47 protein-coding genes, 1 tRNA gene and 3 pseudogenes (2 of these 51 cut by a window edge) are annotated in these 57,073 nt (G+C 73.2%); 18 read left to right on the top strand and 33 right to left on the bottom strand.

The window, feature by feature from the left end; all coding sequences use genetic code 11:
- The 3 genes from IG64_RS20550 to IG64_RS20540 all read right to left on the bottom strand — a co-directional run.
- Window positions 1–1,037 carry the 5' portion of an ABC transporter permease subunit gene (locus IG64_RS20550; protein ID WP_234438573.1) on the bottom strand. It extends 964 nt beyond the left edge of the window, so only the first 1,037 of its 2,001 coding nucleotides appear in the window; its start codon is at window positions 1,035–1,037; its stop codon lies beyond the left edge, outside the window.
- A 4-nt stretch (window positions 1,038–1,041) separates the two neighbouring features.
- Window positions 1,042–2,598 carry an ABC transporter substrate-binding protein gene (locus IG64_RS20545; protein ID WP_051813136.1) on the bottom strand — a complete coding sequence of 519 codons (1,557 nt, stop codon included), beginning with the start codon at window positions 2,596–2,598 and terminating at the stop codon, window positions 1,042–1,044.
- Window positions 2,599–2,690: 92 nt separating this feature from the next.
- On the bottom strand, window positions 2,691–3,164 hold the full coding sequence (locus IG64_RS20540; RefSeq protein ID WP_078884115.1) for a GNAT family N-acetyltransferase: 474 nt from the start codon (window positions 3,162–3,164) through the stop codon (window positions 2,691–2,693).
- Window positions 3,165–3,384: 220 nt separating this feature from the next.
- On the opposite strand from IG64_RS20540, the gene IG64_RS20535 reads away from it, so the two are divergent.
- The gene (locus IG64_RS20535) at window positions 3,385–4,200 is read left to right on the top strand and encodes an SAM-dependent methyltransferase (protein ID WP_037858315.1); all 816 of its coding nucleotides are present in this window, start codon (window positions 3,385–3,387) and stop codon (window positions 4,198–4,200) included.
- A gap of 81 nt (window positions 4,201–4,281) precedes the next feature.
- Here the strand turns inward: IG64_RS20535 and IG64_RS20530 are convergent, their stop codons facing one another.
- From IG64_RS20530 to IG64_RS20520, 3 genes are all read right to left on the bottom strand, one after another.
- Window positions 4,282–5,355, bottom strand: a complete 1,074-nt coding sequence (locus IG64_RS20530; protein WP_037858353.1) for an alpha/beta hydrolase — start codon at window positions 5,353–5,355, stop codon at window positions 4,282–4,284.
- A gap of 126 nt (window positions 5,356–5,481) precedes the next feature.
- Entirely contained in the window at window positions 5,482–7,107 is a 1,626-nt protein-coding gene (locus tag IG64_RS20525) for a phosphodiester glycosidase family protein (protein ID WP_234438572.1), read from the bottom strand.
- Window positions 7,108–7,473: 366 nt separating this feature from the next.
- A complete protein-coding gene (locus IG64_RS20520; protein WP_037858312.1) occupies window positions 7,474–8,652 on the bottom strand; it encodes a S1 family peptidase in 1,179 nt (392 codons plus the stop codon).
- Between the two features lie 277 nt (window positions 8,653–8,929).
- Here IG64_RS20520 and IG64_RS20515 point away from each other — a divergent pair, with 277 nt between their 5' ends.
- The 4 genes and pseudogenes from IG64_RS20515 to IG64_RS20500 all read left to right on the top strand — a co-directional run bounded on the left by IG64_RS20515 (window position 8,930) and on the right by IG64_RS20500 (window position 11,503).
- A complete protein-coding gene (locus IG64_RS20515) occupies window positions 8,930–9,733 on the top strand; it encodes an N-formylglutamate amidohydrolase (protein WP_037858310.1) in 804 nt (267 codons plus the stop codon).
- 208 nt (window positions 9,734–9,941) lie between these two features.
- Window positions 9,942–10,334 (top strand): annotated as a pseudogene (locus IG64_RS43290) (NmrA family NAD(P)-binding protein); the annotation flags it as partial.
- Window positions 10,323–10,835, top strand: coding sequence for an AAA family ATPase (locus IG64_RS43285; RefSeq protein WP_420709950.1), 513 nt, complete (start codon window positions 10,323–10,325; stop codon window positions 10,833–10,835). The pseudogene IG64_RS43290 and the gene IG64_RS43285, both read left to right, overlap by 12 nt.
- A 59-nt stretch (window positions 10,836–10,894) precedes the next feature.
- Window positions 10,895–11,503: a hypothetical protein gene (locus IG64_RS20500; protein WP_037858309.1), complete on the top strand. Its 609-nt coding sequence runs from the start codon at window positions 10,895–10,897 to the stop codon at window positions 11,501–11,503.
- A gap of 110 nt (window positions 11,504–11,613) precedes the next feature.
- Here IG64_RS20500 and IG64_RS20495 read toward each other — a convergent pair whose 3' ends face one another.
- From IG64_RS20495 to IG64_RS20470, 6 genes are read right to left on the bottom strand one after another with little or no spacing between them, the layout of a single operon-like run.
- Window positions 11,614–12,270 carry a contact-dependent growth inhibition system immunity protein gene (locus tag IG64_RS20495; RefSeq protein ID WP_037858308.1) on the bottom strand — a complete coding sequence of 219 codons (657 nt, stop codon included), beginning with the start codon at window positions 12,268–12,270 and terminating at the stop codon, window positions 11,614–11,616.
- A gap of 13 nt (window positions 12,271–12,283) precedes the next feature.
- A complete protein-coding gene (locus IG64_RS20490) occupies window positions 12,284–12,583 on the bottom strand; it encodes an RNase A-like domain-containing protein (RefSeq protein ID WP_037858306.1) in 300 nt (99 codons plus the stop codon).
- A gap of 58 nt (window positions 12,584–12,641) precedes the next feature.
- The gene (locus IG64_RS20485; protein WP_037858305.1) at window positions 12,642–13,205 is read right to left on the bottom strand and encodes a hypothetical protein; all 564 of its coding nucleotides are present in this window, start codon (window positions 13,203–13,205) and stop codon (window positions 12,642–12,644) included.
- Between the two features lie 24 nt (window positions 13,206–13,229).
- Window positions 13,230–14,966 (bottom strand): RNase A-like domain-containing protein, encoded by a 1,737-nt coding sequence (locus tag IG64_RS20480; RefSeq protein WP_158771606.1) that lies wholly within the window; start codon window positions 14,964–14,966, stop codon window positions 13,230–13,232.
- A complete protein-coding gene (locus IG64_RS20475; RefSeq protein WP_037858304.1) occupies window positions 14,966–15,280 on the bottom strand; it encodes a WXG100 family type VII secretion target in 315 nt (104 codons plus the stop codon). Before IG64_RS20475 ends, IG64_RS20480 begins: the two co-directional genes overlap by 1 nt.
- Window positions 15,281–15,339: 59 nt before the next feature.
- Entirely contained in the window at window positions 15,340–15,762 is a 423-nt protein-coding gene (locus tag IG64_RS20470; RefSeq protein ID WP_037858303.1) for a WXG100 family type VII secretion target, read from the bottom strand.
- A gap of 308 nt (window positions 15,763–16,070) precedes the next feature.
- Here IG64_RS20470 and IG64_RS42865 point away from each other — a divergent pair, with 308 nt between their 5' ends.
- The 4 genes and pseudogenes from IG64_RS42865 to IG64_RS39055 all read left to right on the top strand — a co-directional run.
- Entirely contained in the window at window positions 16,071–16,205 is a 135-nt protein-coding gene (locus IG64_RS42865) for a hypothetical protein (RefSeq protein WP_267883410.1), read from the top strand.
- 67 nt (window positions 16,206–16,272) lie between these two features.
- Entirely contained in the window at window positions 16,273–17,946 is a 1,674-nt protein-coding gene (locus tag IG64_RS42305; protein WP_234438571.1) for a hypothetical protein, read from the top strand.
- An 805-nt stretch (window positions 17,947–18,751) separates the two neighbouring features.
- Entirely contained in the window at window positions 18,752–19,135 is a 384-nt protein-coding gene (locus tag IG64_RS42295; RefSeq protein ID WP_234438569.1) for a hypothetical protein, read from the top strand.
- A pseudogene (locus tag IG64_RS39055) lies at window positions 19,017–19,433 on the top strand (RNaseH domain-containing protein); the annotation flags it as partial. The gene IG64_RS42295 and the pseudogene IG64_RS39055, both read left to right, overlap by 119 nt.
- A gap of 457 nt (window positions 19,434–19,890) precedes the next feature.
- Here IG64_RS39055 and IG64_RS20460 read toward each other — a convergent pair.
- Window positions 19,891–19,975 (bottom strand) — tRNA-Leu (locus IG64_RS20460).
- Between the two features lie 299 nt (window positions 19,976–20,274).
- Here IG64_RS20460 and IG64_RS20455 point away from each other — a divergent pair.
- The 4 genes from IG64_RS20455 to IG64_RS20435 all read left to right on the top strand — a co-directional run bounded on the left by IG64_RS20455 (window position 20,275) and on the right by IG64_RS20435 (window position 27,982).
- Window positions 20,275–21,984: a thiamine pyrophosphate-binding protein gene (locus IG64_RS20455; protein ID WP_037858301.1), complete on the top strand. Its 1,710-nt coding sequence runs from the start codon at window positions 20,275–20,277 to the stop codon at window positions 21,982–21,984.
- A gap of 11 nt (window positions 21,985–21,995) precedes the next feature.
- On the top strand, window positions 21,996–23,228 hold the full coding sequence (frc, locus tag IG64_RS20450; protein WP_037858298.1) for a formyl-CoA transferase: 1,233 nt from the start codon (window positions 21,996–21,998) through the stop codon (window positions 23,226–23,228).
- Between the two features lie 4 nt (window positions 23,229–23,232).
- Window positions 23,233–25,368, top strand: a complete 2,136-nt coding sequence (locus IG64_RS20445; protein WP_037858349.1) for an acetate--CoA ligase family protein — start codon at window positions 23,233–23,235, stop codon at window positions 25,366–25,368.
- A gap of 1,207 nt (window positions 25,369–26,575) precedes the next feature.
- The gene (locus tag IG64_RS20435) at window positions 26,576–27,982 is read left to right on the top strand and encodes an OFA family MFS transporter (protein ID WP_199811629.1); all 1,407 of its coding nucleotides are present in this window, start codon (window positions 26,576–26,578) and stop codon (window positions 27,980–27,982) included.
- Window positions 27,983–28,129: 147 nt separating this feature from the next.
- Here the strand turns inward: IG64_RS20435 and IG64_RS20430 are convergent, their stop codons facing one another.
- From IG64_RS20430 to IG64_RS20345, 18 genes are all read right to left on the bottom strand, one after another.
- Window positions 28,130–29,284, bottom strand: a complete 1,155-nt coding sequence (locus tag IG64_RS20430; RefSeq protein WP_234438568.1) for a sugar phosphate isomerase/epimerase family protein — start codon at window positions 29,282–29,284, stop codon at window positions 28,130–28,132.
- Window positions 29,281–30,729, bottom strand: coding sequence for a nucleotide pyrophosphatase/phosphodiesterase family protein (locus tag IG64_RS20425; RefSeq protein ID WP_234438567.1), 1,449 nt, complete (start codon window positions 30,727–30,729; stop codon window positions 29,281–29,283). Before IG64_RS20425 ends, IG64_RS20430 begins: the two co-directional genes overlap by 4 nt.
- Window positions 30,726–31,895, bottom strand: a complete 1,170-nt coding sequence (eboE, locus tag IG64_RS20420) for a metabolite traffic protein EboE (protein WP_037858294.1) — start codon at window positions 31,893–31,895, stop codon at window positions 30,726–30,728. Before eboE ends, IG64_RS20425 begins: the two co-directional genes overlap by 4 nt.
- Window positions 31,896–31,898: 3 nt before the next feature.
- A complete protein-coding gene (locus tag IG64_RS20415; protein WP_037858292.1) occupies window positions 31,899–32,747 on the bottom strand; it encodes a TatD family hydrolase in 849 nt (282 codons plus the stop codon).
- A complete protein-coding gene (locus tag IG64_RS20410; protein ID WP_051813132.1) occupies window positions 32,747–33,490 on the bottom strand; it encodes an EboA domain-containing protein in 744 nt (247 codons plus the stop codon). Before IG64_RS20410 ends, IG64_RS20415 begins: the two co-directional genes overlap by 1 nt.
- Complete coding sequence (locus IG64_RS20405) at window positions 33,487–34,443, bottom strand: sugar phosphate isomerase/epimerase family protein (RefSeq protein ID WP_037858289.1); 957 nt, start codon at window positions 34,441–34,443, stop codon at window positions 33,487–33,489. The genes IG64_RS20410 and IG64_RS20405 overlap by 4 nt, the downstream gene beginning before the upstream one ends.
- Entirely contained in the window at window positions 34,440–35,417 is a 978-nt protein-coding gene (locus IG64_RS20400) for an SCO3242 family prenyltransferase (protein WP_078884111.1), read from the bottom strand. Before IG64_RS20400 ends, IG64_RS20405 begins: the two co-directional genes overlap by 4 nt.
- Complete coding sequence (locus IG64_RS20395) at window positions 35,414–36,556, bottom strand: inositol-3-phosphate synthase (protein ID WP_037858287.1); 1,143 nt, start codon at window positions 36,554–36,556, stop codon at window positions 35,414–35,416. The genes IG64_RS20400 and IG64_RS20395 overlap by 4 nt, the downstream gene beginning before the upstream one ends.
- Before the next feature lie 164 nt (window positions 36,557–36,720).
- Window positions 36,721–38,073, bottom strand: a complete 1,353-nt coding sequence (locus IG64_RS20390; protein ID WP_037858285.1) for a ThuA domain-containing protein — start codon at window positions 38,071–38,073, stop codon at window positions 36,721–36,723.
- 11 nt (window positions 38,074–38,084) lie between these two features.
- Window positions 38,085–40,601, bottom strand: a complete 2,517-nt coding sequence (locus tag IG64_RS20385) for a PQQ-dependent sugar dehydrogenase (RefSeq protein ID WP_037858283.1) — start codon at window positions 40,599–40,601, stop codon at window positions 38,085–38,087.
- A gap of 80 nt (window positions 40,602–40,681) precedes the next feature.
- Window positions 40,682–41,680 carry a sugar phosphate isomerase/epimerase family protein gene (locus tag IG64_RS20380; RefSeq protein WP_037858281.1) on the bottom strand — a complete coding sequence of 333 codons (999 nt, stop codon included), beginning with the start codon at window positions 41,678–41,680 and terminating at the stop codon, window positions 40,682–40,684.
- 13 nt (window positions 41,681–41,693) lie between these two features.
- Complete coding sequence (locus tag IG64_RS20375) at window positions 41,694–42,926, bottom strand: Gfo/Idh/MocA family protein (protein WP_037858279.1); 1,233 nt, start codon at window positions 42,924–42,926, stop codon at window positions 41,694–41,696.
- Between the two features lie 109 nt (window positions 42,927–43,035).
- Window positions 43,036–44,076 (bottom strand): substrate-binding domain-containing protein, encoded by a 1,041-nt coding sequence (locus IG64_RS20370; protein WP_037858277.1) that lies wholly within the window; start codon window positions 44,074–44,076, stop codon window positions 43,036–43,038.
- Window positions 44,077–44,096: 20 nt separating this feature from the next.
- Window positions 44,097–45,119, bottom strand: a complete 1,023-nt coding sequence (locus IG64_RS20365; protein WP_037858275.1) for an ABC transporter permease — start codon at window positions 45,117–45,119, stop codon at window positions 44,097–44,099.
- Window positions 45,116–46,654 carry a sugar ABC transporter ATP-binding protein gene (locus IG64_RS20360; protein ID WP_037858273.1) on the bottom strand — a complete coding sequence of 513 codons (1,539 nt, stop codon included), beginning with the start codon at window positions 46,652–46,654 and terminating at the stop codon, window positions 45,116–45,118. Before IG64_RS20360 ends, IG64_RS20365 begins: the two co-directional genes overlap by 4 nt.
- Window positions 46,655–47,022: 368 nt before the next feature.
- Window positions 47,023–48,204: an ROK family transcriptional regulator gene (locus IG64_RS20355; protein WP_037858270.1), complete on the bottom strand. Its 1,182-nt coding sequence runs from the start codon at window positions 48,202–48,204 to the stop codon at window positions 47,023–47,025.
- Window positions 48,205–48,582: 378 nt separating this feature from the next.
- The gene (locus IG64_RS20350) at window positions 48,583–49,260 is read right to left on the bottom strand and encodes a GntR family transcriptional regulator (RefSeq protein WP_037858268.1); all 678 of its coding nucleotides are present in this window, start codon (window positions 49,258–49,260) and stop codon (window positions 48,583–48,585) included.
- Window positions 49,261–49,560: 300 nt separating this feature from the next.
- Window positions 49,561–50,508 (bottom strand): beta-ketoacyl-ACP synthase III, encoded by a 948-nt coding sequence (locus IG64_RS20345; RefSeq protein WP_037858266.1) that lies wholly within the window; start codon window positions 50,506–50,508, stop codon window positions 49,561–49,563.
- 145 nt (window positions 50,509–50,653) lie between these two features.
- Between IG64_RS20345 and IG64_RS39050 the strand changes: the two are divergent.
- A pseudogene (locus IG64_RS39050) lies at window positions 50,654–51,037 on the top strand (Fe-S-binding domain-containing protein); the annotation flags it as partial.
- 8 nt (window positions 51,038–51,045) lie between these two features.
- Window positions 51,046–51,894 (top strand): formate dehydrogenase accessory sulfurtransferase FdhD, encoded by an 849-nt coding sequence (fdhD, locus tag IG64_RS20340; RefSeq protein ID WP_037858264.1) that lies wholly within the window; start codon window positions 51,046–51,048, stop codon window positions 51,892–51,894.
- Window positions 51,895–52,313: 419 nt separating this feature from the next.
- Here fdhD and IG64_RS20335 read toward each other — a convergent pair whose 3' ends face one another.
- Window positions 52,314–52,757, bottom strand: coding sequence for a MarR family winged helix-turn-helix transcriptional regulator (locus IG64_RS20335; protein ID WP_037858262.1), 444 nt, complete (start codon window positions 52,755–52,757; stop codon window positions 52,314–52,316).
- Between the two features lie 127 nt (window positions 52,758–52,884).
- Here IG64_RS20335 and IG64_RS20330 point away from each other — a divergent pair, with 127 nt between their 5' ends.
- On the top strand, window positions 52,885–53,802 hold the full coding sequence (locus tag IG64_RS20330) for a quinone oxidoreductase family protein (RefSeq protein WP_037858261.1): 918 nt from the start codon (window positions 52,885–52,887) through the stop codon (window positions 53,800–53,802).
- Between the two features lie 399 nt (window positions 53,803–54,201).
- Here the strand turns inward: IG64_RS20330 and IG64_RS20325 are convergent, their stop codons facing one another.
- Window positions 54,202–55,347 (bottom strand): bile acid:sodium symporter family protein, encoded by a 1,146-nt coding sequence (locus IG64_RS20325; RefSeq protein ID WP_234438566.1) that lies wholly within the window; start codon window positions 55,345–55,347, stop codon window positions 54,202–54,204.
- 206 nt (window positions 55,348–55,553) lie between these two features.
- Here IG64_RS20325 and IG64_RS20320 point away from each other — a divergent pair, with 206 nt between their 5' ends.
- A complete protein-coding gene (locus IG64_RS20320) occupies window positions 55,554–56,417 on the top strand; it encodes a LysR substrate-binding domain-containing protein (RefSeq protein ID WP_037858258.1) in 864 nt (287 codons plus the stop codon).
- 417 nt (window positions 56,418–56,834) lie between these two features.
- On the top strand, window positions 56,835–57,073 hold the 5' portion of the coding sequence (locus tag IG64_RS20315) for an AMP-dependent synthetase/ligase (protein ID WP_037858256.1). It continues 1,588 nt past the right edge of the window; 239 of the gene's 1,827 nt are visible here — the first part of the coding sequence; its start codon is at window positions 56,835–56,837; its stop codon lies beyond the right edge, outside the window.

Here is a 57,073-nt window from a genome sequence, read left to right as displayed (position 1 = left end):
ACGGGCAGGTCCTGGGCGAGGGCGGCCTGGAGGGTGGTGCGGCCGAGCCCGGGGATGTCGAAGACCTGCTCGACGGCGACGGCTCCGCCGGTCAGTCCGACGGCGAACAGCCCGAGGTTGGGCAGCAGTCCGGGCAGGCAGCGGTGCAGGGCGTGGCGGGCGACGCGGCGGCGCGGCAGGCCGCGCGCGGCGGCGGCCTTCGCCCAGGGTTCGGCGAACGCGCCCGGCAGCAGGTCGTCCAGGAGCCGTCCGAGCACGGCTCCTGCGGGCAGGCCGAGGGCGAGCGCGGGCAGCACGGTCCAGCGGGGTCCGTACCAGCCGAGCGCGGGCAGCCAGCCGAGCTGCACCCCGACGACGGTGGCGAGCACGGAGGCGGTGAGGAACTCGGGCAGCGCGGCGAGCATCGCGGATGCCGAGCCCCCGCCGGGCCCGCGGGGCGCACGCCCGCGGGCGCCCCGGCGCAGGGTGGGGGCGCACACGAGCGCGGCGGTGGCGACGGCGACGGCCAGCGCCACCGCCATCAGCAGCAGCGACGCGCTCAGGGCCCGCAGCACGGCGGGGGTGACCGCCTCCCCCGACAGCCACGACCGCCCGGCGTCCGCGCGCACCAGCCCGCCGAACCAGTGCGCGAGGAGCCGCAGCGGGCCGTCGTCCAGACCGAGCCGGTCGCGGATGTCGGCGAGCACCTCGGGGGTGGGGTCGCGGTCCGCCGAGCGGGCCTTGAGGACGGTGAGTGCCGGGTCGGTGCGCGTCAGCCAGGGCAGCAGGCCGATGCCGCCCAGCAGTGCGGCGGCGATCCCGGCCCGCCACACGACGGCCCCCAGGACGCCCCGGAGCCGGCCCGGACGGCCGCCTCCGCCGCGGCCGGTCCGGTCGGCGCTGTTTCCGTCGACGCCGATTCCGCCGGAGCCGATTCCGCTGACGTCATCGCCGCCGGCGGCGTTTCCGGCGACGCCGTCGACGTCGTTGCTGTTCCCCGTGCTCCTGAGCCGCCCGCTGCCGGTGGTCCCGGCGGCGCTGTTCCCGGTGGTCGCCATGGGCTCAGCGGCGGGTTCCGGTGCCGATGAGGACACGCTCGTACGGGTCGAGGAGCACGCCCTTCACCGAGGTGGCGACGCCGGTGATGACACGCTGGTGGACCAGCGGGACCACGGCGTCGGTGCCGAGGACCGCCGCCTCGGCCGCCATGGCGGCGTCCTGGCGTCCAGCGCTGTCGGCGGTGCCCTCGGCCTTCGCCACGGCCCGGTCGACACCGCGGTCGCACAGCCGGGCCAGGTTGTATCCGCCGTCGCAGGTGTAGTCGCTCGCGAGCACCGCGACGGGGTCGCCCGTGTCGACGAGGGTGTTGCGGGCGAGCACGACGCCGTCGAACCTGCCCGCCAGCGCGTCGGTCTCCAGTCGCGAGTACTCCCGTACGACCAGCTCGACCTGGAACCCGGCCTTCTCCAGCTGCTGCTCGATCACCTGGGCGGCCTCGGGGAGTTCGGGCCGGTTGTCGTAGGTGGCGAGGGTGACCTCGGCTCCGCCGGGCGTGGCGGCCCGCGCCCTGCCCGCGGGGCGGAGGCGCTTGCCCTCGGCCCAGGTGACGGCGGGTCCGTAGATCCCGGCGCCGGTGTCGGCATGGCCCTCGTACACCCCGCGGGCGAGGGCGGAGGTGTCCACCGCGGCACGGGCGGCGGCCCGCAGCGCCGGGTCCTTGAACGGCCCCGAGCCACTGTTGAGCAGCAGGGCCGTGGTGCGGGTGGTGGCGGTCTCCCGGCGGGTCGCCGCGTCGAGGGTGGCGGCCTGGGCGACCGGGACCGCCTCGGCGACGTCGACCTGGCCGGTGCGCAGCGCGTTGGCGCGTGCGGTGCCGTCGGCGATGAAGCGTGCGTCGACCCCGGAGGCCTGGGCACGGCCTCCCCAGTAGTCGTCGAACCGGTCGAGCGTGGCGGACGTGCTGCCGTGGACCTCGGTGAGTGCGAACGGCCCGGTGCCGGTGCCGACCGGGTCCACCCGCCCGTCCTTGCCGCCGTACGCCTTGGCGGACAGCACGGCCAGGCTCGGGCTGGACAGCCGCAGCGGGAGTACGGGGTCGCTGTCGCCGGTGGTGACGCGGATCCGGTGGCTGCCCTCGGGCCGGGCGGTGAGGGTGACGCCCGCCAGGGCGGCGGGCGCGGGCCTGGCCCGGGTGGCGTGGGTGAGGGCGGCGGCGACGGCGGACGGGGTGACCTCGGTGCCGTCCTGGAAGGCGGCCTCGCGCAGGGTGAACAGCCAGGTGCGGTCGTTCTCGCGCCGCCAGGACCGGGCGAGCGCGGGCGTGGCCGCCCCGTTGGCGTCGAGTGCGGTCAGGCCCTCGGTGACGCCGAGCCGGCTGAGGATCGTGGCGTCCGCGCCGTACGGCGAGAGGTTCTCGGCGGGCGGGAAGGCGAGTGCGACGCGCAGGCGCGTGCCGCTCTCGGCGCCGCCGGAACCACCGCTCGCGCCGCCGTCACCGGAGGCGAAGCAGGCGGACAGGAGCGGGGTGAGCAGGAGGGCGGCGAGCAGCCGGGGGCGGGGGAAGGCCCGGTGCGCGCGGCGGGCGGGGCGCTGGGAGCGGGGAGGGCGACGGTGCGGCATGGTCCTCGTTCTGGATCTCGTGCTGAGGGCTGACCGGCAGACTACATGAAAATGATTTCCATGAGCTCCCCGGGACGGCAGCCGTCACCGCGTCACACCATGGGCACCTCGAAGTGCACGATCCCCTGCCCGCCGACGGGATCCTCCCGCTCGTCGTGCACGACCTTGCCGAGGGACCGCCAGAACCCTTCCGCGCCGGGCACGGCCGGGTCGGTGTGCAGGTAGACGGAGCGGTAGCCGCCGTCGGCCGCCGCGAACGCGAGCAGTTCCCCGACGAGCCGCCGGGCCAGGCCGCGCCTGCGGTGCCCGGGACGGACGTAGACGCGGCGCAGTTGCGCGGTCTCCCCGGAGGGGTAGCGCTCGGCGAGGTGGCGGGGGTTGGGCGGATGCGCGGGACCGCGCGCGTCGAGGGCGGCGGTGCCGACGACGTCGCCCGCGGCGCCGTCGACCGCGACCAGCAGGGTGTGCCGGGCCGGGGCGAGGTAGGCGGCGGCCGGGTCGATGATGTCGCCGTGCCAGCGGGGCACGTAGCCGGTGCCGAAGTCGCGGTACACGGTGTCGAGCATCACCGCACGGGCGCCCTCCAGGTCACCGGGTTCCGCGGTTCGGATGCTGTAGTCACTCTCACGCACCTGCACATCATATGCATCAAGGTCGGAGGCTGGTCCGGGGGGAGGAAGACCGTGCCCGGCGGGCGTCCGCGGCATGCCAAGATGACGTCCTGACAGTCACTCACCACGGTTCTCCCGGTGGCGGGTTGCGAGCCCAGGACGGAGCCAGGCAGCGATGACCTCCCCCAGCAGCGGCGGCGGCGCCCTCGCGCGCGAGATAGACACCAGCAAGCCCCACCCGGCCCGGATGTACGACTACTTCCTCGGCGGCAAGGACCACTACGAGGTCGACCAGCAGGCCGCCGAGCAGTTCATGAAGGCGGCACCGGAGGTGCGGGCGGGGGTCCTCGCCAACCGGCGCTTCATGCACCGCGCCGTGCGGCACGTCGTCGGCGAGGGCGGCGTCCGGCAGATCCTCGACGTGGGCACGGGCCTGCCCACGGAACCGAACGTCCACCAGATCGCCCACGCCATCGCCCCTGACACCCGCATCGCCTACGTCGACAACGACCCGATCGTCAGCACGCACTCGATGGCCCTGCTGGAGGGCACCGGCACCTCCGTGGTCCTGGCCGACCTGCGCGACCCGCGCGCCGTCCTGGACCACCCCGAGGTGCGCCGGGTGATCGACTTCGGCGAACCGGTGGCGCTGCTCCTGGTGGCCGTCGTGCACTTCCTCGCCGACGAGGACGACCCCGAAGGCGTCGTGGCCACCCTGCGCGACGCGCTGCCCGTCGGCTCCTACCTCGTCCTCTCGCACGCCACGGGTGACGTCCACGAGGACCGGCGCGAGGACGCGGCGGCCGTCTACCAGCGCGCCACCGCCTCCCTGAACCTGCGCCCGCACGCCCGGGTGCTGGACTTCTTCGGCGACTTCACCCTGGTCGAGCCGGGGCTGGTGAAGGTCACCGACTGGCGTCCCGACGAGGCCCCGGAGGCCGGTGCGCCGCCGATCGGCATCTACGGCGCAGTGGCACGCAAGGACCACTGACCCGCCCCACCGCCGCTGCCGGCACCTGGGCTGCCCGCGTCCCGGTGGGGCGGGAGGGGGGCAGCACGGGGATCACCGGCATCAGCCGGTGACCCCCAGGGCGCCGAGCAGCATCGGCAAGGAGGCGTGCAACTCGCGTTGCCAGTAGGGCCAGCCGTGTGTTCCCGGGCCGTAGAAGTGCGTGGTCAGGTGGTGCGCGCCCACACGCTTCAGTTCGGCGGCGAGGGCGTGGTTCTGGCGGTTGAAGTCGGCCTCCAGGTCGCTGGTGCGGCCCGGCGGGTCCAGGGGGCCGGTGGTGCCGTCCCCGCACGACAGGTAGACGGGGAGCGCCCTGAGCCTCCCGGCGAGGTGGAACGGGTCGTGCGCCTGCCAGATGCGGCGCTGTGCGACCGGGTCGCCCCACACCCGCAGCGGATCGTCGCCCTGGCCGGCGAAGAACCCCATGATGCGCGCCACCGACTCGTCGTTCAGCAGCGGGTGGGCCGAGCCCGAGTAGGTGGCGACCGCCCTGAACATGCCCGGATGCCGGGCGGCGTAGAGCAGCGCGCCCTGGCCTCCCATCGACAGGCCGGCCACCACACGGTCGCGGCCCGCGCCCCAGTCACGCTCCAGGAGCCGGCGCAGTTCCACGGTGTGGAACGTCTCCCAGGCCGGGTCGCCGCCCCGGCCGCCGTTCCACCAGTCGCTGTACCAGCCGTTCCAGCCGGCCTCGGGCATGACGACGAGCACGTGGCGCAGGCCGTCGATCCGCGCGACGTCGGTCATGGCCGTCCACGACGTGTAGTTGCCGCAGCAGCCGTGCAGGAGCCACAGGGTGGGCCAGTGCCGGTGGCGGTCGCCGGGGTCCCAGCCGTCGGGGGTGAGCAGCCGGACCTCGACCGTCCGGCCGCCCAGGGCCGCCGAGCGCACCGACAGGTCGACCTGGCGGTCGGCGACCTGGGTGCGGGCCACGACCTCGGCACCGTGCGGGCCCGGCGGGCGGGGAGCGCCGGCTGCCACTGCCTGCCTGGCGCCCGCGGCGGTCGCGGTGGGCACGGCACCCGTCTCGGGTGCTCCGGGCGGGGCGCCCGTGGCCGACGCCGGGCCCGTCGGCGCGAGGACGAGCAGGACGGCGGCGAGGACGAACAGGCCAGGTGTGCGCAGGCGGGCGCGCACGCTGGACGGACGAGTGCGGGAGCGGGTTCTCGGACGTGACTCGACGGCCGGGGCCGTCTCGGTGGTGGGCACGGCGGCTCCTGCGGTGGGCTCGATGCTGCATGAACGTTTCGACAGAGGCGACCGTCAGTGCCTGCGGGGCAGGATCATCAGGGCGTCTCCGACGGGACGTTCGCCGCCGGCGTCGGAGGGGTCGTTGACGACCTTGCCGTCGGTCACCATGGTGGTCGAGCCGCCGCCGTCGAGGTTGACCGCGTCGCGCAGTCCGAGCGCCCTGGCGACGCCGGCGCTCTCGGCGATGCTGAGGCCCAGTGAGGCGGTACTGCGGCCGTCGGCGGTGACGAGCACGGTACGGCCCGCGGCGTCCACCCCGGCCAGCGTGCGCGGGTTGCGCTTGTGCACCCAGCCGTAGTACCAGCTCGGGTCGCCCGGGTGCACCATGCCGTCGGTCGCGGGAGTGATGTGGATCCTGCCGTCGCGGACCAGTTCGGGACCGGCGTTCACGATGTCGGTCCTGGGCGACGGCGAGACGCGGTGCCCCTGCTCGTCCCGCAGGGTCGTCGCCACGCGCAGGTGGCCGCCGACGCGGGCGAGGCCGCTCAGTTGGGCGACGCGCCGGCCGGTCGCCTGGACGGAGCTGCCACCGGACGGCAGCGGTCCGCCACGCGGCGAACGCACCTCGACGACCCGGTGACGGGCGTCCATGACGGCCTCCAGCCCCTCACCCGCCGGGGTGCTCGGCCCGAAGTCGGGTGTGAAGGCGAGGAGTTCGTCGGGATTGGTGCAGGTGACGTCGTGCAGCGGGGCGGAGGTCGGGAGGTCGCCCGCACTGCCGCCGCAGTTCCTGATCAGGCCGGGCACCCGGTTGATGCCGCTCAGCCGCAGCGAGGCGCTGCGGCCGGAGACGCTTCCCTGCCAGGTGAGCCGGGCGATCTGCGTCCGCCGGCCGTCGTCGTGCACCACCAGACCGGGGCGCCCGCTCACCGGTTCGCTCAGCAGCCGTCCGTCGTAGACGCCCACGCCCGCCGGGTCGCCCGGGGCGCCCGCGGCGGGGTCCAGGACGAAGAAGCCGGCGTTCACCGCCGCGGTCGCGCCCGCCTCCTGCGACAGCCGGCTGGTCGTCTCGCGGCTCTCCAGGTCCGGGCCGTACGACGCCTGGAGGCTGCCGTCGAACCGCCGCGGGTCGATGGTGAGCACGTCGACGTGCCAGGGGCCCCTGGCCGAGGAGTCGCCGTCCCAGCCGGTGTACACGGCCGATCCGGTGTACCCGGCGGCCCTCAGACGTGTCCGTTCGGCCGTCGCGGCGGTCTGCGAGCCGAACGAGCCGACGCGCACCCGCCAGCCGAGGGTTCCTCCGGCGTAGTCGGCCGCCCTGGGTGTCCGCACTTCTTCCGCGCGGGCCTGGAAACCGCGCCGCACGAGGTCCGCGGCCAGGTCCTCCGCGCTGGCCTCCTCCTTGAGGACGGCGGGCGGTGCGTCCGGGTCGGGCGAGCCGGCACCGCCGGGAATGGTCACCTCGACCGTCCAGGACAGCGCCGGGGCGTCCTCGCCGCGCACGATGCGGGTGAGGGTGACGCCCGGCTGAAGGGTCGTCGTGGTACGGGTCTCGGCCAGGTCCGCGGGGCCCAGGGGCAGGACGTGCCCGCCCCGCTGCGTTCCCGGGGGCGCCGCCGTGGACGCCTGCGCCGGCAGGGCGCCGAACACGACCAGGACGCCGAGCACGGCACCCGCACCGCACACTCTCTTCTTCACTCTGCACCGCCTGTGGGAAGGGATGTCGAAGATGAGGCAGAAGTTCGTCGCAACGGCCCTTCCCCGGGACGGTCACGACCATGCGCGGCACCCGTCTCGGGACACCGGTCGCGGGACGCCGCCGTGTCGTCTCGCAGCGGCTCGACTCCGCTCGGCCCGGCCCGACGCGACTCCGCTCGGCTCATCCGACCGACACCCGGCACCCGACGCCCGGCGCCCGGCACCCGACGCCGGGCGCCGGATGCCGGGCGCCGTGCCGTACCGGCGTGGCGTTCCGCGGGTACGGCACGGCCGCCCGGTGCCCGCCGCGACCAGGTGACCGGGAGGGGAGTCGACCGGGCCCGGTGCGGCGGACGGGGTGTCACCTCACGCGGTGTGCAGTGTCAGTCCGTACCGCCCGAGGATCTCGTTCACCGGCTGGAACCACGTCTCGCCGCCGGAGCTGCAGTTGCCCCACCCGCCGGACGTGACGCCCTGGGCCTGGTCGCCGCTGATGAACGAGCCCCCGGAGTCGCCGGGTTCGGCGCAGACGTTGGTCTTCGTCATCTGGTGGACGGCGCCCTCGCTGTAGTTGACCGTCTCGTTCTTGGCGAGGACGGTGCCGCAGTGCCAGTGCGAGGTCGAGCCCGAGCGGCAGATCGACGCGCCGATCGGGGCCTCGGCCGAGCCGCGGACCAGCTGGTCGGAGACGGTCCCCCAGCCGAGCACGACCGGTACGGTCCACCAGCCGCTGCCCACGCTGACCCAGGCGTAGTCGTTGTCGGGGAACGAGGAGCCCTGGAAGGTGCCGACGTAGGAGTGGTCCCAGCCGCTGACGCCCATGCCGGGCCGGCCGCAGTGTCCGGCCGTGACGAAACCGCCGTACACCGAGAAGCCGATGGAGCAGCGGACGTTGCCCGTGTAGTACGGGTCGCCGCCCACGGTTCCGGCGGCCAGCGTGCGCGGGGCCTGACGGGTCTCCTCCACGGTCACCGGGCCGGCGGCGCGGGCTCGGGCGAGGAACGTCCTGACATCGTTGTCGTCCTTGTGTGCGGCGACCACGGTGACGGTGACCGCCCCGGCGCGCGGGTCGACGTGCCAGCCGCTGACCCCCTTCGGGGCACGCAGCGCGTCCAACGCGTCCTTCGCCGCGTTCAGTTGGCTTTCCGTGTGGCGGGTGTGCACGGTGCGGGCACCGGTGGCCTCCACCGCCGTGCGGCGGGTGTCGTCGGTGAGGGCGACCACCAGGGCGTCGCTCTTCGGGTCGAACCACGAGCCGCCGTACGCCGCTCCGGCGGCCTTGCGCGCGGCCTGTTCGACCGTGCGCGCCGATGCCTCCGCGGCGAGGCGGGCCTTGGCCTGCCGTTCCGTCAGGTGCAGGTCGTGCCGGAGGGCGGAGACGAGGGCCGCGGACGCCGGGGCGCCGGCGGCGGAGGGGGCGGGAAGGCCGTGGGTGGGGGCGGACGGGGTGGCGGCCGTCGCCTGACCGCCGCTCAGGCCGGCGGCGGCGGTGGCCAGCAGGACCGCCCCGGTCAGGGCGGCGCGCAGAACTGTCGTGCGTCTCATGTGGGTTGCTGCCTCTCGTCGTTCCGGTCACGACGGGACCTCGTCCCCTCGTGACGGTGGGGGTGGAGCGGAAGGGCATGCGGAGTGAGAGCGCTCTCAAAGGGGGTGCAGGGAAGAGGGTAGCCGGGGAGATAGATCAGGTCCATGCCAAGTTCAGGGGACCCGCGCAGAACTTCTCGGCGTACGATCCGCGACGACCCCGCGCGCCGCGCCGCGCCCCGCCACCACACGCGACGCGTGCCGCCGGCCGACGGCGCGCGCGACGAGGACACCGCACATGAACGATCCGTCCCCCTCCTTCGAGTACCTGCCCGGCTCACCCGACTCCCCCGTCGTACTGCACGTCCCGCACTCCTCGCGGACCGTCCCGGCCGCCGTCCGGCGGGGCATCACGCTCGACGACGCCGCCCTCGCCCGCGAACTGGACCACATCACCGACGCGCACACCGCCGGCATCGCGGCAGCCGCCGCCGAGCGCTGCGCCGTCACCCCGTGGCGTTTCGTGAACCGCCTCTCGCGGCTGGTGACCGACCCCGAGCGCTTCCCCGACGAGCGCGAGGAGATGCTGGCCGTCGGCATGGGCGCCGTGTACACCCGCACCACGCACGGGGAGGAACTGCGCCCGGCCTCCTTCGACGGACGCCCCCTGGTGGAGCGGTACTTCCGGCCGTACGCCGCCGCCATGACCGAGGCGGTCGGGGAGCGGCTGGCGGCCGTGGGCCGGGCCGTGATCATCGACGTGCACTCGTACCCGGCCGAACGCCTCCCCTACGAGCTGCACGGCGACGGGCCGCGCCCCGCGGTCTGCCTCGGCAGCGACGGCTTCCACACCCCGGCCCGCCTCCTGGACCAGGCCGCGAAGGCCTTCGAGGGGGTCGGCGACCTGGGGGTCGACAGCCCGTTCCGGGGCGCCTACGTACCCCTGGAGTACTACGGGACCGACCGCCGGGTCGCCGCGCTGATGATCGAGATCCGGCGGGACGGGTACATGCGCGAGCCGGGCGGCCCGGCCGACGGCCCCGGAGTGCGGGCGCTCGCCGGCGCGCTGGCCCGGCTCGTCGACGCGGTGAGTACGGTCTGAGGCCGCCTGGGCCGCCGGAGGGGAACAGGCCCTTGCACCCCCGGCCGGCCACGTGCTCGGCCGGCGTCCTTGACCGTGCGTGCACGAGATCGATTCCTTCAGTGCCCGTCTCGCGCGCATCGGCTTCATGCACCGCCGGTCGTGACGGAAGGTTACCGCTGGGGGCGACTTCAGATGCGATGCCCCTGGTTGGGAAGGGAGTGCTTCCATGATGGATGAACCGATCCTGGTGCTCGCCGCGACAGGCGGACAGGGCGGGGCGGTGACCGACGCGCTGCTGAGCCGCGGGGCCCGGATCAGGGCCCTGGTCCGGGCCCCGGCCGGGAGTCCGCGCGGGCCTTGGCCGGGCAGGGCGTCGACGTGGTGGCGGGCTCCCTGAGCGATCGAGATTCGCTCGCCGCGGCGATGAGGGGGGGCCGGTGTCTTCGCGTTCACCACGCCGTTCGAGGCCGGTGTCGATGCGGAGGTGGGTCAGGGGCGGGCGATTCTCTCCGCCGCCACGCGGGAACACGTTCCGCACCTGGTGTTCAGCTCGGTCGCCGGGGCCGACCAGGACAGCGGGGTACCGCATTTCGAGAGCAAGGCCCGCATCGAGACGGAACTGGCCGCGGGCGATGTCCCGTACACGATCCTCGGGCCGACGTACTTCGAGGAGGCCGGCGGCTCCACGGACCAGTTGACCATCGTCCTGCGTGAACGCGGCCTGCGCCGGCTGACCCCGCTCGCCGACGCGTCGTACGGGACAGTCCGCCTGCTGGGCCTGCTCGCCCTGCTCTACGACCCGGACCCGCCGGCGTTCACCTGTATCGAGGAGATCGACCACGGGCTGCATCCGCAAGCCCTGGAACTCGTCGTGCAGCGGTTGCGTGAAGCCGCCGAGCGGACGCAGTTCATCGTGGCCACCCACTCCCCCGCGCTCGTCAACCGGCTGCGGCCAAAGGAGTTCGTGGTGTGCGACCGCGACGACGACGGTGTGTCGATCATCCCCGCGCTGACCGTGGACGAAGTGAAGGCCATCGTCGAGGAGTCCGGCGAACAGCCCCTCGGAGAGCTGTGGTTCTCAGGCGTCCTCGGCGGCGACCTCACCGGAGGTGAACTGTGACCCCGAGCGGGCGACAGGCTGGCGGACGGACGTCTAAGGGCCAGGCGCGGGGCGTCATCGTGCTGGCCGGTGAGGACCAGAACGACTGCCAGATCCTCGCCACGCTGATACGGGCGCACCGGCCCGATCTGAGCGAGACCGCCAAACTGGTCCGCATCAACGACCCGGTGCGGCTGCGCAGGAAGTCCGGCGCGGAGCTGGCCGCCGCCGTGAAGACCCTGGCCGGGAAGGCCCGCGCAAAGGCCCTCCGGGAGCGCGCCGACCTGCTCGGCTTCGTCGTCCACGAGGACCTGGACGGGTACGTGGATGCCGGCTACGACCGGATCCGCAAGGCGCTCGCCGACGAACTGGCCCGCCAGTGCCCGGGGTTCCACACGGCTCTCGCCCTCGCCGCCTGGGAGAGCGAGAGCTGGCTGCTGCTGTTGCCGGACGTCTTTCCGCATGTACGCCCGCGCTGGAAGGTGCCCGCGAAGCTCCTGGACAAGGAAACCGGGCGTATCAGGGACGCCAAGGAGGAACTCAAGCGCGGGCTGGGCGAGCCCGTCTTCCGGGAGAGCGACGGCCCCTCGGTTGCCCGCGAGGCCCTGAAGCATCGCCTGATCCCCTCCCCGCGCGGCAGCAACCGCTCGTACGCGGACTTCGTCGGGGAACTGTCGGGCTGGAGCTGATCAGTGATCACGGACAGCCAGAGGACCGCGCTCCGATGGAGCTGATCGTCAGGCCGCCGCCACCCGCGCGCCCCGTAGCGGTGGTTGTCATAGTCCTTACCGCCACCGGATCAGGTGCCGGGCAGCGTCGTCGCCAGCGTCCTGAACCAGGCGCCGTACGAAAAGGGCTCGGGCGGGCCGACCTCCATGCCGAGTTCGGCGGCCGCCACAGCGTAGTCCCCCTCGTCCAGGGGAAGGGCGAGCAACTCGTGAAGTTCGCCCACGAGACGGGCGACCAGGTGGGGGTCGGTGGTGGCGACGTAGTCGGCGACGGCGGCACCGTGGTCGGGGAACTCGTCGACGATGTCCTGTGAGAACCAGCCACCCAGCAGTTGCGCCGTTTCCGGGAAGCGCGCGTTCCACTCCCAGTGCGTCTGCGGGGACGACGGTTCCGGGACGTCGCCTTCCTCGATGCTCTTCCTCAGGTGGTCGGCCACCACCATCAGCCAGCCGCCGATCTCGGACTCGGGCATCCCGGTGTCCGGGATCGCGTAGAACTCGCCCAGTTGCTGTCGGATGCGGCCGGGAGGGTTGCGGCTGTACTCACGCAGCTGGAGCTCCGCCTCCGCGACCGCCCAGGGGCGGGCGTGCCAGGTGTGGCGGAGGTATGCGTCCAGTGCGCGGCTGCGTCGCTCCGGGGTGTCGTCGGCCGGCTGTCCTAGGTAGGCGCGCATCACCTGGTCCAGCTCACCATATCGGCGGTCGTGTTCGAGGGGCTTCAGGGACATGTGCGGGCGGCCCCTACAGGTAGAACGGGACGGATGTACGGACGACGAAACCGTGCGGGCGCGACGGCTCGCGGCGCAGCACCACCCGCGCCGCACGGACGTCCACCGGCCCCTGCCCGGCCAGCAGGTCACCCTCCAGCTGAACCCGGCCCACGGGCTTCTCCCGGGAAGGCCAGGCGGCCTCGATGGTGAGGCGGGCCCGGGTGCCCTGGGCGAGCCAGCGGTGGATGACCTGCTCGTTGGCGGTGACCACCTGCTGGGTGGCCCAGCGGGCGGTCTCCCGGTCGGGGTAAGAAGCGGAACGGGTCAGCACGGGGGCATCCTCTCAAATGACCTGGGCAACAGCTTGCTCATAGGGGATGGCATCCGGTTCACAGGTCGTTGAAGTTCCAGAACATGCCGACCTCTGTGGCCGAGACGACGACGAGGCCGCAGTCCTCCGTGAAGACACTCATCGGACTGTACCCGAGGCCCTCCAGTGTGAAGTCGAGCGTGCCGGGTGCGCTGCCGGTCTTGCTGACGTTGGTGTGGTAAGCGGCCTCATTCCCGTACCGCGCGAGAACCGTGCGGGCCATGGCCCGCAATTCCTCCGGAGACTCGGTGAAGTACCGGAGATTGGCCAAGGTGCAGCCACCCTCGGTGAGAGCCAGGAGCAGGTTCTCGGCACTGTCCCGGTCGATCTCGGCGAGGCGTGGCGCGACGTACTCCGGGGGGTGCACGGCGAAGGGCCACGTGGGGGTCCCCACACGCTCGGGATCCTCCTCCGCATCGTCGATGCGGGCCCAGCCCCTCGGGTCCGGTACGGCGCGGGCCATCAGATCCAGGACGTCGAGCGTCCAGTCCTCGTGACGGCGCGGGCCGGTGGCGATGTACGCGGTCGCATCCCTGTAGAGGTGGCGTACCGCGGCGTCCCAGGACGTCTGGTCGACGGACATGTGGTGCGGGCCTTTCTCGGCGGGCTAGGGCTTGTAGGGCATCGACGTCATGACTGTGAACGGGGGGTTGCGGCTGCTGTCGTACCTGATACGCGTGTCGATGCCGGTGACGTCGTACGCCTTGGCGTTGATCCCGCCTTCCTTGTACCCGGACAACGGGTCGTTCGGGTCCACCGGCTGTTTGAACACGCTGCGGCCACTGATCTCGCCGTGTGGCGCCGTGGAGAGGAACTTCTCGACCTTGCCGTCCGTCGGCGGCGGCGGACCCTTGATCCATGCCTCGATGGCGGCCTTGTTCTGGTTCAGGTTGTACTCCGTCAGCTCCTCCGCCCGCTGGTAGCTCGGGAAGGATGACGCCGCGCCTGGATACGGCTTGCCGTGCGGCCAGGCCTGGGTGGGGCCGTTCGTCTGCTGGTCGCGCAGGCGCTGCGCCAGCTGCTCGTCCGTCTTGCCGACGTGCTTGTCCAGGGTATGGCCGTTCTCCAGATACTCGTTGGCGGCGAGGTTGAGGTCGTAGTTGCCGGCCGAGTCGACCTTCAGCCAGACCTGCGAGTCCTTGAACTCCTCCAGGGATCTCATGCCGAAACCCTCCGCCCGTGCCTCCTGGGCCTCGTAGGCCGGAGCGCTTAGGTACGCCTCGTCCAACGGGCCCATGAGTGCGTCGAGTTGTGGCACGAGTGTGTCGACCCGTCGGTTGTACTCGGTGACGATCGCGTTGAGCCTGGCGGTGTCCATGTTCAGGACGATGCCCTCGCTCAATTGGACCGCGCCCTTGGCGACACCTTTTGCCAGACCCTTGACGAGGCCCTTGACGTCGTCCATGCCGACGCCGTCCTTGAGGTTGACCTCGACCTTGGGGATCGCGTCGCGTACGGCCTCGACGTAGACGTCCCAGACCTCGCCGTTGACGTAGACGGCCGCCTCAGCGAAATCGTAGAGGAGATCACCGACCTTCCGGGCTGTGTCGAACAGAACGGTCATCGCGGGATGGGTGGCGGTCTGCGAAGCGGAGCTGTCGTGTTTCCAGGCGTAGTTCTCGCGGTTCCCGCCCCACGCCGTGGTGCCCCACAGCGAACTGCAGAACTGCCGCATCGCGTCGTACCACTCGCTGTTGGTCTGCTGCGTGATGCTGCTGACGTTCCCGCTCAGGCCGCTCTCCGCCGTCGAGAGGGGGACCGTCGTCGCCATCCACGCCTGGGACAGCGAGTTCAGGTAGTGCTGCTGCGGAAACGGATAGACATCGGCGACCTTGCCCATCCGGAAGGCGTGCTTCACCACCGGTCTCAGCAGGTCCCGGACCGGCCCGGGTACCCACTCGAGGAGCCTGCGGACGAAGTCGTCACCGCCGTCGTCGTCGCCCCACTTCAGATTCGGCACGGAGCCGTAGGCGGGCGCCTTATCGATGACCTTCGGCAACGGCTGGACGACCGGCTTCGCTTGTCCCGTGGGATCGTTGGCCGCCTCCGCCTTCGCGTAGGCGTTGGCCGTCGAAGTGAAGCCCACGGCCGCGCCCCCGATGCTGACGACGCTCTTGGCCCACACCTCGAGGAAGCGATTCCCCACCTTGACGTACGACGTCGCGAACGCCTGGGGCGAGGTGCCGTAACCGCCGGCGTCCGGGTACCTTCGAAGGTCGTCGAGCAGTGTCCTGGCGCCCTTGTCCATCACCGTCTGCTGGCTCGCCACACCGCAAGAGACGCGGTGGAGGTCCGTCGGCTTGACGTCGATGACTCCGTTCTGGCCCGGCACCGGTGTCCCCATCAGCCGGCTCCCCAGCCGCGCAGCACCGCCTGGTGCGCCGCCGCATAGTTGATGTGGCTCGTCGTCACGCACTCGTGCAGCCACTTCTGGGCCGCCTGGAGGTCCTGGGCCGAACGGTCCCACTCATCGACCTTCTCGACGAAGACCTCGCGTGCTTCTCCCTCCCAGGACAGCACGACCGGCACGACCCGATCGTGGAGGTCCTCCAGACGTCCATTGAGCTTCTTGAGGATGTCCTCCAGTTCGGTGGCGAGTTCGCGGAGGGCGGCGAAGGAGACGGTGATGCGACCGTCGTCCGTGCTCCCGTTCGGCATGGTTCCCCCGTTTCGCAGGTGTTGTCGCGGTTCGCGGCAGGCAGCCTCGGAGAGGTCCGTCAGAAAGAGTCGAGGCTGCTGTGCGGACGGACGGGACCGGTCGTCTCCGGGTTCGGTGTCGACAGCTTGTCGACCTCGCTGTCGATGTCCACCGGAATACTCCGCAGCCGGGCCATCACATCCAGTTCCCGGTCCGTGAAGCCGTCCCGGCTCAGGCGTACGGCCTGCTCGATGAGCCGCATCACTTCACGGATGCGTACGGCGTCCTCGGCCGCCGCCCGGTGGAACTTGCGGTACGCCGTCGCCGCCGGCCCTCGCCACCCCGCTTCGATACGATCGACGATCGCGTCCATACGCTGAACCTGTTTGTCCAGGTAGTCCTGCATGTCGTCGAGGTCATCGGCCAGTTGGGTGAGGTCATGACTCGAGACCCTCAGGTCGGTGGCACGCTCTCGGCCCTCGCCCGCACCACGCACACCCATGCCCGTACCTCCGCCCCCCATGACTCGGCATGACAAGCCGCGTGTACACAGTGATCTTAACCTCACGCCGCTCCGGGACCGGCGGTCGGCCGGGGCACGGAGACTGGTGGGCAGATGTTTCCGGCCATGTGCTTCACCGGCCGCCCGCGTCCGTCGGTACCGCGTGGCCGGAGGCGAGTTCCGGCCGGATGGATGCCGATGACCGAGGTGGGCGCTATTTTTGACGCTGATCGTCACGGTCCTGGTGCCGGCTGTCACGGTGGTACGCACCTGGCGGTCCTGGTAACCGACTTGCCCGAAAGGTCCTCGTGAAGCCCACCCTGGCCGCCGCGCAACTCCGCGGCAGTCTGACGCAGTACCTCACGACGACGTACGCGCTGGCCGACGAGGACACACGGCTCGCGCTGGAGCGGTTCCTCGGAGATCCGGAGACGGGCATGTGACATCGACTACGAGCTGCCCGAGCCTCCCGGGCCCAAGGAAGTCATCGAGGTCTCGGGCGGGCCGGGCGTGGAGTCCGATCGCGACCACCTCGACCTGGACGGGCTCGCGGAGCGGCTGCTGGGGCGGCGCGGTCTGGACGCCTTCCAGATCGGGCGGCTGCTGAAGAAGCACGACTTCACCCACGGTGTGCTGGCACTGCTGAACGGCGAGCCGCTCGACGAGTGGGGGTTGCGGGACCGTATGGCCCGCTTCGGGTACGCGTGGGCGCGCACCGCGCGGGAGAACCCGCGGCTCGCGCTGGAGGCGCTGTCGCGGTTCGTGGCGCTGCTGTCCTCTGCGCGGGACCCGGAGTCCGACGAGCGCCGGCCGCGTCCGCTGCTGCACATCGAGGCGCACCTGTGGGTCCGGCCGGTGGGGCGAGTGCTCAGCGGGGTGAGTGGCCGTCCGGAGTTCCGCTGGTACGAGGACGAGCGCGCCGTCGCGCAGCGTTCGGCGCTCACCGCGGCGTCGGCGTCCGAGGAGCTGTCCGACAGCGACGAGTGGCCGACCACGGGCTCCCGGCGGCCGGAGGCTCTGCCTGGTTCGGACACCGTGCAGCGGCCGGCGCAGGCCCATCTGCCCGCCGTGTACTGCCGTGTGTGCGGCCGGTCGGGCTGGGCGGCGCTGTCCCCGGAGGCCGATCCGCAGAAGCTGGAGACCAGCCCGACGAAGATCTGGTCGGCATCCGTCGGACGGGACAAGCGGCGGCTGCGGTACTTCATCTCGGCGACGCCGGGCGAGGCGCGGGACGCTCTGGCGGCGTTGACCGGCACCGGCCCGAAGCAGGGGGGTGGCGTCGATCCGCAGACCGTGGTGGTGCTGGACGGGGAGCAGAGCACGTACCGCCTGCCCGTCACCGAGGACGGGGAGGGGCTGCAGGACGCCTGGTTCGCGCGGGCCATTCTCGACAAGAAGACCGCCGACCAGGCCGCCAAGGACGACACCTGCCCGGCCTGTGACACGGACAACGGCATCCGGTTCCTCGGTACGGCGCTCGCCGCACTGGCCTCCGCCACGGTCACCCAGCTGTTCACCGGCGGCCACGAGATCGCGCTGGCGCCGGAGGAACGCAAGACGCTGCTGTTCAACGACTCCACGCAGGACGCGGCACACCGCACCGGCTACGTCGCGAACGCCTCGTACAAGTTCTCGCTGCGCTCGCTGCTGGCGCACCAGCTGGACGAGGCCGGTGCACCGCTCCCGCTCAACGACCTCATCGGTGACGTCCTGGACTCGGTGGACGACCCGCAGACGCTGGCCGCGGTCGTCCCGCCGGACCTGCACGACGAACCGGGCGTGGACCGGCTCCTGTCAGGGCGCGGCACCGGGGACGCACGGAGCTGGAAGCTCATCGGGGAACGGCTGGCGTTCGCGACCGTCATGGAGTTCGGGCTGCGCTCCCGGCTCGGGCGCACCCTTGAGCTGACGCGGACCACGGCTGCGGAGGTGGTGGTCGACGATCCGGAGCGGATCGTCACGCTCGCCCGCGACCTCCACCTCACGCTGCCGGGGCAGCTGGGCCTGGACGGCGGCCTGCCCACGCCCGAGCGGTACATGGCGTTCGTGCGAGGGCTGCTGGAGCGGCTGCGGCTGCGCGGCGGTGTGCGGCACCGGTGGCTGGACACCTGGATCCGGGAAGCGGGCGTCATCCAGTACCTGGTCTCCGGCCGGCGCCCCGAAGGCATGCCCGCCTTCCCCTAGGGCCGCGTGGCGCCGCCGAGGTTCCTGCTCGACGGGCCCAAGGAGAAGACGAAGTTCGACACGATCACCGGTAAGAACAACTGGTACCAGGACTGGACGCGTCGCTGTCTCGGCCTGGACGCGTCGCAGGCTACCGAGTACCTGCGCAGGCTGCTGCCGGTCCTCGCGGACGAAGGCGTGCTGTCGGTGCGCACCGCCAGGGACCGCACGACCCGGGTCTACGGGCTGCAGCCGGGCCACATCCACGTCAGGCTGCTGGCGGACGACCTGGTCAACAAGGCGTTCGTGTCCTGTGAGGAGTGCGGCTGGCAACAGGTGGTGCCGCCCGAGCGGCGCACCCGGTGGTACGGGCACCCCTGCCCGCGCTGGCGCTGCCCCGGCATTCTCACTCCGCCGCAGTACGGCATGTCGTCGACCGGTGCGGGCAGCGGTGGCTTCGGCGGGAAACTGGAGCGCGACTACCGGGCCGACTACTACCGCCGTCTGTACCTGACCGGTGGCACTTACCGGGTCGTCACGGCCGAGCACACCGGCATGCTGACCCGGCCCGAACGGGAGCGCGTGGAGCGGACGTTCCGGCAGGGCACCCACTACACCGACCCCGACGTGCTCTCTGCACGCCACGCTGGAACTGGGCATCGGCATCGGAGACCTTTCGGCGGTGCTGCTCGGCTCGCTGCCGGACGGACCGGCGAACTACGTGCAGCGTGCCGGGCGGGCCGGACGCCGGACCGGCAACGCCCTGGTGGCCGCCTTCGGCGGGCGCCGGGCCCGGGACCGGTACTACCTGGACGACCCGACCGAGATGATCGCCGGTGACATCGTGCCGCCGGGCTGCTACCTGTCGGCCGTCGAGATCCTGCGCCGTCAGTACACGGCGCACTTGCTGGACCGGGCGGCGCGCGGCGAGCTGACCACCGCGGACGGCGAGCCGCTCATGCCGTTGCCGCGTCTTTCGTCGGCCCTGTTCGGCACGACCGGATGGTGCCAGGACCTGTCGGATGCGGCGCTCACCCACGGGGCCCGGCTGGTGGAGGAGTTCTTGGCGCTGTTCCCGCAGACACCCGGCGGTGCGGACGACGACCGGGGGTGTCCCGGCACGCCGCCGCCTGGATCCGGACCTGCGGCTGGTGCGGGTGCGTACGGCCCGCAACCGGGAGACCGCCCAGTGGTGGGGCGTGAACCCTGACGGTCCCAACGGTCTGGCCGCCCACCTGTGGACGGACCCGACCGCGGACCCCGACGAGGCCCGCGTCTTCTGGTCCCCCACACCCAAGGCCCGCACCTTCAAGCTGTCGGTGGCCGCCGACAAGCTGGCGCCCCGCGTCAACACCAAGGGCAAGGTGACCATCGACACGGACAAGGCCGCGTGGAACCCCGGGCTGGTGGAGATCGCCGTTCTGGGGTGCCACTCCGGCGACGGTGACCTTCCTGAAGCGCTGGCGCTCGCCACGCACCAGCTCCGGCAGGCTCCCGACCTGCCCGACGCACTGAGCCTGCCGCTGCCCCTGCACCTGGCGGGACTCGCACAGGAGTACGTGCTGCCGACCCAGAACGAGGACGGCGGGGACGGCGGGGACGTCGGCGACGCCCTCGACTCCGTCGCCGACGCCGACTCCCAGTCGGTCTCCTCCGGCTCGGGGGCCGTCTCGACGCCCGGGGCCTACCCTGCGTCATGGCGGCGAGACGCCGGTACACCTCACCCGCGTGTGCGGCACGGTCGCCCGGTTTCCTGGCGAGGACCAGGCTTTCGACGTCCTCCGACGCACAACAGATCCAGCAAATCACTGACCGTCTTGCGACATCGCACAGCGCATCCAGACAGCCGCCACCGAAAAGAAGGGCCCGCTCTACGAGGCGCTGGGGATCACCATCGCCTACGACAACGCAACGAGGACCACGACCGTAAGGTCGAGGTCCTCGATTCCGTATCGCCAGAGCGAGTGTCCGAGGGGGGACTTGAACCCCCACGCCCGATAAAGGGCACTAGCACCTCAAGCTAGCGCGTCTGCCATTCCGCCACCCGGACCAGGTGTCTGCCGTTCGCGGGTGTCCCCCGCGGCGACATGGACAACCATACCAAGGTTTCGGAGTGCGTTTCACCTGCGTATTTCCCGCCCCCCGCCGGAGGGCGCCGCTGGGCCCGGGCACCTGCTCACGGCAGCAGGTGCTCCGGTAAGCCGCCCGGCCGGCTCCTGTCCGGAAAGTGCCGCACACCCCTGGACACCAACCACCGGATGCGGGATAACGAGGTCCATACAGTATTCGTCGACTGTATGCAATGTACGCGGATCGCTCCCACCCCCTACGAAGGGACAGGACTTCGCCATGCCCGACGACACCCAGGACGCGCGGCCCGCCCGGCCCGCCCAGGACGTGATCTCCGGCGGTCATCTCGTTGCCAAGGCGCTGAAGGCCGAGGGGGTCGAGCGCATCTACACGCTGTGCGGCGGCCACATCATCGACATCTACGACGGCTGCGTCGACGAGGGCATCGAGGTCGTCGACGTGCGCCACGAGCAGGTCGCCGCGCACGCCGCCGACGGCTACGCCCGCGTCACCGGCAGGCCCGGCTGCGCGGTGGTCACCGCCGGGCCCGGTACCACCGACGCCGTCACCGGGGTCGCCAACGCCTTCCGCGCGGAGTCCCCGATGCTCCTCATCGGCGGCCAGGGGGCGCACTCCCAGCACAAGATGGGGTCCCTGCAGGACCTGCCGCACGTCGACATCATGACGCCGATCACCAAGTTCGCCGCGACCGTGCCGGACACGGCGCGCGCCGCCGACATGGTCTCCATGGCGTTCCGTGAGTGCTACCACGGGGCGCCCGGGCCCTCCTTCCTGGAGATACCGCGCGATGTGCTGGACGCCAAGGTGCCCCTCGCCGCGGCCCGGATCCCGGCCGCCGGCCGCTACCGCGCCTCCACCCGCACGGCCGGCGACCCGCAGGCGGTGGAGAAACTGGCCGACCTCCTCGTCCACGCCGCGCGGCCGGCGATCCTGCTGGGCAGCCAGGTCTGGACGACGCGGGGCACCGACGCCGCCGTCGAACTCGTCCGCACTCTGAACCTGCCCGCGTACATGAACGGCGCCGGACGCGGCACCCTCCCGCCCGGCGACCCGCACCACTTCCAGCTCTCGCGCCGCTACGCCTTCGCCCACGCCGACGTCATCGTGATCGTCGGCACCCCCTTCGACTTCCGCATGGGCTACGGCAAGCGGCTCTCCCCCGACGCCACCGTCGTGCAGATCGACCTCGACTACCGCACCGTGGGCAAGAACCGCGACATCGACCTCGGCATCGTCGGGGACGCCGGGCTGGTGCTGAAGTCCGTCACCGAGGCCGCCTCCGGACGGCTCGACGCCGGCGCCGCCCAGCGCAAGGGGTGGCTCGACGACCTGCGCGCCGCCGAGCGGGCGGCCGCCGGCAAGCGGCTGCCGCAGCTGCGCTCGGACGCCTCCCCCATCCACCCCTACCGGCTCGTCAGCGAGATCAACGACTTCCTCACCGAGGACTCCCTGTACATCGGCGACGGCGGCGACATCGTCACCTTCTCCGGGCAGGTCGTGCAACCCAAGGCGCCCGGCCACTGGATGGACCCGGGGCCGCTCGGCACCCTCGGTGTCGGCATCCCCTTCGTGCTGGCCGCCAAGCAGGCCCGCCCCGACCAGGAGGTCGTCGCCCTCTTCGGCGACGGGGCGTTCTCGCTGACCGGCTGGGACTTCGAGACGCTGGTGCGTTACGACCTGCCGTTCGTCGGCATCATCGGCAACAACTCCTCGATGAACCAGATCCGTTACGGCCAGGCGGCCAAGTACGGCAAGGAGCGCGAGCGGGTCGGCAACACCCTCGGCGACGTCCGCTACGACGAGTTCGCCCGGATGCTGGGCGGCCACGGCGAGGAGGTCCGCGACCCCGCCGATATCGCTCCGGCCCTGCGGCGCGCCCGCGAGTCCGGCAAGCCCTCGCTGATCAACGTCTGGGTCGACCCGGACGCCTACGCCCCCGGAACCATGAACCAGACGATGTACAAGTGAGGTGAACGCCCGTGACCGCAAAGGCACTCGACGGCATCCGCGTCCTCGACATGACCCACGTCCAGTCCGGCCCCTCCGCGACCCAGCTGCTGGCCTGGCTCGGCGCGGACGTCATCAAGCTGGAGGCGCCGGCCGGTGACATCACGCGCCGCCAGCTGCGTGACCTCCCGGACGTCGACTCCCTGTACTTCACGATGCTCAACTGCAACAAGCGGAGCATCACCCTCAACACCAAGACCGGGCGCGGCAAGGAGATCCTGACCGAGCTGATCCGCCGGTCCGACGTCATGGTGGAGAACTTCGGGCCCGGCGCCGTCGACCGGATGGGCTTCACCTGGGAGCGCATCCAGGAGATCAACCCGCGGCTCGTGTACGCCTCCATCAAGGGGTTCGGGGAGGGCCCGTACACCGCTTTTAAGGCGTACGAGGTCGTCGCCCAGGCCATGGGCGGCTCGATGGCCACCACGGGTTTCGAGGACGGGCCGCCGACCGCGACCGGCGCGCAGATCGGTGACTCGGGAACCGGCGTCCACCTGGTCGCCGGGGTGCTCGCCGCGCTGTTCCAGCGGGAGCGCACCGGGCGCGGGCAGCGGGTGAACGTGGCCATGCAGCACGCGGTGCTCAACCTGTGCCGGGTGAAGCTGCGCGACCAGCAGCGCCTGGCCCACGGCCCGCTCGCCGAGTACCCGAACGACGACTTCGGCGACGAGGTACCCCGCTCGGGCAACGCGTCCGGGGGCGGGCAGCCCGGCTGGGCGGTCAAGTGCGCGCCGGGCGGCCCGAACGACTACGTGTACGTGATCGTGCAGCCCGTCGGCTGGCGGCCGATCAGCGAGCTGATCGGCCGGCCCGAGCTGGCCGACGACCCCGACTGGGCCACACCGCAGGCCCGGCTGCCCCGGCTGGCCAAGATGTTCCAGCTGATCGAGGAGTGGTCCTCGGGCCTGCCCAAGTGGGAGGTGCTGGAGAGACTCAACGCGCACGGCATCCCCTGCGGGCCGATCCTGTCCACCAGGGAGATCATCGAGGACGAGTCCCTGGCCGCCAACGAGATGGTGGTCCGCGTTCCGCACCCCACCCGCGGCGAGTTCGTGACCGTGGGCAGTCCGCTCAAGCTGTCCGACTCCCCCGTCGAGGTGAGCAGTTCGCCCCTGCTGGGCGAGCACAACGAAGAGGTGTACGTGGGCGAGCTGGGCCTCGGCGGCGAGGAGCTGCGCCTGCTCAAGTCGGACGGGGTGATCTGAGGTGATGACCGAGGAACGGGTGCACAGGGTCCGCGCGCTGCTGGACGCGGTACGGGCCGAGGGGCGTACGGCCCTGACCGCGCCGGAGGGCAAGGTACTCGCCGACGCGTACGGGATCGCCGTAGCGGGCGAGGCGCTGGCGCGGGACGTGGAGGAGGCCGTCGCCTCGGCGGCGCTCTTCGGCGGTCCGGTGGTGATGAAGATCGTCTCGCCGGACGTCCTGCACAAGACCGAGGCCGGCGGGGTCGTCGTCGGGGTCGAGGGAGCGGCGGACGTACGGGCCGCGTTCCACCGGATCGTGGCCGGCGCGCGCGCCTACGCCCCCGGGGCCCGGATCGAGGGCGTGCAGGTGCAGGAACTGCTGCCCCGGGGGCAGGAGGTCATCATCGGCGCGGTCACCGACCCGGCCTTCGGCAAGGTCGTGGCCTTCGGTCTGGGCGGGGTGCTCGTCGAGGTGCTGAAGGACGTGACGTTCCGGCTGGCGCCCGTCCGCGCCGAGGAGGCGCTGTCCATGCTGGACTCGATCCGGGCGGCCGAGGTGCTGCGCGGGGTGCGCGGACAGCCGGGCGTGGACCGGTGGGCCCTCGCCGAGCAGATCCGGCGGGTGTCCAAACTGGTCGCCGACTTCCCGGAGATCGCCGAGGTGGACCTCAACCCGGTGATGGCGACCGAGGACGGCGCGGTCGCCGCGGACGTCCGGGTGATCCTCGCCGAACGCCGGCCGCCGGCGCGCAGGGCGTACACGCGCGAGGAGATCCTCGGCTCCATGCGGCGGCTGATGCAGCCGTCCTCGGTGGCCGTGATCGGCGCGTCCGGGACCCCGGGCAAGATCGGCAACTCGGTGATGCGCAACCTCGTCGACGGCGGTTTCCCCGGGGAGGTCCATCCGGTGAACCCGCGGGCCGACGACATCCTGGGCCGCAAGGCGTACAAGAGTGTCACGGACGTTCCCGGTGAGGTGGACGTGGCGGTCTTCGCCGTCCCCGCCCGGTCCGTGGCCGCCGCGCTGGAGGAGGTGGGACGCAAGGGGATCCCCAACGCCGTCCTCATCCCGTCCGGGTTCGCGGAGACGGGCGAGCACGCGCTCCAGGCGGAGATCGTGGCGATCGCCGAGCGGTACGGCGTACGGCTGCTCGGGCCGAACATCTACGGCTACTACTCGACCTGGCAGGACCTGTGCGCGACGTTCTGCACGCCGTACGACGTGAAGGGGGGTGTCGCGCTGACCTCGCAGTCCGGTGGGATCGGCATGGCGATCCTGGGCTTCGCACGGACCACGAGGACGGGTGTGTCGGCGATCGTGGGCCTCGGCAACAAGTCGGACCTGGACGAGGACGACCTGCTGACCTGGTTCGGCGAGGATCCGCACACCCAGTGCATCGCGATGCACCTGGAGGACCTCAAGGACGGGCGGGCCTTCGTGGCGGCGGCCCGGGCGACGGTGCCGAAGAAGCCGGTGGTGGTCCTCAAGGCGGGCCGTACGGCGGCGGGGGCGCGGGCCGCGGGCTCGCACACCGGTGCCCTAGCAGGCGACGACGCCGTCTACGACGACATCCTGCGGCAGGCGGGCGTCATCCGGGCACCGGGCCTGAACGACATGCTGGAGTACGCGCGCGCTCTGCCGGTGCTGCCCGCGCCGAAGGGCGACAACGTCGTCGTCATCACCGGGGCCGGCGGCAGCGGGGTGCTGCTGTCCGACGCGGTCACCGACAACGGACTGTCGCTGATGGAGATCCCGCAGGACCTGGACGAGGCGTTCCGGCGCTTCATCCCGCCGTTCGGGGCCTCGGGCAACCCGGTGGACATCACCGGGGGCGAGCCGCCCTCGACGTACGAGGCGACGATCCGGCTGGGGCTCCAGGACCCGCGCGTCCACGCGCTCGTCCTCGGCTACTGGCACACCATCGTCACCCCTCCGATGGTGTTCGCCGAGCTGACCGCGCGGGTGGTGGCCGAGTTCCGCGCACGCGGGGTGGAGAAGCCGGTGGTGGCCTCCCTCGCCGGTGACGTCGAGGTGGAGGAGGCCTGCCAGTACCTCTTCGAGCGGGGGGTGGTGGCCTACCCGTACACGACGGAGAAGCCGGTGGCGGTGCTCGGCGCGAAGTACCGGTGGGCGCGGGCGGCGGGGCTGCTGTCGTGACGCCGGCACGCCCCGGGCCTGCCGGGGCGCGGACCTCGGGGGCTGCGGGGAGGCGGTTCATGAGGTGAACGACCTGGGGGCGGCCGGCGGTGCGTGCGGGCCGCGCCCGGGACGCGTGCGCACGAAAGGCATCGGACAGGGGCGTCTGCCAGAACCTTCGACGCGAGGGGTGCTGCCGCGAGATGGAAACCACCGATCCACCCGCCGCTCCGCTGTGCAGGGAGGTGAGGGGCCGCGGGGGCCGCGTCCACCGGGTCGGCGAGAGCGACGCCGGTCTGCCGGGCCACGGCCGGATCCGGATGGCCGTCCTGCTCTGGCCGGGCATGACGGGCATCGGATGCGTCGCGTTCGCGGCGAGCGGTCCGGCCTGCGGGGCGGTGCCGCTGCTCCTGGGGGCCGACCGGGCCGGGCAGCGGAGCCTGCTCGCCGTGACCGGCGCGGCGGTCCGGGCGGTGCGGACGGCGGCCGGACGGTTCTTCCACGACCCGCCGCGGAACCGGTGGCCGGCGCACGCCGGCCCGCTCACGGTGCCGGCCGGCCGCGCGGCCCGGCGCAGGCACCGGAAGAACCCGCCCGCCCCGCGGCAGACGGGTCCGGCGAGGGCGGTACGCACCCCCGCGCTGTGGCTGATGGCGCTGTGCCTGCTGGGCACGGCCGGTGTCACGGTCCTCGACGTCCTCCTCTTGCCCTCCCGCGGCCGCGCGCCGGGGCTCGGCCCAGCGGCGATGGCCCGGGCGGCCGTGGCGGCCGTGGCGGGCGGCACCGGGACGGCGGCCGCAGGGGCGGTGTCGGACCTCGTGGAGCGGCGGACCGCCCTCGCCGTGGCCCTGCCGGCGCCGGCCGCTGCGCAGCCGGGGGTGCCGGCCGCGGCGGGCGGCGGGCTCCGCGCCGCTCCTCCTCGGCTGCGTCGCCGCCGCACTCGCCGGCGGTGCGGTGCTCCCCCTGGTGGTGGCGTCGGCGGCGGACCACTTCGGCGAGCAGCACGGCCGAGCACCTGCGGGCTGCTCGCCTGGGCGTGGCTGCCGCCGGTCCTCGCGGGCACCGGCACCACGGCGGCCGCGACCCGCGCTCCGCGCGGTGCGTTCGCGCCGGCGGGCTGCACCGCGCTCGTCTGCCGCCGCCGCGCTCTTCCTCGAGTCCCTGGCCCTTCCCAGGGTCCGGCGCATCGTCCCCGATTCCCACCCCCTCGGCGAGGAGATGGCCTGAGATGACGGCTGATCCCATGGCAGCAAGGAACACGCCGGCCGGACCCGGCACGGCGAAGGGCGCCTACCGCGAAGTCACCGGCCCCGGGGGCCGGGTCTACCGCGTGGGTGAGACCGACCGGGACATACTCGGTCACTCGCGCAAGTTCATGGTGTACCTCCCGTGGGTCTCCATGATGGCCATCAGCGTCTCGGAGTACGCCTACGGCTCCGCGGAGGACACCCTGTCCGAGGCGCACGGCTGGACGCAGAGCAACACCTTCTGGATCCTCAGCGTCTGGGTGTTCTTCCAGGCGGGCATCGCCTTCCCGGCGGGCTGGCTGCGCGAGCGCGGCCTGCTCACCGCCCGCCGGGCCATGTACATCGGTGCGGGCATGTGTCTGCTGGGCTTCCTGGCCCTGTCCCACCTGGACCACGTGCTGCTCGCCGTCCTGGGGTTCGGTGTGGTGGGCGGTGCCGGGTCCGGGCTGATCTACGCCACCTGCATCAACATGGTCGGCAAGTGGTTCCCGGAGCGGCGCGGCGCGAGGACCGGTTTCGTCAACGGCGGCTTCGCCTACGGCTCGCTGCCGTTCATCTTCATCTTCAACTACGCCTTCGACACCGGGAACTACAACGAGGTGCTCGACCTGATCGGGGTGTACGTGCTGATCGTGGTGGCGGTCTGCGCGTTCTTCTTCGAGGACCCGCCGAAGAACTGGTGGCCGGCGGACATCGACCCGCTGTCCTTCGCGGGGAACGGCAAGAGCGCGGCCAGTCTGGCCAAGAACCCTCCGGCGGTACGGCAGTTCACCCCGAAGGAGGCCGTCAGGACCGGCATGCTGCCGCTGATGTGGATCACCGTGGTGATGACGGCCGGGGTGTCGATCTTCGGTATCTCCTTCCAGGTCGACTTCGCCAAGGAGATCGGTTTCGGGCCGCTGGTCGCGGCGTCCTCGATGGGGGTGATGGCGGTGATCAACGGGGTCGGCCGCGCGGTGGTGGGGTGGCTGTCGGACCTGTGGGGCCGCAAGACGACGCTGGTGTTCGTCATCGTCCTGCTGGGCCTCGCGCAGTTCGGTGTGATCTGGGCCGGTGACACGAAGAACGAGTGGCTGTTCCTGTTCTTCGCCTTCCTCTCCGGTTTCGGCGGCGGCGCCTTCTACCCGATGTTCGCCGCGTTGACCCCGGACTACTTCGGCGAGAACTACAACGCCACCAACTACGGGCTGGTGTACAGCGGCAAGCTGGTCAGCGGCCTGTTCGGCGGTGGCCTCGGCTCGATGGTGGTGGGCGCCTGGGGTTACGACGGGGCCTACGCGCTGGCCGGTGGCGTGTCGATGGTCGCCGCGGCGCTCGCGCTGCTGCTGCGCCGGCCGGGGCGGGGCGACGCGCGTCCGGTGGCGGCCGGGCCGGGAACCGCGTCCTGACGGCGTCGCCGGGGATGCGGAGGCGGGACCCGTCCCGTGCCCGGGCGATGGTCCCGCCTCCCGCCGTACCCGGCCGCCGGTGCGCCGCCGGACGGCGGTGCGGCGGCCGGCGGCGGTGCGGCGGCCGGCGGCGGTGCGGCCGCCGGGCTACCTGCGGCGCAGGGCGGCCAGGTTCTCGTAGCCGATCCGCGCGTGGGTCAGTGACTGGGCCGGGTCGGTGGCGCTGGGCGCGTTGTCCTGCTCGACCATGGGGTTGTGGTGGTTGCGGTGGCCCACGCGCGAGAAGAACGCCGTGTAGTCGATCACGCCGGTGCCGAACGGGACCATGGCGTAGCCCTGCCCGCTGGTGGTGTCGACGACGCCGTCCTTGGCGTGGAACAGCGGGTAGCGCTTGTCGTGGCGGGTGACCAGGCCGGCCGGGTCGAACACGTTCTGCCGGGTGGAGCCGTCGTGGGCGGTGTACGTGCGGAACTTGTACTGGGCCACGTGCGCCCAGAAGATGTCCATCTCCAGCCAGACCAGCTTCGGGTCGGTGACGGACAGGAAGTACTCCAGCTTGCGGATGCCGGAGGAGCGGGTCGGCCGGCCCTGGGCGTCGAGCGGTCCGCCGTCGAGCAGGAAGCCGTAGGCGGCGTCGTGGTTGTGGGTGTACAGCTTGATCCCGGCCCGGCGGGCGATCTCGCCGAGGGCGTGCCACTTGTCGGCGGCCACGTCCCAGTCGGCCTTGTAGGAGCTGCTGGTCGGGTCGCCGCCGGTGCCCATGTGGTCCATGCCGAGGATGTTCGCGATCTCCAGGTGCTTCTTGAAGGTGTCCAGGTCCGCGGGGGTGAGCGGCCAGGAACCCGGGATGAAGCCGTGGTTGCCCTGGGCGCGCAGCCCGTACTCGTCGAGCCAGCGGCGCAGCAGCCGGGCGCCCTCGGCGGTCTCCAGGTTCGCGCCGCCGGGCGCGTTGGGGTGCTGGCCGTAGCCGGCGAACTCGACCTGCCGGTAGCCGAAGCGGGCCAGCTGTGCGAAGACGGCGCGGAATCCGGAGGGCAGGCTGGTGGAGAGCGGGTCGCGGCCGGTGGCGTCGCGGACGGTGTAGAGGATGATGCCGCGCTTGTCGGCGGGGACCAGGGCGTGGCCCGTGCCCTGGCCGGGGCCCGGTTCGGCCGCCTGGACGGGGGCGGCTCCGAGGACGGGTGCGGCGAGCGCGCCGGCCGCCACGGCGGTGCAGGTGCTCAGGAAGCCGCGGCGGCCGATGCCGAGGCTGCGGCGCAGCCGCTCGTCGGTGCCGGGGCCGGTGGGCTGGATGTCGTTCACGGGTGCCTCTTTCCGGGCTGGTGGGCGGTGGTGCGGGGGGTGCCGGACGGGCCGGGTGTACGGAGTCCGGCGAGGTCGAGCAGGAGTGACTTCACGTCGGTGGCCGCGAGGCGGCCGCCGACGGCGCGGGGGGTGGAGCAGATGAGGAGCGGACCTTCGTCGTCGCTCGCGGGGAGGCGGCCGTGGCTGCCGCGGACCGGGGAGGCGTCGAGGGGGACGACCGCCATGCGGTAGCGCAGGCCGAGTTTCTTGCGGGCCAGGGCGGTGGCGGCCTTGACCTTCACGTACGGGTCGTGCGGGTCCATGAACAGCTCGGCCGGGTCGTAGCCGGGTTTGCGGTGGATCTCGACGAGCCGGGCGAAGTCGGGGGCGCGGTCGTCGTCGAGCCAGTAGTAGTACGTGAACCAGGCGTCGGGTGCGGCGACGGCGACGAGTTCGCCGGAGCGCGGGTGGTCGAGGTGGTGGGCCTTCTTCCCCTCGTCGTCCAGGAGCAGGCCGAGGCCGGGCAGGCCGTCGAGCGCCGCCCGGGTGGCCGCGAGGTCCTCGGGGCGGCGCACGTAGACGTGGGCGATCTGGTGGTCGGCGACGGCGAAGGCGCGGGAGGCCGTCGGGTCGAGGTACTCCATGCCGTCCTGGGTGTGCACCTCCAGCAGTCCGGCGCGGCGCAGGGCCCGGTTGATGTGGACGGGCCGGTCGGCGCGGGTGATGCCGTACTCGGACAGCGCGACGACGGTACGGCCCTCGGCGCGGGCGTCGGCGAGGAGGGGGGCCAGGGCGGCGTCGAGGTCGGCGGCGGCCTTCAGGGAGCGCGGGTCGTCGGGGCCGTGGCGCTGGAGGTCGTAGTCGAGGTGCGGGAGGTAGCTGAGGGTGAGGTCGGGGCGGCGGGTGCGGTTGATGTGGCGGGTGGCGTCGATGATCCACCGGCTGGAGACGAGGTCGGCGCCCGGCCCCCAGAAGTGGAACAGCGGGAACGTGCCGAGGCGTTCGGTGAGTTCGTCGTGCAGGGCGGGCGGCCGGGTGTAGCAGTCGGGTTCCTTGCGGCCGTCGGCGTGGTAGACGGGGCGCGGGGTGACGGTGAAGTCGGTGTCGGCGCCCATGGCGTACCACCAGCAGATGTTGGCGACGGTGTAGCCGGGGTGCGCGCGGCGGGCGGCGTCCCACAGCTTGTCGCCGGACACGAGGCCGTTGTGCTGGCGCCACAGCAGGACGTCGCCGAGTTCGCGGAAGTACCAGCCGTTGCCGACGATGCCGTGTTCGGCGGGTGTCGTGCCGGTCAGGAAGGTGGACTGGGCGGCGCAGGTGACGGCGGGCAGGACGGTGCCGAGCGGGGCGTGGGAGCCGGAGTCGGCGAGGGCCCGCAGGTGGGGCATGTGGGCGAGCAGGCGGGGGGTGAGTCCGACGACGTCCAGGACGAGCAGCGGGGTGGGTCCGACGGGGCGGGTCATGGCAGTTCCTTCAGACCGAGGTCGGTCAGCAGGTCGCGGGCCAGGGCGAGTTCGGCGGCGATGCCGTCGGCGAGCTGGGCGCGGGCGCGGGGCCGCAGGGCGGCCGGCAGGGCCTGCCAGGTGTAGGTCTCGACCTCCAGGTGGCGGGTGAGCGGGTGCGGGCCGCCGGCCAGCCGGGTCAGGGCGCTCTTCAGGACGGGCAGGGTGGAGGTGAGGGGTGCGGCGGGGGCGGCGTGCAGGGGGACGTGGAAGTGGGAGCGCCAGGGCACCCCGTCGGGGAGGGCGCCGGTGTGCAGGGCTTCGCCGAGGTCGTCCGTGCCGAGCGGCCCGTCCGGGGTGCGGGCGCGGGTCTGGTGCAGGAAGCGGGGCTCGGCGAAGGCGGCGAGGGCCGCGCGCACCTCGGGGCGGTGCGGCTGCTCGGCGTGCAGGGCGGCGGACAGCTGGGACTTGACGACGGGCACGCCGGCCCCGGTCAGGGCGTCGAGGGCGGTGTGCGGGTCCTCGAAGGAGGTGGCGAGGTGGCAGGTGTCGACGCAGATGCCGATGCGGTCGTGGCCGATGGCGGTGAGCGGGGCGATGGCGTCGCGCGTGGTCTCGACGACGCAGCCGGGTTCGGGTTCCAGGCCGATGCGCAGCGAGCGCCCGGTGAGGTCCTGGAGGGCGTCGAGGCGGTCGGCGAGGGTGCGCAGGGCGGTGCGGGCGCGGGCGGCGCGGGTCTCGTCGTGGGCGGTGCGCCAGGCGAGCGGCAGGGTGGAGATCGTGCCCTCGGTGACGTCGTCGGGCAGCAGGCCGGCGAGGACGCGGGCGAGCGCGGTGGTGTGGTCGAGGCGTTCGGGGTCGGCCCAGTCGGGCCGGTACACGCGGTACTTGACCTGCTGGGCGCCGAAGCCCTCGTAGGGGAAGCCGTTGAGGGTGACGACCTCCAGGCCGCGCCGGTCGAGTGCGGTGCGCAGGCCGCGCAGGGCGGACGGGTCGGTGACGAGGGTGCGGGCGGCGTCGCGGGCGAGCCAGAGACCGATGCCGAGCCGGTCGCGGCCCAGGCGGCGGCGGACGGGCTCGCAGTGGTCGCGGAGCTGGGCGAGGACGCCGTCGAGGGTTTCGGCGGGGTGGACGTTGGTGCAGTAGGCGAGGTGGACGGTGGAACCGTCGGGGTGCCGGAACCGCATGGCTCACTCCCCGCCGCGCAGCACGGAGTTGCCCTCGTGGGTGGCGCCGGGTGCGGTGACGTCGAGGGCGAGGCGTCCGCTGAGGCCGTAGAAGGCGACCGGGTTGCGCCACAGCACCCGGTCGACGTCGTCCTCGGTGAAGCCCTCGGCGAGCATCAGGCCGGCCACCTTGCGGGTCTTGAGCGGGTCGCTGCGGCCCCAGTCGGCGGCCGAGTTGACCAGGACCTTCTCGGGGCCGTACTCCCGCAGCAGGGCGACCATGCGGGTCTCGTCCATCTTGGTGTCGGGGTAGACGGAGAAGCCGAGCCAGCAGCCGCTGTCCTTGGCCTCCTTGACGGTGGTCTCGTTGAGGTGGTCGACCAGGACGTGGTCGGCGGGCAGCGCGGACTCCGCGACGGCGTCCAGGGTGCGGCGCAGTCCGGCGAGCTTGTCGCGGTGCGGGGTGTGGACGAGCGCGGGCAGGCCGTGGTCGGCGGCGAGCTGGAGCTGGGCGGCGAGGGCGGTGTCCTCGGCGGGTGTCATGGAGTCGTAGCCGATCTCGCCGACGGCGACGACGCGGTCCTTGGCGAGGTAGCGGGGCAGCTCTCCGAGGACGGGGACGCAGCGCGGGTCGTTCGCCTCCTTCGGGTTCAGGGCGAGGGCGCAGTGGTGGGCGATGCCGTACTGGGCGGCGCGGAAGGGTTCCCAGCCGAGGAGGGAGTCGAAGTAGTCGTAGAAGGAGGCGGGCGAGGTGCGGGGCTGGCCGAGCCAGAAGGCGGGTTCGACGACGGCGCGGACACCGGCGGCGTGCAGGGCCTCGTAGTCGTCGGTGGTCCTGGACGTCATGTGGATGTGGGGGTCGAGGATGCGCATCAGGACTCCTTGCCGTGGGGGTCGTCCGGGGCCGGGCGCGGGACGTCGCCGGGCGTGCCGGGGCCGGGGGGTGCGGTGCCCGTTCCGGTCAGGGCCAGGACGCGGTGCAGGTCCTCGGGGACGGTGCGGCCGGCGGCGGTGCGTTCGGCCGCGTAGTCGCCGAGCATGCGGGCGAGTTCGGCGTCGCCGCGGGCGCGCTGGGCGAGGCCGCTGACGTGGGCGACGGGGACGCCGGTGAACAGGCACTTCAGGACGGCGTGCCGCCAGGCGTGCGGGCCCAGGTGCCGGGCGGCGTACGGGCCGACGGCGGCGGCGAGCAGGCGGGTGTCGTTGGTGCGCAGCGCGTCCTCGACGAGGGGCAGGGCGTCGGGGCCGGGTACCAGGTGGTCCAGGGCGCGCAGCACGGCGCGGCGCTCGTCGGCGGTTCCTTGGCGGTAGACGCGGGTCAGGGCGTGCGGGTCGGCGCGGGCGGCGCGCAGGATGAGGATCCGGGCGGCGTCGGCGTGGGCCGGCCCGCAGCGGCGGCCCGCCTCGGCCAGGCGCAGTTCCCACACGGAGATCGGTCCGTGGCCGCCGTGGTGGGCGGCGGCTTCGTCGAGCGCCTGGTCGAGCCAGGCGCGGGCGGCGCCGGTCAGCGCGGCGGGGAGGTCCTCCGGATCCGCGGCGGGAAGGGGGTGCGGGCCGGCGGACGCGGCGAGCGCGGCGGACGCCGGGGTGCCGGGGGCGGGGTGCGGGCGGGTCATCGGGGGCTCCCTTCGGGGGCGGCGGCGGGTGCGCGCCGGGAGACAGGCACGGGGACGTGCTCTGCCGCGTGGGCGGCGGCGCGGCGCAGGAACGGCAGGGAGCGTCCGGCGTGGTGCGGGCCGGCGTGCGAGTGGCGGGGCAGTTCCACGACGGTCAGGCCCGTGTAGCCGGTGGCGGCCAGGGCGGCGAGGACGGGCGGGAAGTCGATCTCGCCGTCCCCGAGGGGCAGGTGCTCGTGGACGCCGCGGCGCATGTCCTCGATCTGGACGTGCCGCAGCCAGGGCGCGGCGGCCCGCACGCACTCGGCCGGCGGGAGCGGTTCGAGGCACTGGCAGTGGCCGATGTCGAGGGTGAGACCGAGGTGGCCGGGGTCACCGAGGATGCGGCGCAGCCGGTGGAAGTCCGCGAGGGTGGCCAGGAGGTGGCCGGGTTCGGGTTCGACGGCGAGCGGGACGCCGGCCGCGCCGGCGGCGTCCAGGACGGGGGCCAGCGCCTCGGCCAGCCGCTTCCAGGCCGCTTCCTCGTCGGTGCCGGGCGGGAGGGGGCCGCTGAAGCAGTGCACGGCGTGGGCGCCGAGGTCGACGGCGACGCGCACGGCCCGCAGCAGCAGGTCCACGCGCCGGGCGCGGTCGTCCGGGTCGGCGTCCAGCAGCGAGGGGCCGTGTTTGCGGCGCGGGTCGAGTACGTAACGGGCGCCCGTCTCCACCGTGACCCGCAGGCCGAGGGTGTCCAGCCGGTGCGCGGCCTTGCGGGTGCGGGCGGCGAGGTGCGGGGCGAGCGGGTCGAGGTGCATGTGGTCGAGGGTCAGCCCGACGCCGTCGTAGCCGAGGTCGGCGAGGAGGGCGAGGGCGTCGTCGAGGCGGAGGTCGGCGAGGCCGTTGGTGCCGTAGCCGAGACGGAGGTCCCCCGGGGCCGTGGGGCGGGGCGTGGAGGTGGCCGTGTGCCGGGTCATGTGACGCTCACCTTCCTGGCGAAGCGGCGGGCGAGCGGGGCCAGGGCGGCCGCGAGCAGGGCGGTGGCCGGCGCGCCCGCGCGGGCGGTCAGCGCCGACTGGAGCGGGATCGTGGCGCGGATGCCGCTGCCGACGGCGCGTTGCAGCAGGGGCGGTGAGGGGTTGAGGGCGGCGTGCAGGTAGGGGCGCAGGGAGGTGGCGGCGTAGGCGGCGGTGGCGCAGGTGGCGGCCAGGAGGGCGGCCTGGGCCGGGACGGAGCGGGGCGGGGGGCCGGGCGGGCGGTGCAGGAGGGCGGTCAGCGCGGTGGTGGTGGCCAGCGCCGCCAGTGGGACGGCCGGTGCGCCGCCGGTGGTCTCGCGGCGGGACACCGCGGTGACCGCGAGGGTGTGGGTGGCCAGCAGGGCGGCCGGACGGAGGGCCGGGCGGGTGCGGCCGGTGGTGGCCGCGGCGCCCAGGAGCAGGTCGAGTCCGCGGGCGGCGGCCATCGCGAGCGGGCCGGCCGGGGTGCGCTTGAGGCCCAGGTCGTACGCCCAGACGGTGGCCGCGAGCGGTGCGGCGACCGCCAGCGCGGGGCGTCCCGCGCCGGCCGCCGCGGCCAGGCCCGCCGCGGTGAGGGCGCAGGCCGCGGCGAGGGCCGCCCGGGGGCGGATGCGGCCGGAGGGCAGCGGGCGGTGCGGGCGTTCCCTGGCGTCCTCGGCGCGGTCGGCCCAGTCGTTGAGGGCCATCCCGGCCTCGTACAGGCACAGCGAGGAGCCGACCGCGAGGAGGGTGCGGGGGCCGGCCCGCCCGGCGGCGGCCGCGCCCGCCAGGGCGTCACCGGGAACGGTGAGGACGGCGGGCAGCCGCAGCAGCTCGGCCCAGGCCCGCCCCCGCCCGGCGCCCCGCGCACCGCCACCGCCACCGCCACCGCCACCGCCACCGCCCGGAGCGTCGCTCCCGCCGGCGGCACCGCCCGTGGCCCGCCCGGCGTTCACGGGCGTTCCCCCGGCCGCGCGTCCGGCGTTCGCAGGCGCTCGGCGAGGCGGGCCAGGTCGGCGTACTGCTCGGTCAGGCCCGCCGGGCCGTCGCCCAGGGGGTCCTTGAAGTAGAAGCCCAGTTCCCGCAGCGGGCCGGACAGGCCCACCTCGTGGGCGCGGGCGACGATGCGGGCGAGGTCCAGCACGAGGGGGGCGGCCAGGGCGGAGTCGCAGCCCTGCCAGATGGTCTGCAGCACCATGCGGGTGCCGAGGAAGCCGTCGAAGGCGATGTGGTCCCAGGCGGTCTTCCAGTCGCCGAGCGCGGGGACGTCGTCGATGTGGACCTCGCCCTGCGGGCTGTGGCCGAGGGTGTCGGCCAGGACGCGTTCCTTGCCGGCGTTCTTGGCCGCCGCGGCGGCCGGGTCGGCCAGGGCCGCGCCGTCGCCGCCGCCCAGCAGGTTCGTGCCCGACCAGGCCCGCACGGCCAGCGAGCGCTGCGCGAACATCGGGCCGAGCACGGCGCGGAGCAGGGTCTGGCCGGTCTTGCCGTCGCGGCCCGCGTGGGGCAGGCCGCTCGCCCGCGCGGGCCCGGCCAGCGCGGGGTGGTGCAGGCCGGTGGAGGGGGTGAAGTTGACGTAGGGGCAGCCCGCGCGCAGGGCCGCCGCCGCGTACAGGGAACTCGGCGGCAGGGCCGTGCCGGTGGGCGGCGGTTCGGTGGAGGCCACGTTCACCACCACCGCGCGGGCCGCACCGGTGCGCCGTACGAAGTCCTCGATGTCGGCGGCGAAGGCGGCGGTCAGCTCCTCCTCGTCCCGCTGGTCGCCGGGCAGCGGGCCACCGGTCGTGATCTCCCGGTCGGCGGCGGCGAGTTCGGCCGTCACCGCGGTGGTGACGCCGTACGGCAGGACCCCGGCGGCGGTCAGTGCCTCGGCGCGTTTGGGCAGCGGGCAGTCCGTGGTGTCGTGGCCGCCGAAGACCAGTGAGGACAGGGGCGGCAGGCCGGTGCCGGTGAAGAGCGGGGTCTCGGTGAGCAGGCCCGTGGGCGGGTGCAGCCGTGCGGCGAGGGCGGCGCAGCCCGCGACGACGGTCGTGGCGACGGAGCCGCGTGCCCCGATCAGCCAGACGCCGACGGGACGGTGGGGGAAGGACGCGGACATGGGCAGCCTCCTGTCGCGGGACGCCGGAAGAGACGGAAAAGACGGAGCAGACGGAGCAGAGGGAGAAGAGGGAGAAGAGGGCAAGGACGGAAGAGAGTGGGGGGCGGGGGTGCGGGGCGGTGGGGACGGCGGGCGGGGGTCCGGCGTCCCCCGCCCGCCGCCGTTCAGTGGCCCCGCGCGGCGTGCGTCGCGGGCAGTTCCCTGATCCGGACGTTCCGGAAGGACACCTGGTCGTCGGGTCCGTGGTTCTGGATGCCGATGTGTCCGTCGGTCAGGCTCCGGGCCGGGTCGGTGTTGGTGAAATCGTTGATCCGGATGCCGTTGAGGAACACCCGCAGGTGTTCGCCCTCGACGCGGATCTCGTACGTGTTCCACTCCCCCGGCGGGTTCAGCGCGCGGTCGCGCCGGGCCAGGTCCGCGGACTGGAACCCGTAGACGGAGCCGGTGGTCTTCTCGGGCACGTCGGTGGCGTCGATCTGGATCTCGTACCCCTTGTCCACCGCCGACCAGGGGTCGTCCGAGGCCGGGAAGCCCACGAACACACCGGAGTTGTCGTCGCCTGCCACCTTCCAGTCCAGCTTCAGCGAGTACGAGGAGAAGCCGGAGGCCGCGTACCAGAGCAGGCCCATGCCTCCGGTCGACGTCAGCGTGCCGTCGTCGTCCAGGGCGAACGTCCCCGGGCCCGCCTGCCGCCATCCGCCGAGGGAGGCGGCCGTGCCGTCGAAGAGCGGACGGTAGCCGTTCTCCGGGCGGCAGTCGGCTCTGGCGTCGCCGGTGGCGTACCGGATCCCGCCGAGCAGGTGGGCGCGGAAGGCGGGGTCGGCGTAGGACTCCTTGGTGTGGCCGCCGCCGGTGTAGAAGGCGCGGCCGCCCCGGTAGGTCTGGCACCAGGCGATCGGGTGGTCGCCGTTCATGGTGGCGCCGGTGTACGACGACTCGTCCAGGGAGGCCAGGACGTGCACCTTCTCGCGCGGGTCGGTGCGGTAGTCGTACCACTCGTCGGTGCGGTTCCAGGCCGGGGACAGGTGGGAGGTGGCCGGGTGGGCGCGGTCCTCGACGTTCACCCGGGCCGGCTGGATCGCCGGATGGGAGCGGAACCAGGCGCCGACGAGGCCGCCGTAGAACGCCCAGTCGTACTCGGTGTCGGCGGCGGCGTGGATGCCGGCGTAGCCGCCGCCGTGGCGGATGTATTCCTCGAAGGCCTTCTGCTGCCGTGCGTCGAGCACGTCCCCGGTGGTCGACAGGAACACGACCGCCCGGTAGCGGCGCAGGTTGGCCGGGGTGAAGGCCCCCGGGTCCTCGGTGGCGTCGACGGCGAAGCCGCGCTGTCCGGCCAGTTCCCGGACGGCCGCGATGCCCTCGGGGATGGAGTCGTGCCGGAAGCCGGCGGTCCTGGAGAAGACCAGGAGGCGTGCGCCGTCGTCGCCGGGGTGCGCGGAGGCGGGGGCGGACAGGGAGCCGAGCAGCAGGGCCGTGCCCGTGACGGCCGTCGCGAGCCGGCCGGTGGAGTGCTTCATGCGTCCTCCCCTCAGCCGGTGGTGAAGACGAAGTCGTCCACGTCGAACAGGGCTCCGGTGCCGCCCCTGAAGACGAGGTAGAGCGTGGTGGTGCCCCTGGGGGCGCGGGTCAGGCCGGCGCTGACGTCCTGGAAGGTCTCCCAGCCGCCGGTGACCGGTACGGTGGCCTTGCCGAGCAGGGTGCCCTGGGGGGAGCCGGCCCGGATCTCGAGGGTGCCGCCCGCGCCGCCGGAGGAGATCCGCGCGGTGATCTTCTCGGCGTTGCTCAGGACGTAGGGCGTGAAGGAGATCCAGTCGCCGTCGTCGATGTCACCGACCGTCTTGCCGCCGTGGGCGCTCGCCTTGGCGACGACGGAGACGCCCGAGGAGTCGCCGAAGTGCTCGGCCTGCCGGTGGCGGGGCTGGGTGACGTTGCGGTCGTGGGTGGTCAGCGGGGCCTGGCCGCCGCCACCGTTGTCGGTGTACTGGGCGTCGAACACGCCGAAGATGTTGGCGTTCTCGTCGTGTCCGCCGTCGGCGCTGGTCTGGATGGTGCCGGAGCAGCCCTGCGCGGAGGTCAGCGGGTGACCGTGGGTGTCGTGGCCGAGGACGAAGGTGACGGTGACCTTCGAGCAGTCGACGGCCCGGCCGTCCTCGGGGTCGGTGACCTTCACCTTGAACGGTACGGCGTCACCGAAGCCGAACAGCTGCCCGTCCTGCGGGAGTTGCAGGGTCACCTCGGGAGCGGTGTTGCCGACGACGATCTGCGTGCTCGCGCTGCCGGTGCGCCCGGAGGGGTCCTTCGCGGTCAGGGTCGCGGTGTAGGTGCCGTTCTTCCTGTACTTGTGCGTGGGGTTCGCCGTCGTGGCGGTGGCGCCGTCGCCGAAGTCCCAGCGGTAGGTGAGCGCGTCGCCGTCCTGGTCGCTGGTGCCCGCCGAGGAGAAGGCGACCTTCATCGGTGCCTGTCCCGAGGTGCGGTCGGCCGCCGCCCGGGCGACCGGGGAGTGGCCGTCGGTGGCGTTCTCGATGCGGTACAGGCCGGAGTTGTCGTCGCCGCCGAACCACGAGGTGCCGTAGTCGAGGACGTACAGCGCTCCGTCGGGGCCGAAGGCCATGTCCATCACCTGGGTGCCGGTCCAGGGGACGGGGTCGATGGACCGCACGGTGCCGTCGTCGTCGCTGGAGACGCGCTTGATCCAGCGGCGGCCGAACTCACCGGCGAAGAAGTCGCCGTCGTAGGCCTCGGGGAACTTCACCGGCGAGTCGAGCGCGGGGTCGTAGTGGTAGACCGGGCCGCCCATCGGGGACTCGGAGCCGTCGCCGAACTCGGGTACGGACGGGCCGTCGTAGGGGATCCAGGCGGGCTGGGCGGGCGGCAGGTCGGTCAGGCCGGTGTTGTGCGGGGAGGTGTTCTTCGGGGCGTCGCAGTCGAAGCTCGCGCCGGACGCCTTGGTCGCGAAGTCGTAGTCGACGTAGGCGTCGTTGGCGCCGGTGCAGTAGGGCCAGCCGAAGTTGCCGGGGCCGGTGACGCGGGCGAACTCGACCTGACCCGCCGGTCCGCGCTTGGGGTCGGCCGCGCCCGCGTCGGGACCGTAGTCGCCGACGTAGAGGATGCCGGTCTTCTTGTCGACGCTGAAGCGGAACGGGTTGCGGAAGCCCATCGCGTAGATCTCGGGCCGGGTCCTGGCCGTGCCCGGCGCGAAGAGGTTGCCGTCGGGGATCGAGTAGGAGCCGTCGGCCTCGACCTTGATGCGCAGGATCTTGCCGCGCAGGTCGTTGGTGTTGCCGGCCGAACGCTGGGCGTCGAAGGCGGGGTTGCGGTCGGGACGCTCGTCCAGGGGGGAGTATCCGTCCGACTGGAACGGGTTGGAGTCGTCGCCGGTCGACAGGTACAGGTTGCCCGCCGCGTCGAAGTCGATGTCGCCGCCGACGTGGCAGCAGATGCCGCGGGAGGTCTGGACGTCCAGGATCTTCTTCTCGCTGGCCGTGTCCAGGGTGCCGTCCGTCTTCAGCACGAAGCGGGAGAGGCGGTTGACGCCGTCGAAGGGCGCGAAGTCGGCGGCCGTGCCGGTCTCGGGGGCGTCGCCCGCGGGGGTACTGAGCGGCGGCGCGTAGTAGAGGTACACGAACCGGTTGGTGGTGAAGTCCGGGTCGACGCCCACGCCTTGGAGGCCTTCCTCGTCGTGGGAGTACACGGCGAGCCGGCCGACGACGCGGGTGTTGCCGGCCGCGTCGGTGAGGCGCAGCGTGCCGTCGCGGGAGGTGTGCAGGACGGAGCGGTCGGGCAGGACGGCGAGCGACATGGGCTCACCGACCTCGGCCGCACCCTGGGCGAGGGCGACCTGCTGGAAGTCCTCGCCGGCTGCCGATCCGGTGGTGGCGCCGGCGACGGCTGCGCCGGTCTGGGGTGTGGCGAGGGTCAGGGACGCGCCTGCCAGCAGGGCGCCGCCGAGCAGCGCGACCGCTTTGCGGAAGGCCGGGCGTCGTCGTCGGGCGGTGGCGGTCTCGCCGGGGCCGGTGGTGCGGGTGGTGCGGTCGTTCCCGTGCACGGATGCCTCCATCGATGGGGCCGGTTGTACGGGCGGGTGCGTGCGCCGGGATGCGCCGTCATCCCGGAGGGGGGAAGAGGTCAGTTGCCGAACGCCGCGTCGAAGGAGGCGGACGGCGGCTCGAAGTCGTAGGCCTTCAGACGGGTCAGCGCCTCGGGGGCGCCCTGGAGCCGGTCCATGCCGGCGTCCTCCCACTCGACGGAGACGGGGCCCGCGTACCCGATGGAGCGCAGCATCCGGAACACGTCCTCCCAGGGGACGTCCCCGTGTCCGGCCGACACGAAGTCCCAGCCGCGGCGCGGGTCGCCCCACGGCAGGTGGGAGCCGAGCCGGCCGTTCCGCCCGTCGAGCCGGGTGCGGGCCTCCTTGCAGTCGACGTGGTAGATCCGGTCGCGGAAGTCCCACAGGAAGCCGACCGGGTCGAGGTCCTGCCAGACGAAGTGCGAGGGGTCGAAGTTCAGGCCGAAGGCGGGCCGGTGGCCGACGGCCTCCAGGGCGCGGTGGGTGGTCCAGTAGTCGTAGGCGATCTCACTGGGGTGGACCTCGTGCGCGAACCGCACGCCCTCGGCGTCGAAGACGTCGAGGACCGGGTTCCAGCGGGTGGCGAAGTCCTCGTACCCGCGTTCGATCATCGGCTCGGGGGCGGGCGGGAACATGGCGACCAGGTGCCAGATGGCGGAGCCGGTGAACCCGATGACGGTGTCCACGCCGAAGGCGGCGGCGGCCCGCGCGGTGTCCTTCATCCGTGCGGCGGCCCGCTGCCGTACGCCCTCGGGGTCGCCGTCGCCCCACACCGGAGCGGGCAGGATCGCCCGGTGGCGTTCGTCGATGATGGCGTCACAGACGGCCTGGCCGACCAGGTGGTTGGAGACGGCCCAGCACTTCAGGCCGTACTTTTCGAGCAGCTCGTGCCGGGAGGCCAGGTAGGCGGGGTCGGCGAGGGCCTTGTCGACCTCGAAGTGGTCGCCCCAGCAGGCGAGTTCGAGGCCGTCGTAGCCGAAGTCGCGGGCGAGGCGGCACACCTCTTCCAGGGGCAGGTCGGCCCACTGGCCGGTGAAGAGCGTGAACGGGCGCGGCATCTGGCTGGCCTCCTCAGAGGGCTACGGGGGTGTAGACGGAGTTCTTGGCGGCGCTCTCCTCGACGGCGGCGAGCACCCGCTGCACCTGGAGCCCGTCGGCGAAGGACGGCTCGGCGCCGCCGCCTTCGTCGACCGCGTGGACCAGGTCGCGGGCCTGGTGGACGAAGGTGTGCTCGTAGCCGAGGCCGTGGCCCGGCGGCCACCAGGCCTCCAGGTAGGGGTGGCCGGGTTCGGTGACCAGGATGCGGCGGAACCCGGCGTGCTCCCCGGGCTCGGTGCCGTCGTGGAACCACAGTTCGTTGAGCCGCTCCAGGTCGAAGGCGAGGGAGCCGCGCCCGCCGTTGAGTTCGATGCGCAGGGCGTTCTTGCGGCCGGTGGCGTAGCGGGTGGCCTCGAAGGAGGCGAGGGCGCCGGAGCCGAACCGGCCGGTGAACACGGCGGCGTCGTCCACGGTGACCTGCCCGGTGCGGGCGGCCGGGGCGGCGCCGGTGGCGGTGGCCGGGGCGGCGGTGAGGCCGGTGCCGGCGGACACGGGCAGCGGCCGTTCCCGGACGAAGGTCTCGGTGAGCGCGGAGACGCCGGCCAGGTTCTCGCCCGCCAGGTACTGCGCGAGGTCGACGATGTGCGCGCCCAGGTCGCCGAGCGCCCCGGACCCGGCGAGTTCCCTGCGCAGCCGCCAGGTCAGCGGGAAGCCGGGGTCGACCAGCCAGTCCTGGAGGTAGGCGACCCGCACGTGGCGCAGGGTGCCGAGCCTGCCCTCGGCGACCATCCGCCGGGCCAGCGCGGTGGCCGGGACGCGCCGGTAGTTGAAGCCGACCATGGCCACCTGGCCGCGCGCGCGGGCGGCCTCGGCGGCCCGCGCCATCTCCTCGGCCTCGGCGACCGTGTTCGCGAGCGGCTTCTCGCACAGGACGTGCTTGCCCGCGGCCAGCGCGGCCAGCGCGATCTCGGCGTGGCTGTCGCCGGGTGTGCAGATGTCGACGAGGTCGATGTCGTCGCGGGCGATCAGGTCCCGCCAGTCGGTCTCGGCGCCGGCCCAGCCGTACCGGTCGGCGGCGGCGCGCACGGCGGCCGCGTCCCGGCCGCAGACCGCGGCGAGCACCGGGCGCCGGGGCAGGTCGAAGACGCGGCCCACGGTGCGCCAGCCCTGGGAGTGGGCGGCGCCCATGAAGGCGTAGCCGACCATGCCGACGCGCAGCGGCGGCTTCGTCCGCGCCGCGTCGTCTGACTGCTGCGGCTGTCCCATACGGAGGTCCTCCTCGTCGTCGTGCCACGGTGGGGGGTCGGTCGGTCCCGGCCCACCGGCGGTGCCCGGGGCCCGGTGACCGGGCGCCGGCCGTCTCGGCCCGGCCGGCTCACCTGAAGCCGGTGGACATGTACTGGTCGACGTTGGTCTTGTCGACGACGGCCGAGTAGAGCGTGATCGACGACGGGATCTCGTACTCGGCGAGGCCGCCGACGCCCTTGCCCTGGCCGAGGGCGCGGGCGAGGTCGATCGCCGAGGCGGCCATGGTCGGCGGGTACAGGACGGTCGCCTTCAGGACCCCGTTGTCCTGTTTGATGGCCTGGAAGGCGGTCAGCGCGCCCGCGCCGCCGACCATCAGGAAGCCGTCGCGCCCGGCCTGCTCGATGGCGCGCAGCGCACCCACGCCCTGGTCGTCGTCGTGGTTCCACAGGGCGTCGAACTCCGGCTGGGCCTGGAGAAGTTGGGCCATCTTGGCCTGGCCGGACTCGACGGTGAACTCGGCGGCCTGGCGGGCCACCTTCTTGATGTTCGGGTAGTTCTTCAGGGCGTCGTCGAAGCCCTGGCTGCGCTGCTTGGTCAGCTCCAGGTTGTCCAGGCCGGCGAGTTCGACGACGCGGGCGCCGGCCTTGCCCTTGAGTTTCTCGCCGATGTAGTGACCGGCGTTGAGACCCATGCCGTAGTTGTCGCCGCCGATCCAGCAGCGGTACGCCTGCGGGGTGTTGAAGACCCGGTCGAGGTTGACCACGGGGATGCCGGCGCGCATCGCCTTCAGGCCGGCCTGGGTGAGCGCCTTGCCGTCGGCGGGCAGTACCACCAGCACGTCGACCTTCTTGTTGATCAGCGTCTCGATCTGGCCGATCTGCGCGGCGGTGTCGTTGGAGCCCTCGGTGATCTCCAGGCTGACGTCGGAGTACTTGCGGGCGCGGCCCTTGGCCTGGTCGTTGATGGCGTTGAGCCAGCCGTGGTCGGCCTGGGGGCCGGCGAAACCGATGGTGACGTGCTTGCCGGGTTCGCCGTCGGCGGCCGGCTGACCGCTGCCGGCCGGTTCGTCGTCCTTGGTCTCGTTGCTGGTGCAGCCGGTGAGGAGGGCACCGGTGGACACGGCGGCGGCTGTGAAGAGCAGCCCTCTGCGACTCGTCAGTGGTGACATGGCGGTGAACCCTTTCCTCGTCAGGTCGTGCTCGCGGTACGGCGCTGGACCAGCACGGCGGCGACGATGATCGCTCCCTTGGCGATCTGCTGGACGTCGCTCTGCAGGTTGTTCAGCGCGAAGATGTCGGTGATCGTGGTGAAGATCAGGACGCCGAGCACCGAGCCGGTGATGGTGCCGCGCCCGCCGCTGAGCAGGGTGCCGCCGATGATCGCGGCCGCGATGGCGTCCAGCTCGTACAGGTTGCCGTTGGTGTTCTGGCCCGATCCGGACAGGATGATCAGCAGGAAGGCGGCGATGCCGCAGCACAGCCCGGACAGCAGGTAGAGGTAGAGCCGCTGGCGGCGGACGTCGATGCCGGCCAGCCGGGCCGCTTCCGGGTTGCCGCCGACGGCGATGGTGCGGCGGCCGAAGGTGGTGCGGTTGAGCACCAGCCAGCCGATGACCGTGACGGCCGCGAAGACCAGGACCAGCGGGGGGACGCCGAGCACGTAGGAGCCGCGTTCGCCCAGGTCGAGGATGCCCCCGACGGTGACGATCTGGGTGCGGCCGTCGGTGATCTGGAGGGCCAGGCCGCGCGCGGAGGCCAGCATGGCGAGGGTGGCGATGAAGGGGACCATCCCGCCGTAGGCGACGAGGAGTCCGTTGACCAGGCCGCAGCCGAGCCCGACCAGGACGGCGGTGAGCAGGATGCCGCCGAACCCGTACTCCTGGGTGGCCACCGTGGTCGCCCAGACCGAGGAGAGGGCGACGATCGCGCCGACGGACAGGTCGATGCCGCCCGAGGTGATGACGAAGGTCATGCCGACGGTGACGACCCCGATGACGGACGCCTGGGTGAGGACCAGTTGCAGGTTGCGGGTGTCGAGGAACTCGTCCGGTCTGGTGAGTCCGCCGATCAGGACCAGCACGGCGAGCACCCCGAGGAGGGAGAGCGTGCGGACGTCGGCGCGGACCGGCAGCCGGCGCCGGGCGGGCGGAGTGCTCGCCGTCGCGGCCGTCTTGCCGGTGCCGCCCCGGGGCGGGGACACGTGCTGCGTCATGACGCCGGGCTCCCTTCAGTGGCTACGGGGTGTGCGTCCATCACGAGGTCGAGTACGCGGTGCTCGTCGAGGTCACGGGCGGGTGCGGTGTGCACGACGCGTCCCTCGCGCAGCACCAGGACGCGGTCGGCCAGGCCCAGCACCTCGGGCACCTCGCTGGAGACCAGCAGCACCGCCAGGCCCTCGTCGGCCAGCCGCCGGACGACCGCGTACAGCTCGGCGCGCGCGCCGACGTCGACGCCGCGGGTGGGCTCGTCCAGCAGCAGCACGCGGCAGCCGCGCAGCAGCCACCTGGCCAGGACGGCCTTCTGCTGGTTGCCGCCGGAGAGGGTGCGCACGGGCACGGCCGGGTCGTCGGGCCGCAGCGACAGTTCGCGGGTGGCGGCGTGGGCGGCGGCGTGTTCGGCGCCGCGGTCGATCCAGCCGCCGCGCGAGAAGCGGGACAGCGTGGAGACGGACACGTTGCGTGTGACGGACTCCAGCATCAGCAGGGCCTGCGCCTTGCGTTCCTCGGGGGCGAGCCCGAGTCCCGCGCGGACGGCGGCGCGCACACTGCCGGGGCGCACCGGCCGCCCGCCAACCAGGACCTGACCGGCCGTGGGCCTGCGGGCGCCGTAGACGGTCTCCAGGATCTCCGAGCGCCCGGAGCCCACCAGCCCGGCGAGACCGACGATCTCCCCCGGCCGGACGGTCAGGTCCAGCGGCGCGAACTCGCCCTCGCGCGCGAGCCCCCGCACCTCCAGGACCGGCTCGCCGGCGGGGGCGGCGTCCGGCCGCCGGGGGAAGACGTACTCGACGTCGCGGCCCGTCATCAGCGCGACCACCTCGCGGGTCGGCGTGGTCCTCGCGGCGAGGCCGCCCGCCACCGCCCGGCCGTCCTTGAGGACGGTGACCCGGTCGCCGATGCGGCGGATCTCCTCCAGCCGGTGCGAGATGTACACGACGGCGACGCCCTGCGCGGTGAGGGCGGCCACGACACGGAAGAGGTTGTCGACCTCCTCCGGGTCGAGGGCGGCGGACGGTTCGTCCATGACGATCAGCCGTACGTCGTGGGAGAGCGCCCGTGCCATGGACACGATCTGCTGCTGGGCGGCGGACAGCTCCCCCACCGGGCTCGCCGGGTCGATCTCCAGGTGGCCGAGCCGTTCGAGCAGCCCGGCGGTCGCCGTGCGGGCCGCTCGTCCGCGGACGACGAAACCGGCCGCCGTGGGCTCGTGGCCGAGGTGGACGTTCTCGGCGACGGACAGGTGCTCCACCAGGTCGAGTTCCTGGTAGATGGTGGCGATGCCGAGGCGCATGGCGGCGATCGGCGAGCGCAGGACGACCGGCTCGCCGCGCCAGCGGATGGTTCCGGCGTCGGGCTGGTGGGCACCGGCCAGGACCTTGATCAGGGTGGACTTGCCGGCGCCGTTCTGGCCCAGCAGGCAGTGCACTTCTCCGGCCTCGACGTCGAGGTCGACGCCGTCCAGGGCCCGGACTCCGGGGAACGACTTGGTGATGCCGGACATGCTGAGCAGCGGTGGTTCTGATGCCATGTGGGTTCCCCTCGGCGGGCGGGACGCGGGCCGGTCTCAGGGTGGAAGCGCTTACCGGGTGGATGGGTGTGTTCGGGTGCGCAGGTGGGGCAGGGGGTGCCGGTGGGACGAATACGCGGGCGGGCAGGTGCTCGGGTGGGAGTGGGTCCGCCTGCGGGCTGGGGAGCGGGTGTTCGTGGCGGGTGCTGGTGAGGGGGCTCGGAGGCGGGGCCGGTGAGCGGGTGTCAGGAGGCGTGGGCCGGGGAGCGGGTGCGGCCCGGGACCGTGTCCACGACACGGCAGGACAGGACAGCGCAGGGCAGGACAAGGGCGGGGCGGTGCGGGGCGCGGCGGGCGGTGCGGGTGGGACGTCGGTGCGGCGGCCGGGCTTACGCGGGCGAGAACAGGTGGTCGCTGATGAGGCGGGCCGCGCCGATGATCCCGGCGGCCGGCCCCAGCTCCCCGAGCACGATGGGGAGGTTGCCGGTCGCCAGGGGCAGCGACTGGCGGTAGACCTGGGTGCGGATCGCGGCGAGCAGGGTGTGGCCGAGGCCGGTGACCCCGCCGCCGATCACCACCAGGCCGGGGTTGAAGAAGGAGACGAGCCCGGCGATGACCTGACCCGTACGGGTGCCGCCCTCCCGGATGAGGTCGAGCGAGGTGGGGTCGCCCGCGGCGGCCGCTGCGGCGACGTCGACGGCGCTGAGCGTGCCGTTGGCCGCGAGCCGGGCGGCGAGTTCGGCGGACCTGCCCTGCCCGGCCGCCTCCAGGGCGTCCCGGGCGAGGGCCGCACCGCTGAAGTGCGCCTCCAGACAGCCCCGGTTGCCGCAGGCACAGGGGCGGCCGTCGGGCACGGCCTGGATGTGGCCGATGTCGCCGGCGCTGCCCGTCGTGCCCCGGTGCACCTCACCTCCGGCGACGATGCCGCAGCCGATGCCGGTGCCGATCTTGACGCAGAGGAAGTCGCCCACGGAGCGTGCCACGCCCGCGTGCTGCTCCCCCATCGCCATGAGGTTCACGTCGTTGTCGACCATGACCGGGCAGCCGAGTTCCTGGCTGAGCGCCTCGCGCACCGGGAAGCCGTCCCAGCCGGGCATGATCGGGGGCGCGACCGGGACGCCCTCGGGGAAGCGGACGGGGCCCGGGACACCGATCCCGGCACCGTCGTACCCCTCGGCGAGCCCGGACGCCCGGAGCTTGGCCGCCATGGCGAGGACCTGTTCGAAGACCGCGACCGGGCCTTCGCGCACGTCCATCGGCTGGTTGAGGTGGCCCAGCACCTCCAGTTCGGCGTTGGTGACCGCGACGTCGACGGAGGTGGCGCCGATGTCGACGCCCAGGAAGCGCAGGGTGGGCGCCAGCCGGACGTTGTGGGAGCGGCGGCCGCCGCGTGAGGCGGCGAGGCCGTCGGCGACGACCAGCCCCGTCTCCAGGAGCCGGTCCACCTCCACGGCCAGTTTCGACCGGGAGAGGTCGACCTGGTCGCCGAGCTGGGCGCGGGAGCTGGGGCCTGAGTCGCGCAGCAGCCTCAGCAACCGGGCCTGGTGGGTGTTGGCGGGACGTGCCGTCATGCGTCTCACGTGCCCCTCCCCGCCTCAATTCGGCCATTCGTTCCGGGCTTTCGAGTGGAACGTAGCAGTGACCGCCGAAGCTGGGAAGAAGGTGTGCACGAATTACCGTCGACTTTTCCCACTCACAGGACAAAGAGCGACGGCGCGGCACACGGACACCGGGGCGTACGGGCGTGGTGACCGGGGACCACGGGGAGCCGGCGCGCCCGCGAGGGCTGTGATGGGCCAAGGGGGGCCGGTCGGCACGGACCGCGGGACGCGCCGCTCCGCACGCCGAGGCCGGCAGGGACCGCGGGGCGCAGGACACCGCACGCCGGGGCCGTCGCGTACCGCGGGCTCAGGACTCCGTGCGCCGGGGTCGTGGCGTACCTCGGGTGCTCAGGACTCCGTGTGCTCGTGGTACGACCGGCGCGTGTGTTCGGTGTGTTCGCGCATCAGGCGGGTGGCGCGCTGCTCGTCGTGGCGGGCGATCGCGTCGATGAGGTCGCGGTGCTCGACCCACGACTGGCCGCCGCGCTGCCGGGCCACCGGCGTGTAGTACCAGCGCACCCGGCGGTCCACCTGCGCGGCCAGCTCGGCGAGGACGACGTTGCCCGCCAGGTCCATGAGACGGGCGTGGAAACGGGCGTTGAGGGCGACGGCGGTGTCCACGTCGTCGGCGGCGACAGCCTGCTCGCCCTGCGCGCACAGCTCCCGCAGGGCCGCGACACTGGCGTCGTCCGCGTGCACCGCGGCCAGCCGGGCGGCCTCGGCCTCCAGCAGCGTACGGACGGTGAGGAGCTGGTCGGCTTCCTCCTCGGTGGGCTCGTGCACGAACGCGCCCTGGGCGGGCCGCAGATCGACCCACCCCTCGGTGTTCAGCCGTTGCAGCGCCTCTCGCACCGGCTGCCGGGAGACACCGAGGTGGCCGGCGAGTTCGCTCTCGACCAGGTGCTGGCCCGGCTGGAGCGCGCGGGTGGTGATGAGTTCGAGCAGCGCCTGGTAGACGCGGTCGCGCAGCGGTCCGGGGCGTTCGAGCCGGGGCACGGCTCCCTGCGGCAGTCCGGTCGACGACATCGCGGTCCCTCCTCGGCGGGCCCTGCACAGCGGACGGAGGCGGGACACCGCCACCGGTGCGGCGATCCGGCGCAGCGGATCATCGGTCACCAGTGTGGATTGTCTTTCGTCTACAGTCTACGGCGCACCGCGCGCCCGGAGACCCGGCGAAGACACGCGAAGACACGCGAAGACGTAGGAAGACGCACGAAGACGCGCCGCATCCGGCCCGTGCACCCGTCCCCGCCGCCCGGGTCGCCGAGCCGCCCTGTTCGCCCGGGTTCCCCGGGCCGCCGGTGATGCTCCCGACCGGCCCGCGCCTCACGGGCAGCGCACGACCTGCCCCGCGTAGGAGAGGTTGCCGCCGAAGCCGAACAGGAGCACCGGGTCACCGGTCCGCACCTCGCCCCGCTCGATCAGTTTGGACAGGGCCAGCGGGATGCTGGCGGCCGAGGTGTTGCCGGACTCGCAGACGTCGCGGGCGACGACCGCGCCGGCCGCGCCGAGCCGGTCGGCGAGCGGTTCGATGATCCGCAGGTTCGCCTGGTGCAGGACGACGGCGGCGAGGTCCTCGGGGGCGATGCCCGCCCGCTCGCAGGTCTGCCGGGCGAGCGGCGGCAGGCGGGTGGTGGCCCACCGGTAGACGCTCTGGCCCTCCTGGGCGAACCGCGGGGGCGTGCCCTCGATCCGTACCGCGTGTCCCATCTCGGGCACGGAACCCCACAGCACCGGCCCGATTCCCGCGCTCTCGCCCGGCGCGCAGGCCTCGACCACGGCGGCCCCGGCGCCGTCGCCGACGAGGACGCAGGTGGTGCGGTCGCTCCAGTCGGTGACGTCGGACATCTTGTCGGCGCCGATGACCAGGGCGCGGGTCGCGGCCCCCGCGCGCACGGTGTGGTCCGCGGTGGCCAGCGCGTGGGTGAAGCCGGCGCACACGACGTTGACGTCCATCGCGGCGGGGCTCGGGACGCCGAGGCGGGCCGCGACGCGGGCGGCGGTGTTGGGGGAACGGTCCACGGCCGTGGAGGTGGCGACCAGGACCAGGTCGATGTCGGCCGGCGTGCGCCCGGCGGCCGCGAGCGCCTTCGCCGCGGCGTGCGCGGCGAGTTCGTCGACCGGCTCGTCCGGCCCGGCGATGTGCCGGGTGCGGATGCCCACGCGGCTGGTGATCCATGCGTCGCTGGTGTCGACCAGGGCGGCCAGGTCCTCGTTGGTGAGCACCTTGGCGGGCTGGTAGTGGCCGACGGCGGCGATGCGCGAGCCGTTCATGGGAGGGTCCCCCTCGTTGCCTTGGGTTGCGGGTTCACCAGTCTGATCAGTGACCCACGGGTAGGACGGCAGGCGAAGCCACAGGAAACACCCGCTCGCCTTGTCGCCTTCCGTCAGGCCCGGGTCCGCGCGGACGTGCACGCACGACGCGTGCGGCGAGCGGTGGCGGAACACGTTCGCGGTCCCCGTCGCCGGGCGCGGCTTCGACGCCGGGATCGCCGCGGAGCACGACGCTGCGCTGCCCGACCCGGCGTGTGCGTACTGCGGCGACCGCGTCGAAGCGTGCCCCCACGGGCCCGCTGTCGTGCCGGTCGGAGTTCGACGTGCGGACGGCGGGTACCTGGGACGAGTCCGGGCAGACGGAGACGGCCCCGGTGTGCGCGTACCGCGGAGTGGGCTGCAGCCTCACGCTCCACGTGCAGGACAATGAGATCGTCGAGGTCACCTCGCCGCACGACGGCCCGGTGGCCCACGGCAACTCTGCATCAAGGGCCGTTTCGGCTACCAGCACGCACAGAACCGGGGCTGATCAGGACAATGGGACGAGTCACGGAACGACGCAAGGTGCTCCGCATCCGGGACGGGGCCGTCTCCGCCCGCCCGGACACGCTGGTGGCCGAGGAGCCCCTGGAGATCCGGCTCAACGGCAGGCAGCTCGCCATCACCATGCGCACCCCGGGCGACGACTTCGCGCTGGCCGCGGGCTTCCTGGTCAGCGAGGGCGTGCTGGGCGCGGCGTCGGACCTGGTCAACATCGTGTACTGCGCCGGCGCGACCGCGGACGGGGCGAACACGTACAACGTGGTGGACGTGCGGACGGCGCCGGACGTCGTCCTGCCCGACATCACCCTCGAACGCAACGTCTACACCACCTCCTCCTGCGGCCTGTGCGGCAAGGCCAGCCTGGACGCGGTCCGTACGACGGCCCGCTGGCCGATCGCCGACGAGCCTCCCGTGCGCGTCACGCCCGGCCTGCTCACGAGCCTGCCCGACCGGCTGCGCGCGGCCCAGCGGGTCTTCGACCGGACCGGCGGCCTGCACGCGGCGGCCCTGTTCTCCGAGGACGGTGAGCTGCTGGACATACGGGAGGACGTGGGCCGGCACAACGCGGTCGACAAACTGGTCGGCCGCGCCCTGCAGAACGGCGACCTGCCGCTGTCCCGCACGATCCTGCTGGTGTCCGGCCGGGCCTCCTTCGAGCTGGCACAGAAGGCCGTGATGGCGGGCATCCCGGTCCTGGCGGCGGTCTCGGCACCGTCCTCGCTGGCCGTGGACCTGGCCGCGGAGACCGGACTGACCCTGGTGGGCTTCCTGCGGGGCGCCTCCATGAACGTGTACGCGGGCGAGGAGCGCATCGCCCTGCGGACCCCGGCGGCCCAGGGCTGAGGGGTGGTCCGGGGCGGCCCGCGGGCCGCCCGGCGAGGGCCCCCTCCCGCGACACGACGGCGGCCCCTCCCGCGACACAGCGACGAGGCCCGGCCGCGGGTAAGCACCCCCTCCTCCGCAGGGCCCCGTCGCGCCATTCGACCCCTGCGTCCCGGCGTACGCGCCGCCGCCCGCGTTCCGACGTGCCGGCCCACCGCCCACCGCCAAGCCGGGCGTAGGCGCCGGCGCGCACCGGGCGTACCGCCCCGGCGGCGGGCGCTCGGCCTGCCGCCCCGGCGCCTACGCCCCGGAGTGCGCGCCGCGTCGCTCCGCGACGCACGCCTCGCCGCTTTCTGACCTGCGCACCACGGTCGTGCCCGGGTGCGCGTCCCGCGGCCACCGGGCACGGACGTCGTTGACGCAGGGTGTCCGCGCGGCCGTCACTCCCTGGTGTCCGACACCCGGACCAGCAGGTCCATGAAGACGTCGCGTTCCTCCGGCGACAGCGGCGCGAGCAGCGTCGCGTTGGCCTCGCGGGCGGCCAGCTCGCAGCGTGCCAGCAGCCGGGCGCCCTGTGCGGTGAGGGAGACCGCGTTCTTGCGCCGGTCGGCGGGGTCGGGTTCGCGCAGCACGTGACCGGCGGCCTGCAGGTCGTTGAGGACGCCGACCAGGTCCTTGGGGTCGAGCCCCACACCGCGCCCGAGGTCGGCCTGGGCGACCGGGCCGAGGTCGCGGACCGCGGAGAGCACCACGTGGTGCCACATCTTCAGCCCCTCCGCGGCGAGCGCCTCGGCGACCAGCCCCCTCCCCCGTGCGGCGGCCCGGCCGAGGAGCCAGCTGGGCAGGGAACGGATCTCGGCGAGGGGTGCTTCGGCGTCGGACATGACGGCAGCCTAGCGAAAAAACCGTTGGACTTCCCAATGAACTCGGATTACCGTTGGACCTCCCAACGAATCTTCGGTGAGCGCGGCGGACCTGCCCCCTCCCGACCTTCCTGTCTGTGGAGGTGCGATGCGCCGCGTGCGGTACGAATCGACCGGTGGCCCCCTTTTCGTCGAAGAGGTGCCCGTGCCCGAGCCGGGTCCGGGGGAAGTCCTCGTGCGCTGTGCGGCCGTCGGGGTCACCCTGCCCGTCGTCCGCAAGGTCACCGAGGCCGCCGAGCCGATCCCGCTGGGCGGGGAGGTCGCCGGTGAGGTGACGGCCGTCGGCGCGGACGTCACCCGTTTCCGGCCCGGCGACCGCGTCACCGGACTCTGCTTCGCGCACGGTTACGCCGACTTCGCCCTGCTGCACGAGGCCATGGCCTCCCCCGTGCCCGGCGGCGCCTCCTTCACCGAGGCGGTCGCCCTGGTCCGCAGCGGCCTCGTCGCCCTCGGCGCCCTGGACGCCGCACGGCTGAGGCGGGGCGAGTCGGTGCTCGTGACGGCGGCGGCCGGCGGCGTGGGGCACCTCGCGGTCCAGCTCGCCCGGGTGCGGGGCGCGTCCCGGGTCGTGGCGGCGGTGTCCGACCCGGCCAAGGCGGACTTCGTCCGCAGCCTCGGGGCCGACGAGGTGGTCCGCTACGGCGACGACGACTGGGGCGCCCCGGTCGACTGCGTCCTCGACGCGGTCGGCGGAGACCTCCTGACCCCGGCGGTCGCCGCGCTCGCCCCGGGCGGACGGCTGGTGGCCTACAGCTCGGGCGGCGGGACGATCCGGGCGTACGACCTGCTCGTCGGTGCCAGGTCGGTGACCGGCTTCCAGATGGCCCGCGTCGCCCGCGAACAGCCCGGGCTGTACGAGCGGTGGCGGCTGGAGCTGTGGCGGCTGTTCGAACAGGGGATGGTGCGGCCCGCCGTGCACGCGGAGTTCGCGCTCCAGGACGCGGCGCGGGCGCACGAGGCGATCGAGGGACACCGCAACCTCGGCAAGGTGGTGCTGCGGCCCTGAACGGAGCCCGCGACGGTCACCGGGACGGCATCGCCACGACCTCACCGGGGCGAGGCGCCGGGAGCGGCCTCACCGAGGGCGGGACGCCGGGGCGGCCTCACCGCGCCCGTCTCACCGAGGGCGCGGGACAACCGGGGCGGCCTCACCCAGGACAGGACGCCGGGGCGGCCTCACCGAGGGCGGGGCGCCGCGCTCGCCTCACCCAGCCACGGGCGGGACCGCCGTGGGGGCCTCACCGCGCCCGCTCGCCGCGCCCGCCTCACCCAGGACGGGACGCCGCCCTCACCGCAACCGTCGCCGCGCCCCCTCACCCAGCCAGGGACGGGACGCCGGAACGGCCTCACCGGGGGCGCGGGACAACCGGGGCGGCCTCACCCAGGACAGGACGCCGGGGCGGCCTCACCGAGGGCGGGGCGCCGCGCCAGCCGCGCCGGGCCGGGCCGGAGACGCCGCGGGCTCACTCCCAGGTGCCGCGCTCTCCTGCCCGTCCGGCGCGTCCGTCCCACCGGTGTCCCCTCCCGGTGCCTCCGCCTCGCCGGTGTCCGCCGCCCGGGCATTCCCCTGCGAAGCGTTAGCCTCCGGGTCGTGCGACCTGCGCTTGGCGATCACCGCGCACACCATGAGCTGCATCTGGTGGAAGAGCATCAGCGGCAGCACGGCCAGCGAGGCGTGGACGCCGAACAGGACGCTCGCCATGGGCAGGCCGGAGGCGAGGGACTTCTTGGAACCGGCGAACTGGATCGCGATCCGGTCCTGCCGCCCGAAACCCAGCGCCTTGGCGCCGTACCAGGTCAGGGCGAGCATCACGGCGAGCAGCACGGCCTCCACGGCGAGCAGGGCACCCAGGCGCAGTGGGCTGACCTGGTGCCAGATGCCGCGCACCATGCCCTCGCTGAACGCGGTGTAGACGACGAGCAGGATCGAGCCGCGGTCGACGAGTCCGAGCACCTTCTTGTGCCGGGCCACGAAACCCCCGATCCACGGCCGCAGCAGTTGCCCCGCGACGAACGGCACGAGCAGTTGCAGCACGATCGTGACCAGCGAGTGCGCCGAGAAGCCGCCGCCGCTGCTGCCCAGCAGCGCCGCGGCGAGCAGCGGGGTGAGGACGATCCCGACCAGCGAGGAGAAGGAACCCGCGCAGATCGCGGCGGGCACGTTGCCGCGGGCGATGGAGGTGAAGGCGATCGACGACTGGATGGTCGAGGGCACGAGGGTGAGGAACAGCAGCCCCTGGTAGAGCGGCTGGTCGAGCAGGACCGGGACCAGTCCGCGGGCGGCCGTGCCGAGCAGCGGGAAGACCACGAAGGTGCAGGCCAGGACGGTGACGTGGAGCCGCCAGTGCTTGAGTCCGTCCAGCGCCTCACGGGTGGAGAGGCGGGCGCCGTAGAGGAAGAACAGGAAGGCGATGGCGGCGGTGGAGGCGCCGGAGGCCGCGTGGGCGGCGCCGCCGCGGGCCGGCAGCAGCGCGGCCAGGCCCACCGTCGCCAGCAGCAGCACGATGTACGGGTCGATCGGCATCCAGCTCGGCCAGCGCAGGCGTTTCACGGTGCTCCACTTGCTCGTCCGTCCTGATCATCCGTCTTGATCAGTCGTCTTGACCGTCCGTCCTGCCCCGTCCACTCGTCCGGCGGCGGGGCGGGAGACCGACGGGTCCCCGCTCCATCGTCCTCCACCCCCCGGCGATCGGGAATCCGTCATACCGCTCTCACTGTCATCACGTCCCGCGATGACCGGGCGCTAGCCTGGGCCCCGTGTACGACCCCGCTCACCTGCGCACCTTCCTCGCCGTCTCGCAGACGCTCAGTTTCACCCAGGCGGCCCGGCGGCTCGGGCTGCGCCAGTCGACCGTCAGCCAGCACGTACGACGGCTGGAGGACGCCACCGGACGGCTGCTGTTCACCCGCGACACCCACTCGGTCGAGCTGACCGAGGACGGTGAGGCCATGCTGGGCTTCGCCCGCCGGATCCTGGAGGCGCACGAGCAGGCGACGGCGTTCTTCACCGGCACCCGGGTGCGCGGCCGGCTCCGTTTCGGCGCGTCGGAGGACTTCGTGCTGACCCGGCTGCCGGAGATCCTGGAGGGCTTCCGCCACGGGCATCCCGAGGTCGACCTGGAGCTGACGGTGGAGCTGTCGGGCACCCTGCACGAGCAATTGGCCGCCGGGAAACTGGATCTGGTGCTGGCCAAGCGGCGCCCCCAGGACCCGCGGGGGGAACCGGTGTGGCGGGACCGTCTGGTGTGGATCGGCACGGAGCGGCTGCGGCTGGACCCGGACCGGCCGGTGCCGCTCATCGTCTATCCGCCGCCGGGCATCACCCGGGCGCTCGCCTTCGAGGCCCTGGAACGGCAGGGACGCCCGTGGCGCGTCGCGTGCACCAGCGGGAGTCTCAACGGGCTGATCGCCGCCGCCCGTGCGGGGCTCGGCGTGATGGCCCACTCGCGCGGGCTGATCCCGCCCGGCCTGGTCCGCGTCCCGGAGCGGGCCGGGCTGCCGGAGCTGGGCCGGGTCGACTTCGTCCTGGTCCACGGCCGGCACCGCCCGTCCGCCCAGCACGCGGCCGACGCCCTGGCCAAGGCGATCCTGGCGGGCGGCGAGCACCTGCACCGCCGCTGACCCGGCCCGGCCCGCCGCTGACCCGGCCCGGGCGCCGCGGGCCGGGCCGGTGGCCGTCGGCACCGGGACGGCTCCTGCGGTGCCGGGGCGGGCGGCCGCACCTGCCGCGCGGGAGGCCACGGGGCGGGCGCGGCGCGGGCGCCGCGCCGGGTCCCGGCCGCCCCGGCGCCGTCAGGGGTCGTACAGATTCGGTGGAGATACCGGCACCGAAACTTACTGAACCGTAAGAAATTCTGTCCGACCCTTCCCCATGTGCGGGTATTTTCCGACGCTGACCTGGGCCGACGTGAGCAGCCCTCGCTTTTGGCCCCCCTCCCGGGCCGCGGCCCCGTGGGGTAGCTTTCACGGCCTGTGCGGAGCGTCACCAGCGCACCGGAGGCGAACCGGACCGAGCCGGACTGAGAGCGGGAGCGGGGTTTGCGCGAGTTCACCAGCCCTCCGTCGGCGTCGGCACCGCCGGTGGGCGGCCTGGCCGACGTCGTGTTCCAGCATGCCCAGGACGACCCGGGGCGCATCGCGCTCGGCCGCAAGGACGGCAGGGGCGAGTGGCGCGAGGTGACCGCCGCCGAGTTCCGCGACGAGGTGCTCGCCCTCGCCAAGGGCCTGCTCGCCCAGGGCGTCCGCTTCGGCGACCGGGTCGCCATCATGTCCCGCAC

This window comes from Streptomyces sp. NRRL S-340, assembly GCF_000720185.1.
Classification (GTDB): domain Bacteria; phylum Actinomycetota; class Actinomycetes; order Streptomycetales; family Streptomycetaceae; genus Streptomyces.
Note: the sequence above shows the minus strand (reverse complement) of the source record. Positions and strands in the feature narration are given on the sequence as shown.

Coding starts and splice junctions, on each gene's coding strand:
- IG64_RS20545 (WP_051813136.1), bottom strand. CDS start 2,598: ATGCCGCACCGTCGCCCTCCCCGCTCCCAGCGCCCCGCCCGCCGCGCG.
- IG64_RS20540 (WP_078884115.1), bottom strand. CDS start 3,164: ATGCTCGACACCGTGTACCGCGACTTCGGCACCGGCTACGTGCCCCGC.
- IG64_RS20535 (WP_037858315.1), top strand. CDS start 3,385: ATGACCTCCCCCAGCAGCGGCGGCGGCGCCCTCGCGCGCGAGATAGAC.
- IG64_RS20520 (WP_037858312.1), bottom strand. CDS start 8,652: ATGAGACGCACGACAGTTCTGCGCGCCGCCCTGACCGGGGCGGTCCTG.
- IG64_RS20515 (WP_037858310.1), top strand. CDS start 8,930: ATGAACGATCCGTCCCCCTCCTTCGAGTACCTGCCCGGCTCACCCGAC.
- IG64_RS20495 (WP_037858308.1), bottom strand. CDS start 12,270: ATGTCCCTGAAGCCCCTCGAACACGACCGCCGATATGGTGAGCTGGAC.
- IG64_RS20485 (WP_037858305.1), bottom strand. CDS start 13,205: ATGTCCGTCGACCAGACGTCCTGGGACGCCGCGGTACGCCACCTCTAC.
- IG64_RS20480 (WP_158771606.1), bottom strand. CDS start 14,966: ATGGGGACACCGGTGCCGGGCCAGAACGGAGTCATCGACGTCAAGCCG.
- IG64_RS20475 (WP_037858304.1), bottom strand. CDS start 15,280: ATGCCGAACGGGAGCACGGACGACGGTCGCATCACCGTCTCCTTCGCC.
- IG64_RS20470 (WP_037858303.1), bottom strand. CDS start 15,762: ATGGGTGTGCGTGGTGCGGGCGAGGGCCGAGAGCGTGCCACCGACCTG.
- IG64_RS42295 (WP_234438569.1), top strand. CDS start 18,752: ATGATCGCCGGTGACATCGTGCCGCCGGGCTGCTACCTGTCGGCCGTC.
- IG64_RS20455 (WP_037858301.1), top strand. CDS start 20,275: ATGCCCGACGACACCCAGGACGCGCGGCCCGCCCGGCCCGCCCAGGAC.
- IG64_RS20445 (WP_037858349.1), top strand. CDS start 23,233: ATGACCGAGGAACGGGTGCACAGGGTCCGCGCGCTGCTGGACGCGGTA.
- IG64_RS20435 (WP_199811629.1), top strand. CDS start 26,576: ATGACGGCTGATCCCATGGCAGCAAGGAACACGCCGGCCGGACCCGGC.
- IG64_RS20425 (WP_234438567.1), bottom strand. CDS start 30,729: ATGACCCGCCCCGTCGGACCCACCCCGCTGCTCGTCCTGGACGTCGTC.
- eboE (WP_037858294.1), bottom strand. CDS start 31,895: ATGCGGTTCCGGCACCCCGACGGTTCCACCGTCCACCTCGCCTACTGC.
- IG64_RS20415 (WP_037858292.1), bottom strand. CDS start 32,747: ATGCGCATCCTCGACCCCCACATCCACATGACGTCCAGGACCACCGAC.
- IG64_RS20410 (WP_051813132.1), bottom strand. CDS start 33,490: ATGACCCGCCCGCACCCCGCCCCCGGCACCCCGGCGTCCGCCGCGCTC.
- IG64_RS20405 (WP_037858289.1), bottom strand. CDS start 34,443: ATGACCCGGCACACGGCCACCTCCACGCCCCGCCCCACGGCCCCGGGG.
- IG64_RS20395 (WP_037858287.1), bottom strand. CDS start 36,556: ATGTCCGCGTCCTTCCCCCACCGTCCCGTCGGCGTCTGGCTGATCGGG.
- IG64_RS20390 (WP_037858285.1), bottom strand. CDS start 38,073: ATGAAGCACTCCACCGGCCGGCTCGCGACGGCCGTCACGGGCACGGCC.
- IG64_RS20380 (WP_037858281.1), bottom strand. CDS start 41,680: ATGCCGCGCCCGTTCACGCTCTTCACCGGCCAGTGGGCCGACCTGCCC.
- IG64_RS20375 (WP_037858279.1), bottom strand. CDS start 42,926: ATGGGACAGCCGCAGCAGTCAGACGACGCGGCGCGGACGAAGCCGCCG.
- IG64_RS20370 (WP_037858277.1), bottom strand. CDS start 44,076: ATGTCACCACTGACGAGTCGCAGAGGGCTGCTCTTCACAGCCGCCGCC.
- IG64_RS20365 (WP_037858275.1), bottom strand. CDS start 45,119: ATGACGCAGCACGTGTCCCCGCCCCGGGGCGGCACCGGCAAGACGGCC.
- IG64_RS20360 (WP_037858273.1), bottom strand. CDS start 46,654: ATGGCATCAGAACCACCGCTGCTCAGCATGTCCGGCATCACCAAGTCG.
- IG64_RS20355 (WP_037858270.1), bottom strand. CDS start 48,204: ATGACGGCACGTCCCGCCAACACCCACCAGGCCCGGTTGCTGAGGCTG.
- IG64_RS20350 (WP_037858268.1), bottom strand. CDS start 49,260: ATGTCGTCGACCGGACTGCCGCAGGGAGCCGTGCCCCGGCTCGAACGC.
- IG64_RS20345 (WP_037858266.1), bottom strand. CDS start 50,508: ATGAACGGCTCGCGCATCGCCGCCGTCGGCCACTACCAGCCCGCCAAG.
- fdhD (WP_037858264.1), top strand. CDS start 51,046: ATGGGACGAGTCACGGAACGACGCAAGGTGCTCCGCATCCGGGACGGG.
- IG64_RS20335 (WP_037858262.1), bottom strand. CDS start 52,757: ATGTCCGACGCCGAAGCACCCCTCGCCGAGATCCGTTCCCTGCCCAGC.
- IG64_RS20330 (WP_037858261.1), top strand. CDS start 52,885: ATGCGCCGCGTGCGGTACGAATCGACCGGTGGCCCCCTTTTCGTCGAA.